General features: G+C 67.6%; 44 protein-coding genes (2 of these 44 cut by a window edge). 16 read left to right on the top strand and 28 right to left on the bottom strand.

What is annotated here, in order from left to right; genetic code table 11:
- Nucleotides 1–210, bottom strand: partial view of a LysR family transcriptional regulator gene (locus tag IG196_RS05015; RefSeq protein WP_192195264.1) — the 5' portion only. The gene continues 777 nt to the left of window position 1, outside the view; only the first 210 of its 987 coding nucleotides appear in the window; its start codon is at nucleotides 208–210; its stop codon lies beyond the left edge, outside the window.
- 98 nt (nucleotides 211–308) lie between these two features.
- Here IG196_RS05015 and IG196_RS05010 point away from each other — a divergent pair, with 98 nt between their 5' ends.
- Nucleotides 309–1,229, top strand: coding sequence for a class I SAM-dependent methyltransferase (locus IG196_RS05010; protein WP_192195263.1), 921 nt, complete (start codon nucleotides 309–311; stop codon nucleotides 1,227–1,229).
- On the opposite strand, the gene IG196_RS05005 is transcribed toward IG196_RS05010, so the two are convergent.
- Nucleotides 1,201–2,160, bottom strand: coding sequence for a helix-turn-helix domain-containing protein (locus tag IG196_RS05005; RefSeq protein WP_159278229.1), 960 nt, complete (start codon nucleotides 2,158–2,160; stop codon nucleotides 1,201–1,203). The genes IG196_RS05010 and IG196_RS05005 overlap by 29 nt on opposite strands.
- Nucleotides 2,161–2,372: 212 nt before the next feature.
- Here IG196_RS05005 and IG196_RS05000 point away from each other — a divergent pair, with 212 nt between their 5' ends.
- From IG196_RS05000 to IG196_RS04975, 6 genes are read left to right on the top strand one after another with little or no spacing between them, the layout of a single operon-like run.
- Complete coding sequence (locus tag IG196_RS05000) at nucleotides 2,373–3,563, top strand: amino acid ABC transporter substrate-binding protein (RefSeq protein ID WP_192195262.1); 1,191 nt, start codon at nucleotides 2,373–2,375, stop codon at nucleotides 3,561–3,563.
- Between the two features lie 4 nt (nucleotides 3,564–3,567).
- Entirely contained in the window at nucleotides 3,568–4,446 is an 879-nt protein-coding gene (locus tag IG196_RS04995) for a branched-chain amino acid ABC transporter permease (protein ID WP_192195261.1), read from the top strand.
- Nucleotides 4,443–5,375: a branched-chain amino acid ABC transporter permease gene (locus IG196_RS04990; protein ID WP_192195260.1), complete on the top strand. Its 933-nt coding sequence runs from the start codon at nucleotides 4,443–4,445 to the stop codon at nucleotides 5,373–5,375. Before IG196_RS04995 ends, IG196_RS04990 begins: the two co-directional genes overlap by 4 nt.
- A complete protein-coding gene (locus IG196_RS04985; RefSeq protein ID WP_192195259.1) occupies nucleotides 5,372–6,121 on the top strand; it encodes an ABC transporter ATP-binding protein in 750 nt (249 codons plus the stop codon). Before IG196_RS04990 ends, IG196_RS04985 begins: the two co-directional genes overlap by 4 nt.
- Complete coding sequence (locus IG196_RS04980; RefSeq protein WP_192195258.1) at nucleotides 6,118–6,828, top strand: ABC transporter ATP-binding protein; 711 nt, start codon at nucleotides 6,118–6,120, stop codon at nucleotides 6,826–6,828. The genes IG196_RS04985 and IG196_RS04980 overlap by 4 nt, the downstream gene beginning before the upstream one ends.
- 35 nt (nucleotides 6,829–6,863) lie before the next feature.
- On the top strand, nucleotides 6,864–8,315 hold the full coding sequence (locus IG196_RS04975; RefSeq protein WP_192195257.1) for an aldehyde dehydrogenase: 1,452 nt from the start codon (nucleotides 6,864–6,866) through the stop codon (nucleotides 8,313–8,315).
- A 49-nt stretch (nucleotides 8,316–8,364) separates the two neighbouring features.
- Here the strand turns inward: IG196_RS04975 and IG196_RS04970 are convergent, their stop codons facing one another.
- The 4 genes from IG196_RS04970 to IG196_RS04955 all read right to left on the bottom strand — a co-directional run bounded on the left by IG196_RS04970 (nucleotide 8,365) and on the right by IG196_RS04955 (nucleotide 15,336).
- The gene (locus IG196_RS04970; protein WP_192195256.1) at nucleotides 8,365–9,612 is read right to left on the bottom strand and encodes a hypothetical protein; all 1,248 of its coding nucleotides are present in this window, start codon (nucleotides 9,610–9,612) and stop codon (nucleotides 8,365–8,367) included.
- 9 nt (nucleotides 9,613–9,621) lie between these two features.
- The gene (locus IG196_RS04965; protein WP_192195255.1) at nucleotides 9,622–11,775 is read right to left on the bottom strand and encodes a DUF3274 domain-containing protein; all 2,154 of its coding nucleotides are present in this window, start codon (nucleotides 11,773–11,775) and stop codon (nucleotides 9,622–9,624) included.
- Nucleotides 11,772–14,921 (bottom strand): type VI secretion system Vgr family protein, encoded by a 3,150-nt coding sequence (locus IG196_RS04960; RefSeq protein WP_192195254.1) that lies wholly within the window; start codon nucleotides 14,919–14,921, stop codon nucleotides 11,772–11,774. The genes IG196_RS04965 and IG196_RS04960 overlap by 4 nt, the downstream gene beginning before the upstream one ends.
- 124 nt (nucleotides 14,922–15,045) lie before the next feature.
- Entirely contained in the window at nucleotides 15,046–15,336 is a 291-nt protein-coding gene (locus IG196_RS04955; protein ID WP_192195253.1) for a LysR substrate-binding domain-containing protein, read from the bottom strand.
- Between the two features lie 48 nt (nucleotides 15,337–15,384).
- Here IG196_RS04955 and IG196_RS04950 point away from each other — a divergent pair, with 48 nt between their 5' ends.
- The gene (locus IG196_RS04950) at nucleotides 15,385–15,969 is read left to right on the top strand and encodes a DUF6306 domain-containing protein (protein WP_225616930.1); all 585 of its coding nucleotides are present in this window, start codon (nucleotides 15,385–15,387) and stop codon (nucleotides 15,967–15,969) included.
- Here IG196_RS04950 and IG196_RS04945 read toward each other — a convergent pair.
- Nucleotides 15,956–17,257 carry an aminotransferase class V-fold PLP-dependent enzyme gene (locus IG196_RS04945; protein WP_192195252.1) on the bottom strand — a complete coding sequence of 434 codons (1,302 nt, stop codon included), beginning with the start codon at nucleotides 17,255–17,257 and terminating at the stop codon, nucleotides 15,956–15,958. The two genes, IG196_RS04950 and IG196_RS04945, sit on opposite strands and share 14 nt — an antisense overlap.
- 4 nt (nucleotides 17,258–17,261) lie before the next feature.
- Complete coding sequence (locus IG196_RS04940) at nucleotides 17,262–18,164, bottom strand: amino acid ABC transporter substrate-binding protein (protein WP_192195251.1); 903 nt, start codon at nucleotides 18,162–18,164, stop codon at nucleotides 17,262–17,264.
- A 129-nt stretch (nucleotides 18,165–18,293) separates the two neighbouring features.
- Here IG196_RS04940 and IG196_RS04935 point away from each other — a divergent pair, with 129 nt between their 5' ends.
- The 3 genes from IG196_RS04935 (at nucleotide 18,294) to IG196_RS04925 (ending at nucleotide 22,203) form a co-directional block, all read left to right on the top strand.
- Nucleotides 18,294–19,226 (top strand): LysR family transcriptional regulator, encoded by a 933-nt coding sequence (locus IG196_RS04935; protein ID WP_192195250.1) that lies wholly within the window; start codon nucleotides 18,294–18,296, stop codon nucleotides 19,224–19,226.
- Between the two features lie 175 nt (nucleotides 19,227–19,401).
- Nucleotides 19,402–20,934, top strand: coding sequence for an FAD-dependent oxidoreductase (locus tag IG196_RS04930; RefSeq protein ID WP_192195249.1), 1,533 nt, complete (start codon nucleotides 19,402–19,404; stop codon nucleotides 20,932–20,934).
- A gap of 18 nt (nucleotides 20,935–20,952) precedes the next feature.
- Nucleotides 20,953–22,203 carry a lactonase family protein gene (locus IG196_RS04925; protein WP_192195248.1) on the top strand — a complete coding sequence of 417 codons (1,251 nt, stop codon included), beginning with the start codon at nucleotides 20,953–20,955 and terminating at the stop codon, nucleotides 22,201–22,203.
- A gap of 3 nt (nucleotides 22,204–22,206) precedes the next feature.
- On the opposite strand, the gene IG196_RS04920 is transcribed toward IG196_RS04925, so the two are convergent.
- The 9 genes from IG196_RS04920 to IG196_RS04880 form a co-directional block, all read right to left on the bottom strand.
- Entirely contained in the window at nucleotides 22,207–23,676 is a 1,470-nt protein-coding gene (locus tag IG196_RS04920; protein ID WP_192195247.1) for an N-acyl-D-amino-acid deacylase family protein, read from the bottom strand.
- A complete protein-coding gene (locus IG196_RS04915; RefSeq protein ID WP_192195246.1) occupies nucleotides 23,673–24,590 on the bottom strand; it encodes a MurR/RpiR family transcriptional regulator in 918 nt (305 codons plus the stop codon). Before IG196_RS04915 ends, IG196_RS04920 begins: the two co-directional genes overlap by 4 nt.
- Before the next feature lie 14 nt (nucleotides 24,591–24,604).
- The gene (locus tag IG196_RS04910) at nucleotides 24,605–25,912 is read right to left on the bottom strand and encodes an amino acid deaminase (protein ID WP_192195245.1); all 1,308 of its coding nucleotides are present in this window, start codon (nucleotides 25,910–25,912) and stop codon (nucleotides 24,605–24,607) included.
- Nucleotides 25,909–26,895 carry an ABC transporter ATP-binding protein gene (locus IG196_RS04905; protein ID WP_192195244.1) on the bottom strand — a complete coding sequence of 329 codons (987 nt, stop codon included), beginning with the start codon at nucleotides 26,893–26,895 and terminating at the stop codon, nucleotides 25,909–25,911. Before IG196_RS04905 ends, IG196_RS04910 begins: the two co-directional genes overlap by 4 nt.
- A gap of 157 nt (nucleotides 26,896–27,052) precedes the next feature.
- Entirely contained in the window at nucleotides 27,053–28,090 is a 1,038-nt protein-coding gene (locus IG196_RS04900) for an ABC transporter ATP-binding protein (RefSeq protein WP_101490933.1), read from the bottom strand.
- Nucleotides 28,090–28,929 (bottom strand): ABC transporter permease, encoded by an 840-nt coding sequence (locus IG196_RS04895; protein WP_101488680.1) that lies wholly within the window; start codon nucleotides 28,927–28,929, stop codon nucleotides 28,090–28,092. Before IG196_RS04895 ends, IG196_RS04900 begins: the two co-directional genes overlap by 1 nt.
- 3 nt (nucleotides 28,930–28,932) lie before the next feature.
- Nucleotides 28,933–29,889, bottom strand: coding sequence for an ABC transporter permease (locus IG196_RS04890; protein ID WP_101490934.1), 957 nt, complete (start codon nucleotides 29,887–29,889; stop codon nucleotides 28,933–28,935).
- Nucleotides 29,886–31,148: a lactonase family protein gene (locus IG196_RS04885; RefSeq protein WP_192195243.1), complete on the bottom strand. Its 1,263-nt coding sequence runs from the start codon at nucleotides 31,146–31,148 to the stop codon at nucleotides 29,886–29,888. The genes IG196_RS04890 and IG196_RS04885 overlap by 4 nt, the downstream gene beginning before the upstream one ends.
- Before the next feature lie 19 nt (nucleotides 31,149–31,167).
- Nucleotides 31,168–32,745: an ABC transporter substrate-binding protein gene (locus IG196_RS04880; RefSeq protein WP_101490936.1), complete on the bottom strand. Its 1,578-nt coding sequence runs from the start codon at nucleotides 32,743–32,745 to the stop codon at nucleotides 31,168–31,170.
- A gap of 194 nt (nucleotides 32,746–32,939) precedes the next feature.
- On the opposite strand from IG196_RS04880, the gene IG196_RS04875 reads away from it, so the two are divergent.
- Nucleotides 32,940–33,329 (top strand): RidA family protein, encoded by a 390-nt coding sequence (locus IG196_RS04875; protein ID WP_062473709.1) that lies wholly within the window; start codon nucleotides 32,940–32,942, stop codon nucleotides 33,327–33,329.
- Here IG196_RS04875 and IG196_RS04870 read toward each other — a convergent pair whose 3' ends face one another.
- The 8 genes from IG196_RS04870 to IG196_RS04835 form a co-directional block, all read right to left on the bottom strand.
- A complete protein-coding gene (locus tag IG196_RS04870; RefSeq protein WP_101491296.1) occupies nucleotides 33,330–33,929 on the bottom strand; it encodes an ATP-dependent Clp protease proteolytic subunit in 600 nt (199 codons plus the stop codon). It lies immediately after the preceding gene.
- A gap of 126 nt (nucleotides 33,930–34,055) precedes the next feature.
- On the bottom strand, nucleotides 34,056–34,688 hold the full coding sequence (locus IG196_RS04865; RefSeq protein ID WP_101490937.1) for a sigma-70 family RNA polymerase sigma factor: 633 nt from the start codon (nucleotides 34,686–34,688) through the stop codon (nucleotides 34,056–34,058).
- 19 nt (nucleotides 34,689–34,707) lie between these two features.
- On the bottom strand, nucleotides 34,708–46,011 hold the full coding sequence (locus IG196_RS04860; protein WP_192195242.1) for a filamentous haemagglutinin family protein: 11,304 nt from the start codon (nucleotides 46,009–46,011) through the stop codon (nucleotides 34,708–34,710).
- Nucleotides 46,012–46,111: 100 nt separating this feature from the next.
- Nucleotides 46,112–47,131, bottom strand: coding sequence for a FecR family protein (locus IG196_RS04855; protein ID WP_101490939.1), 1,020 nt, complete (start codon nucleotides 47,129–47,131; stop codon nucleotides 46,112–46,114).
- Nucleotides 47,132–47,230: 99 nt separating this feature from the next.
- Entirely contained in the window at nucleotides 47,231–47,749 is a 519-nt protein-coding gene (locus IG196_RS04850) for an RNA polymerase sigma factor (RefSeq protein ID WP_101490940.1), read from the bottom strand.
- A gap of 6 nt (nucleotides 47,750–47,755) precedes the next feature.
- The gene (locus IG196_RS04845) at nucleotides 47,756–48,514 is read right to left on the bottom strand and encodes an STN domain-containing protein (protein ID WP_101490941.1); all 759 of its coding nucleotides are present in this window, start codon (nucleotides 48,512–48,514) and stop codon (nucleotides 47,756–47,758) included.
- A gap of 235 nt (nucleotides 48,515–48,749) precedes the next feature.
- On the bottom strand, nucleotides 48,750–49,427 hold the full coding sequence (lolD, locus tag IG196_RS04840) for a lipoprotein-releasing ABC transporter ATP-binding protein LolD (RefSeq protein ID WP_101490942.1): 678 nt from the start codon (nucleotides 49,425–49,427) through the stop codon (nucleotides 48,750–48,752).
- Nucleotides 49,420–50,676, bottom strand: a complete 1,257-nt coding sequence (locus IG196_RS04835) for a lipoprotein-releasing ABC transporter permease subunit (RefSeq protein ID WP_101490943.1) — start codon at nucleotides 50,674–50,676, stop codon at nucleotides 49,420–49,422. Before IG196_RS04835 ends, lolD begins: the two co-directional genes overlap by 8 nt.
- 123 nt (nucleotides 50,677–50,799) lie before the next feature.
- On the opposite strand from IG196_RS04835, the gene IG196_RS04830 reads away from it, so the two are divergent.
- The 4 genes from IG196_RS04830 to IG196_RS04815 all read left to right on the top strand — a co-directional run bounded on the left by IG196_RS04830 (nucleotide 50,800) and on the right by IG196_RS04815 (nucleotide 55,304).
- Entirely contained in the window at nucleotides 50,800–51,768 is a 969-nt protein-coding gene (locus IG196_RS04830) for a hypothetical protein (protein WP_192195241.1), read from the top strand.
- Entirely contained in the window at nucleotides 51,765–53,486 is a 1,722-nt protein-coding gene (gene recJ, locus IG196_RS04825) for a single-stranded-DNA-specific exonuclease RecJ (RefSeq protein ID WP_101490945.1), read from the top strand. Before IG196_RS04830 ends, recJ begins: the two co-directional genes overlap by 4 nt.
- Nucleotides 53,487–53,563: 77 nt before the next feature.
- Complete coding sequence (locus tag IG196_RS04820; RefSeq protein WP_101490946.1) at nucleotides 53,564–54,157, top strand: hypothetical protein; 594 nt, start codon at nucleotides 53,564–53,566, stop codon at nucleotides 54,155–54,157.
- A gap of 130 nt (nucleotides 54,158–54,287) precedes the next feature.
- A complete protein-coding gene (locus IG196_RS04815; protein ID WP_192195240.1) occupies nucleotides 54,288–55,304 on the top strand; it encodes an SDR family oxidoreductase in 1,017 nt (338 codons plus the stop codon).
- Here IG196_RS04815 and IG196_RS04810 read toward each other — a convergent pair.
- From IG196_RS04810 to IG196_RS04800, 3 genes are all read right to left on the bottom strand, one after another.
- Nucleotides 55,258–55,989 (bottom strand): erythromycin esterase family protein, encoded by a 732-nt coding sequence (locus tag IG196_RS04810; protein WP_263864229.1) that lies wholly within the window; start codon nucleotides 55,987–55,989, stop codon nucleotides 55,258–55,260. The two genes, IG196_RS04815 and IG196_RS04810, sit on opposite strands and share 47 nt — an antisense overlap.
- Before the next feature lie 58 nt (nucleotides 55,990–56,047).
- Entirely contained in the window at nucleotides 56,048–56,821 is a 774-nt protein-coding gene (locus tag IG196_RS04805) for an RNA polymerase sigma factor (protein WP_192195239.1), read from the bottom strand.
- Nucleotides 56,822–56,904: 83 nt separating this feature from the next.
- Nucleotides 56,905–57,671, bottom strand: the 3' portion of a protein-coding gene (locus tag IG196_RS04800) for a filamentous haemagglutinin family protein (protein WP_192195238.1). 10,927 nt of this gene lie beyond the right edge of the window; 767 of the gene's 11,694 nt are visible here — the last part of the coding sequence; the start codon falls outside the window, past its right edge; its stop codon occupies nucleotides 56,905–56,907.

Raw genomic sequence — 57,671 nt, 5'->3', positions numbered from 1 at the left:
CGGATCGCGCAGCGCCACCGCGCGCGGCGTCGGCACCAGCTTGCGACCAGCCCGCACGAGGATCGGATCGCCCAGCGACTCACGGATGCGCGCGAGCGTGTGGCTCATGGCCGGCGCGCTCAGGTGCATGCGCTCGGCCGCCGCGCTCACGCTGCCGGTGCTCAACAGGGCGTCGAGCGCGGCCAGCAGGTTCAGGTCCATGGAATTCATTTCGTGCAGGTCATTGCTTTGAACAATGCACTGTACAGACGTGTCGCGCGGGCAGAAACTTCGCGCCCTTGCACCCTTGCACCACCGGAGCCCCGCCCTTGAATCCTTCTTCGCAAGCCAGCCGCACCGCCCTCGCCACCGCGCTCATGCGGTCCATCCATTCGCGCAGCGCGCCCGCGCCGCTGCTGGACGACCCGTGGGGCGAGCGCCTCGTGCCGGACACCGTGCGCGCCGCCTTCCACGAACGCGCGCTGGCGCGGCGTGATGCGTCCGCGGCGGGTGCGCCCGACACAGCGCTCGACGACGCGATGCGCGCCAACGCCGCCTACCCCGACGTGATCCTTCGCTCGCGCTACACGGAAGACGGGCTGCAGGATGCGGTCGCACGCGGCATCACGCAGTACGTGCTGATCGGCGCGGGCTTCGACAGCTTCGTGTGCCGCATCCCCGCCTGGGCGCAGGGCCTCGACATCTACGAGGTCGACCACCCGGCCACGCAGCCGCTGAAACGCCAGCGCCTCGCGGCCTGCGGCGTGCCGCCTTCCGCATCGGTGCATTTCGTCGCGGCAGACCTGTCGACCGAAAGCCTCGGCGCGGCACTCGCGCGCTCGCCCTTCAACGCCGCGCAGCCGACCTTCTTCTCATGGCTCGGCGTGACGGTGTACCTGACGCGCGAGGCCAACCTTGCCGCGCTGCGCGACATCGCCACCTGCGCAGCGCCCGGCAGCGAGCTGGTCTTCACCTACATCGACGAGGCCGCACTACACGCCGGCCCCGCAGCCTTCCAGAAGCTGCGCAGCGACGTGGCCGCGGTCGGCGAGGCGTTCCTGTCGGGCTTCGATCCGAAGACGCTGCCGACGCTGCTGCGTGGCACCGGACTCGATCTGCTCGAAGACATCGACGGCCACGCCGCCTTGGCGCGCTACGACCCCGCCGGGCGCAACGGGCTGCAGCCTGCCGGCGCGGCGCACATCGCGCACACGCGCGTCGTCAGCGCGGCACCATCGCCTGCCGCCTGAACTCGCTCGGGCTGCCGCCCGTGTGCGCGCGGAACACGCGGCTGAAGTGCGAGAGGTTGCCGAAGCCCGCGCCCAGCGCGATGTCGGTGATCGAGCGCGCGGCGTTCGCGGGGTCGATCAGGTCGCGGATGCTGGCTGCCAGCCGCTGGTGCTGGATGTAGCCGGTGAGCGTGTCGTCGTCGCCCGCGAAGGCCTGGTGCAGCAGGCGCTTGCTGCAACGCAGCGCCAGCGCCATGCCGTCGATCGACAGCGCGGGGTCGCGCAGGTTCTGCGCCACGTGGCGGTGGATGCGGTCTTTGAGCGCCTCGCGCTGGGTCTGGGCGGTGCTCTGGCCCGCGAGCTCCATGAGCGACAGGCGAACCAGCTGGATCAACAGCTCGCCCGCGCCGCGCGCGGCGGCCTCGCTCATGTAGGGCAGCTCCAGGTAGGTGTTGCGCATGGTCTCCAGCGCCACGCGCGAGATGCCGCTGTCGCCGCCGATGCGCCGCGCCACGAGGTCGCCCAGCGGCAGCGCGGGCGAAGCGATCTGGTCTTTCGGCAGCATCACGATGAGATGGTCGCTGCGCTCGGGGTTGGCCACGGTGTAGTCGAGCGTGGTGTCGTACAGCGTCCAGCCGCCCGCACGCACGGCCGCCGCGCGCCCGCGCTGCGTGACCTCGGCCGAGCCCTGCCAGGGCGCGACGATCTTCAGGTACGGCGCGTCGCTCAGGCGCGCCATCTGCGGCGTGCGCAGCACACGGTGGCGATTCGCCTCGAGCCGCGTGAGGATCACGTCGCCCGCATGCGACGACGCAAGGTGGCCGTCGAAATCGCTGTCGCCGTACAGGTCCGAACCCAGCCCGCCGAAGTGGCGCCACACCCATTCGCACCACAGCGGCCCGCGCTCCTTCGGCGGGATCTCGTCGGTGGACAGGAGCAGGGACGCGGTCATGGGGCGAAAGCAGTGAAGACGAAAGATTGCAGCACGGAGCCGGGGTGCCGCGCATTGTGGAGTGCCCGCAAGGCCCTCGACTTTGCGGGTTAACCACTAGGCCCCTGCACGCTGCGTCAAGTGCTTTGTGCGCGGCAGGCACAGCGGCGAAGTGCGTCCGTTTCTACGATCCCGGTCAGCGGGCGCATACCGACGCCCGGAAGGAGACCTCCATGCTTCACCCCACCCGCCGCCACTGGATTCAGGGCACGGCCACCGCGCTGGGCGCGGCCGCCGTTGCGCCGCAGCTGTTCGCGCAAAGCGCCCCCGTTCGCATCGGCTACGCCATCGCCCGCACCGGCCCCTGGGCCGCGGGCGCGCAGGTGAGCCAGGAGCCCAACTACCTGCTGTGGGCCGAGCAGGTCAACGCCGCGGGCGGCCTGTCGGTGAAGGGCGCCAAGCGCCCCGTCGAGCTGATCGGCTACGACGACCGCAGCGAGACCGAGACCTGCGTGCGCACGTTCGAAAAACTCATGGGCAGCGACAAGGTCGACCTCGTGCTGCCGCCCTGGGGATCGGGCGCCAACTTCGCGGTCGCGCCGCTGGCCAACCGCTTCGGCTATCCGCTGCTGGCGCCCACCGCGCTGTCGCGCAAGCTCATCGACATGCGCCTGCCCTTCTTCTTCTCGCTGCTGCAGCAGCCCGACAAGATGATGGGCGCGCTGGTCGACATGCTCGTGGCGCAGAACGTGAAGACGATCACCATCGTCTACATGGACGACCTGTTCGGCCTGGAGAACTTCGCGGCGCTGAACAACGCGCTGAAGAAGACGCAGATCCAGGTGCTCGACCGCAAGAGCTACCCGCTGGGCGTGAAAGACCTCGCGCCCGTGCTGCGCAGCATGAAGGACCTGAACCCCGATGCCTTCATCGGCATCACCTACCCGCCGGACACCATCCTGGCGAGCCGGCAGGCGCGCGAGGTGGGCTTCAACCCGAAGTACTTCTACGCCTCGGTGGGCACCGCCTTCCAGCTCTACAAGAACGTGATGGCGGCGAACACCGAGGGCGTGATCGGCATGGGCTCGTGGAACGGCAAGACCAGCCCCGAGGCCAAGGCGTACTTCGATGCGCACACCAAGAAGTTCGGCAAGGAGCCCGACCGCTGGGCCAGCGGCCACGCGTGGGCCGGCCTGCAGATCCTGCAGCAGGCGGTGGAGAAGGTGGGCCTGGACCGCAAGGCGCTGCGCGAGCAGATCGCGAAGAACGAGTTCAAGACCATCCTCGGGCCGATCCGCTTCGAGGGCAGCGAGAACGCGTCGATTCCCGGCACCGTGTCGCAGTGGCAGGGCAGCGACTTCGAAGTGGTGTGGCCCAAAGACCGCGCCACCGCGCAACTGATGCCGAAACCGGCCTGGAAATAACAGCGTGTCGATCTCTGGATGGGCCGAACTCCTGGCCGGCGGATTGATCACGGGCGGCATCTACGCGCTGGTGGCCATCGGACTGAACCTGCAGTACGGGCTGATGCGCATCATGAACATCTCGCACGGCGAGTTCCTGATGCTCGGCGCCTTTCTCACGTGGTGGGCGCACACGGCGCTGGGCATTTCGCCGCTGCTGTTCATGCCGGTGGCCTTCGCGCTGCTGATGGCGCTGGGCATGGCGGTGCACGGGCTGTGCTTCCGGCAGGTGGCGGCGCGCGCGCCGAACGTCGATGTGTTCGAGGCGCGCAGCCTGATGGTCGGCTTCGGCCTGATGTTCTTCGTGCAGAACACCGCCCTGCTCGTGTGGGGCGGCGACCTGCGCGGCTACGACTACCTGGCCGAGCCGGTGCAGCTGGGCGAGATGCGCTTCACCGCGAACAAGCTCGTGCTGTTCGGCGTGGCGCTGGCGCTGAGCCTCGTGCTCATCGCGCTGCTCAAGCTCACGCTGCTGGGCAAGGCGGTGCGCGCGCTGATGCAGTCGCCCACCGGCGCGCAGCTGGTAGGCATCAACACCAAGCGGCTGCACCCGCTGATGTTCGGCATCGGCCTGGGCCTGTCGGGCGTGGCCGGCGCGCTGCTGTCGATGACCTACGAAATCTCGCCCTCGATGGGCGAGCCCTACACCGTGACGGCGCTGATCGTCATCACCCTCGGCGGCTTCGGCAGCATCGCGGGCAGCCTCGTCGGCGGCCTGCTGCTGGGCGTGGTCGAAGCGCTGGGCATGTACTACACGAGCCCCTCGCTCAAGATGCTGCTGTCGTATGCCGTGTTCATCGGCGTGCTGATCTGGCGGCCCAACGGACTGTTCTCCAGAAGATGATTTCACTCATTCAAAACAAGCCCTGGTGGGTGCTCGCCATCGGCCTCGCGCTGGCAGCCGCCGTGCCGTGGGTCGCGAGCGAGTTCATCGCATCGGTCGCGCTCGGCTGCCTGATGTACATCGCGCTGGCCACGAGCTGGTCGCTGTTCTGCGGTGCCACGCGCTACCTGTCGCTCGCCACCTCGGCCTTCTTCGGCCTGGGTGCGTATGCGAGCGCCACACTGCTCGAGGTGCTGCCCTGGCCGCTGGTCATCCTGAGCGGCGCGGCCATCGCGAGCGCGGTGGCGGTGCTGATGGGCGCGGCCGTGCTGCACCTGCGCGGCACCTACTTCGCGGTGCTGACCTTCGGCATGACGGAGCTGATTCGCCATGCAGTCACCTTCGTCGAGAAACAGGTCTCGGGTACGGTGGGCCGCGTGCTGACCGTGGTGCCGTCGAACGAAACGGTGTACCTCACGGTGCTGGCGATTGCGGGTGTGGCCATTGCCACCGCGCTGCTCGTGAAGCGCAGCCGCTTCGGCCTGGCGCTGGCCGGCATCGGCGCCGACGAGCAGCGCGCGCAGACGCTGGGCGTGGACACGCGCCGCGTGAAGATCGCCGGCTTCGCGCTCACCGCCGCCTTCGCCGGTGCGGTCGGCGCGGCCATGGCCGTGCGCTGGACCTACATCGAGCCGGCGGCCGTGTTCAGCCCCTTCATCGGCTTCCAGACCGTGCTGATCGCGATGATCGGCGGGGCCGCCAGCATCGGCGGGCCGGTGGCCGCGGCCATCGTGTTCAGCCTGCTGTCGGAGACGCTGCGGCTGCAGCTGCCCTATGGCTACATGATGGTGCTGGGGCTGCTGCTGATCCTGTGCGTGATGTACCTGCCCAACGGCCTCGCGTCGCTGTGGCAGCGCAAGCGGGCGGCCCTGCGGAGGCATGCGCCATGAAGGCAACGCCTCTTCTCGAAGCCCGCGACCTCACGGTGCGCTTCGGCGGCCTCACGGCCGTCGATGCCGTGAGCGCGACGCTGCATGCGGGCGAGCTGGTCGGCATCATCGGCCCGAACGGCGCGGGCAAGACGACCTTCTTCAACGCGATTTCGGGCGTGGTCATGCCGACGTCGGGACGGCTGCTGGTGGAAGGCGATGTCGACCTCACGCAGCGCGGCCCGCACCTGTACGCCGCGCACGGCATCGCGCGCACCTTCCAGACGCCGCGCGTGATGGCCGACATGACGCTCGAAGACAACGTGCGCTTCGGCATGCAGTTCGCCGGGCGCCGTCGCGCGCCCATCGCGGGCCTGGGCAGCACAGGCGAGATCCTCGACATGCTGGGCCTGGGCGGCCTCGCGACGCAGATCGCCGCCGACGTCACGCCCTCGCAGCAGCGGCTGCTGGAAATCGGCATGGCGCTCGGCACCCGGCCGCGCGTGCTGCTGCTCGACGAAGTGGCCGCCGGCCTCACCGAAGCGGAGGTCGATGCGATGGCCCGGCGCATCCGCCGCCTGCGCGACGACCACGGCCTCACCGTCGTGTGGATCGAGCACGCGGTGACCACGCTGCTGAAGTACGTCGAACGCGTGCTGGTGCTGCACCAGGGCCGCAAGATCGCCGACGGCACGCCGGCCGAGGTCGTGCGCAATGCCGAGGTGGTCGAGGCCTACCTGGGCGACGAGATGGAGGCCACGGCATGAGCGGCACATTCATGACCGTGCGCGGCCTGTCGGCCGGCTACCACGGCTTCGAGGTCATCCAGGGCCTGGACCTCGACGTGACGCCCGGCGTCACCGTCGTGCTCGGGCCCAACGGCGCGGGCAAGACCACGCTGCTCAAGGCGCTCGCGGGGCTGCTGCCGCGCACGGGCGAAGCAATGCTCGACGGTGCGGCGCTGCCGTCCGCCGACGCCACCGTCTGCGTGCGGCGCGGCCTGGCACTCGTCGCCGAAGGCCGCCAGCTGTTCCCGCAGATGACCGTCACCGAGAACCTCGAGCTCGGCGGCTGGCTCATTCCCGCACGGCTGCGCGCCGAGCGACTCGCGCGCGCCTTCGACGACTTTCCGCGCTTGAAAGAACGCGCCACGCAGCTCGCCGGCACCATGAGCGGCGGCGAGCAGCAGATGGTGGCGGTGGCGCGTGCCCTCATGAGCGGGCCGCGCCTTCTGATGCTCGACGAGCCCTCGCTCGGCCTCGCGCCGCGCATGGTCGACGAGCTGCTCGCCATCGTGCGCCGCATCGCCGACCAGGGCGTGACCGTGCTGATGGTCGAACAGAACGTGCGCAAGGCTTTGCAGGCCGCCGACCGCGGCTACGTGCTCGAACGCGGGCGCGTGGTCGCTTCGGGCGAGGCGCAGGCGCTGCTGCATTCCGACGCCGTGCGCCAGGCCTACCTGGGCGTGGCCTGAACACCCCTCTTCCTCTTCTTTCGCAAAGGACACCCATGACCGACATCTCCATGTTCATCGACGGCGAACGCTGCGCCGCCACCGGCGGCAAGACCTTCGAGCGCCGCAACCCGCTGGACGGCGGCGTCGCCACGCGCGCCCCCGCGGCCACGCCCGCCGACGCGGTCGCTGCAGTCGACGCCGCGCAACGCGCCTTCGCCACCTGGTCGAAGACCGGTCCCAACGAACGCCGCGCCCTGTTGCTGAAGGCCGCACATGCGCTCGAAGCGCGCGCCGACGCCTTCGTGCAGGCCATGGCGCGCGAGACCGGCGCCTCGGCGCTGTGGGCCGGTTTCAACGTGCACCTCGCGGCCGGCATCCTCACCGAGGCCGCGTCGCTCACCACGCAGATCGCCGGCGAAGTCATTCCGTCCGACGTGCCCGGCAGCCTCGCCATGGGCGTGCGGCAGGCGGCGGGCGTCGTGCTGGGCATCGCGCCGTGGAACGCCCCCGTGATCCTGGCCACGCGCGCCATTGCCACGCCGCTGGCCTGCGGCAACACGGTGGTGCTCAAGGGCTCCGAGCTGTGCCCCGAGACGCATGCGCTCATCATCGAAGCGCTGGCCGAAGCTGGCCTGCCCAAGGGCACGGTCAACTTCGTCACCAACGCGCCGGCCGATGCGGGCGCCGTGGTCGAGGCCATGGTCGCGCACCCGGCGGTGCGGCGCGTCAACTTCACCGGCTCCACGCGCGTGGGCCGCCTCATCGCGCAGACCTGCGCCACGTACCTGAAACCCGCCGTGCTCGAACTCGGCGGCAAGGCGCCCTTCGTGGTGCTCGACGACGCCGACATCGACGCGGCCGTGAACGGTGCGATCTTCGGCGCCTTCGCCAACTCGGGGCAGATCTGCATGTCGACCGAACGCATCGTCGTCGACAACGCCGTCGCCGATGAGTTCGTTTCGAAGTTCGCCGCCCGCGCGCAGGCGTTGCCGCTGGGCGATCCGCGCGAAGGCCCGGTGGTACTGGGCTCGGTGGTCGACATGAGCACCGTGACGCGCTGCAACGCGCTGATCGACGACGCACTTGCCAAGGGCGCGGTGCTCGTGTGCGGCGGCAAGGCGCAGAACACATTGATGCCCGCCACCGTGCTCGACCACGTGACGCCCGCGATGGACATCTACCGCGAGGAATCGTTCGGGCCGGTGAAGGCGGTCGTGCGCGTGAATGGCGTCGAAGAGGCCGTGGCAGTGGCCAACGACAACGAGTTCGGTTTGTCGTCCGCCGTGTTCGGCCGCGATGTGGCGCGTGCGTGGAACGTGGCGCAGCGCATCGAGGCGGGGATCTGCCATGTCAACGGGCCGACAGTGCATGACGAGGCGCAGATGCCGTTTGGCGGTGTCAAGTCGTCAGGGTACGGGCGCTTTGGGGGGCGGGCCGGCGTCGAAGCGTTCACGGAGCTGCGGTGGATTACGGTGCAGACGACGCCTCGGCACTATCCGTTCTGACAAGGGTCGCCGCGTCTGTCAGAACCGAAAGGATGCCTCGCAGGGAGACTCAGATGTCTTTCTTCCCATCCAGCCGCTTGCCCCACCACGGTCGATTGAATTGGCTGAATGTGGTCGCATAGCGGAACTCCTGGCGCTCCGGCGGTGGCGTGTGATTCGGCGGCGGCAGCACCACGATGGCGCGCGCCGAACCGGGGTCTTGCGTGCTCACGTACATCACGGGGTGGTTGCGCCGATGGGCTGCATAGCAGGCCATCAGCAAAGAGAAGCTGACGGTGTTGGCACCCAGTTCTCCCAGCAACGAGACCATGTCCACGTTCTGTTCGACATCGTCGAAGTCGTCGATATCAATCTTCAGATCGTGAAGGGCACGGGTGAGCAGCACCAATCGTGCTGTCGCGTCTTTGGTGCCACGTCCCGCGTCGCGCACCCAGGTCCCGATCTGCTTGGGCGCAATGCCTGCATTGGCAGCGGCTTGCTCGATTGCTGCGCGATAGGCCATGGACGACTTGGTATCGCCCTTGGCTTCGGGTTTCATGTCATCGATCGAAACTTGAGCTGGTGCATACCAGTTGACCAGCGGCGTGCGGCCAGTAGCGAAACCTGGGTTGGCCAGCATCAGGAGAACCGCGGCCTCGTTAGGCTGCTCATCCTTGGGCGCATTTGGCGCGTCGGCCGAGGCCATCCACATGCCCTTGCCAGGGACTTGGCGAATGTAGTCGAGAGAAGTCAGAAGGCCCGACCATCCATCGGTGCTGGGGACCAGGGCGAGATCGGGCTGAGACTCGCCGCCAAAGTATCCGTAGCCTGAAGTCCAGAAATCGTTGACTTGCGCCTGCGTTGCATAGCGCGGCTCAAAGCTGGAGACGATCTTCAGTCCGTTCATCTTGATCCCGTTCCAGAGGAAAAAGTGAAAGCCGTCGTAGGTCGTTCGGTTGTAGTTGCTGACCGGAAGAGTGAACGCAGCGCAGGTTTCCCTGGTCAAGATATAGACAAAATGCGAGCGTTTGGTTGTACCGCCTGTTCCGTCAACCGGCGCCCAAATCTTCTTCGGAGGTACTCCTCGAGGCCCCGGGTCAAGGAAGCCTGACAGATTGAATGCCAACGGATAGCCGCGTTGCGTCAGCGGCGAGATCAGGTTGGCTCCGATCAGCTGCGCTACTGGCTGAACACCAACGGAGGCAGGAGGAAGCACGGACGTAGCGGCGACCGCTTCGCCCCCGCTCTTGCGCCATCCCAGGGCGGAAAGTAGTCCCATCACGGCTCCCTTGGTCAGAAGTGTTCGACGTTGCTGCATGGAATACCCTCAATAAAGGAAGCCCAATGGAGGGCCTTCGCGTTCATCTTTGATTCCATCGGCGTAGGTTCGCATGTGCTCGATGTTGTAGTACTCATGAAGTGATTTTTTGGATTTTTTCTTGTCTTGTTCGGTCGGAACGTCGTACTTTCCTTCGGCGTAGTACGAAAAGAAATTGTTGGACTCCTGCTCCAACTTGTCCGGAATGAACCGCCAATGCGCAATCTTCCGGAACCTCACCCAATCCTCCGGGCTCAACCAGCAGTTCCCCACCGCCACGTCATACGCAAGCACACACCGCGCATGCTCGGCATTGGTGAGGATGGTCGAGTGGTCCGTTGCGTTGGGGTTCTCGTTGATCATCTTCTGACGATCCTTGTGTTCGTCATCGTCTGTCTTGATGTCGCCTTGCGCACGGTGCATGCGAACGCGCGCATTGTGTTCATAGATCAACTCGCCCTGGCTTCGTTCATCGCCTTGGCCTTGCCCGCCGTACAGCGTTCCGCTTTCGGGGTTCGCGGCATTCAGGGCATCGCGCGAACCGTCCTTGCCTTGATCGAAGTCTCCGACGGTTCCATAGCGAACGCTTTGCGGCATGACGGGCTTGCGCAAGTAAGGCGCAGAGACCGGCACGGCATAGCCCTTGTCCGGCATGGCGCTGGCGCTGATGCCGCCCATGGCGCGGGTGATCACATAGAACAACGGTGAGGCCAGCCACGACACCATCCGGCTCGGCAAGGTCTGCGAGGGATTGAAGTCCAGCGAGTACTTCACGTGCTCGGGCTCCGGCACCCAGAACTTCTTGGGATCGTGGTTGTCCTCGTGATAGCGGTAGTTGCGCCCCCAGGCCTTGTCGCCTATCTGGAGCGGCTTGCCGTCGCGCCGGGCTTGGGCCCACACACGCTGGAACATGGTGCCTGCCGGGTTCGGCTCCTTTGCGTCCTTGGGCATGACCGTCTTGTCGACCTGTTGAAGGGTCGCAAGATCGAGGCCCTTCCAGCCGATGCCCTGAACCGGACTTGCCGAAATGACCTGATCGTGCGGGTTGCAATAAAGAAAGATCTTTCCTCGGTTGTCCCGGTCCTTGGATGGGTCTTCCGGCGGATCGACCCAGAAGGCACCCAGCTCCCACAGCGACTTCCCGCTTTCCTTGTCCTTCAGGCCGAGCCAGGCATTGATCTCTTCGCGCTTCTGCTCCGCCGCGGCCCGTGCCTGGACCAGTGCGATGAAATTCGCCAATGTCTTGACGCGCGCCTCGGGCGTCACAGCGCCCTTCTTGCCAGCGTGGCTGCGTTGACTCCGGTTCACGACCTTGTCCATGAAGTTGATCCCGGTCGAATAGGGCGGGTTGCACATGACATAGGTGTCGGCAACGGCCTTGCCACCAGCCTCCTTGTCGTTGCTCCCCAGGAACGCAGCGCCCAGCGACACCATGTTGCCCTGACTGTGGCAGACCACGGTGATCGGGCAATCGGGTTGTGCCTTGCGAATGGCCTTGATGAGTTCCTTCAACCGATGCGCCGCATGCGCGAAGTAGGCGCGCGGCGGCGATGCGTAGATCTCGCGCCCTTCGACGGGCAGCATGTTGGTGTAGATCCACCAGAACGCGCGGTCGTTCAGCCCCAGCCCCCACATGTCGGCCAGGGTGGCCGTGCCGTTCTGAAACGGGCCACCGCCCCATGCGTCGAACTCGTCGAGAAAGATGCGCTCCTGCCAATACTCGGCGTTGTCCTGCTTGTTGGTGCCGTCTTTCGCCGCAGCCTTGAAGCCCCAGCGAAAACGGATCACCGGCGAACGGGCCTCGCTGCTTTCGTCGATGTACGACTTCGTGCTGAGGCTCTGGTCCAGCCTGCCGTCGGGTTGCACCTCGGGCTTGTATTGCACGGCTGACAGCGTCGAGCCGGCAGCGGCGCCGTCGACCCAACCCAGTCGCTCCATCAGGCCTTGGCACAACCCTGCCTCGGTCTGCTCGTACCACTCACCCGTGGAGTTCACACCGTGCACGAGGATGATCACGCCAGGAATCGGAGACTTGGCCATCAACTCCTGCCGTGGGTCGAAGCTCTTTCCGGTCGACACGCGATCGTCGTTGGCGAGCACGTAGTTCTCTGCACTGACCGGCGCGCCCTGCGCAGGCGCTGCGTTTGTCGATTCGTCTGTCATGCGTGTTGGGTCCGGAGGAATTCGATCTTCATGGTCTCGAAGCCATCGAAATCGGTGATCGCGGTCTCGCCCTTGTCGTTGGAGACCCCTTCAATGACCTGGCCGTTGGCACGTGTGATGCGATACCGTTGTTTCGGGATCGGATGACCATCGATCTCTCGCACAAGAACAAAGGAGCGATGGCTGCCGCCCGACTTCGGAAAAGCGGGGAGATCGGCGCCTAGGCTCGTCGGCCCAGCCAACTTCCGCTGCACCGCGTGATACGTGATCTTCCCCGGGCACTCGAAGGTGATGTCCCCATCCTGCAGCGTGATCGACGCGCCCTGCGCGGTCGCGATGCGGATCTTCTTCTTGGCCGCGAACTCCACCGTCTGGTCCGTGCTCGCGATCTTCAGCGCCTCCTTGGCCTGGATGCGCAGCTCATCGTGCTGCGCCTGGAAGTCCAGGTCGTCGCTGCCCGCGATGACTGACAGGCCCGATTCGGCATCGGCCTTCTGCGCCCCGGCCAGCACGCCGATGGTCTGTCCGCTGTGCACGCGCAGCACGTCGGCCAGCGCCAGGTTGATGTCGCCGCCGCTGGCCAGCGTGGCGGTCTCGCCGCTGACGATCTGCAGCTGCTGGCCTGCCACCATCGCCAGCCCGCCGCGTGCGGCCAGTGCGACCACGGCGTCGCTCGTGTGCGGCACCTTGCCTTCGCCGGTGGCGATGGCTTTGTCTGCTGCATCCGCGTAGGCGGTGTCGAGCGCGTCGGCAGCGACCATGCCGCTGGCGGTGCGCTCCATCGCGGCGTAGGGCGCGCGTTCCTTGTCCAGTTGCGATTCGTCGGCCTTGTTGGCACCGATGTGCCCGGCCAGCTGCACGGTCTCGTGGGTCTTGGCGGCATCGCTCAGCGCCTGGCCCAGCTGCTGCACCTGCTTGAGCAGCGCCATGCCGGCGGCGAAGTCGCCCGCGAGCTCCAGCTTCTGGCCGCCTGCGCCGTGGTACGTGCTGAGCAAGACGCCCTTGCCGCCGCGCAGGGCGGCATAGCCGTCGGTGCGCAGCTCCAGGCCCTGGCCGCGGAAGCTGCCCCGGAAGTTGTCGGCCTGGTGGATCAGGTGGCCCAGGTTCAGTTGGCTGTGGGCGGTGCTCGCATGCAGTTGCACGCGCAGCTGCTGGTTCGAATCGTCGAACACCAGCTGGCTGAAGCCCTCGCCGCCGAACTCCTTGGTCTTGAAGCCGCTCAGGGCGGCCGCATTGCGGTGGCCCTTGTCGTCGGCGCTGGCACCGTGCCAGGGTGGGGCATGGCCTGCAGCGAGGTTGGCCTGGGCGCTGGGCGAGGCGTTGCCCGCTTGGGCGAAGACGTCGTTGCTTTCCTCACTGCCGCGCGATGCGCCGCCGGGCGTGGGGGCGATGCCGCCGTCGCCGCGGCCGTTGTACAGCGCGCCGACGATGACGGGCTGATCGACATCGAGGTCGACGAACTTGACCAGCACTTCCTGGCCGATGCGCGGCAGCCACTGCCAGCCCATGCCGGGGCCCGCCTGGCGCTGGGCCACGCGAATCCAGCGGGTGCTGCGGTTGTCGGGGGCGCTGTCGTTGTTCTCTCCAGTTCCATTCTGCCAATGGAAGCGCACGCGCACGTCGCCGCGGTCGTTGCAGTACAGCTCGTCGGCGCCGTTGGGCGAGGTCTCGCCCGACGGCCCGACCACGATCGCGCTGTGCACGCCGCTGGCTGTGGGCTTGGCGTGCAGGCGTGCGCCGTCGGCCGCAGCCAGGGCGGGGCGCCAAGGGCGCGGGGTGTGCACGCCCGAGAAGCTGTTGGCGTAGCCCTGGGCCTGCGCGGTGGCGAGGTTCTGGGGCTGCGGGTGGATGCCGTTGTCGTTGCTCGTTGCCACTGCTGCAGACACCAGCCCGAACACATCGGATTCCGCAGTCACGGGGGCGCACGACTGATCGAACACCAGGTGTTCCGTCAGTTCGCCCAGCTGCGCCGCAATCGACGCGGCCGTGTCCTTGGGCAGGTTGTTGATGCCCACATGCTCGACGGTGTCCAGCAGCAGCGCGGGCTTGGTTTGTAGGCCCAATGCAGGTGCGTCATCGATCTCGATGCGTGTGCCCGCGCGCAAGGTGCGCACGGTGCTGTGGCCCAGCATCAGGTCGGCGCGGCATTCGGCCGCTTCCATCATCAGGGCCGCATAGCGCTCCAGCGTGCGGTTGGTGTCCCAGCCTCGGCTGCGGTCGTTCAGGCCGAGCACGTCGTCGTACTCCAGGCGCGGGGCGTTCTTGCCGCCGACCGGAAAGCGCGCCGGGGCGCTGCCTGTGAGCTGGCGCTTGCCGTCGACGTTCCAGGCGCTCAGGTGCACTTGCGCGACCGACTGGCGCATGCGCCGCACCAGCGCCTGCACGGCGTCGCTGCGTTCCTGCGAGCTCTTGCGGTGAAAGCGAACGGGCGAGCCGGCATCGGCGGGCTGGGCGTCGTTCGATGAAAAGATCACGAGCTTGTGGCCCATCGGGGCCTTGGCGTCTTCCTCAATGCGCCAGGCCAGGCCCTCTTCGGCCAGCAGGCGCGAGAAGAAGTCGAAGTCGCTCTCGCGGTACTGAGTGCAGTAGGTGCGCACGGGCGCATCGGCCAGGAAGCCATTCACCTCGGAGGAGAAGGCCCAGCTGCCCGCATCGGCATACGGGGCGAGCACGCGCTCGATGATGTCTGCGACGCTGCGTTGCTGGAAGACCTGGCTGCGGCCTTGCTGAGTGGCCAGCCAGAGCCAGGGCACGAGCGTCAGGCGGTAGCGGGCCAGGCCGCCATCGGAGCCGAGCGACTCGACTGCGCGGATCAGTCCGGTGCGTCTGCCAAGAGAGCCATCAGCCAGCACGGAGACCAGCGTCAGCGGTTGGTCGATCAGCGAAGACAACGCCAGGTCCGCGCGCAGGCTCAAACACACGATGCGCAGCTCGAACAGCTGCGACACGGCCTCGCGCTGCACCCAGCCTTCCACACGCAAGGCGTCGATGCTCTCGCGCGCGGCCGACGAAGAAGATGAAGCAGCGCTCGGTGCTTCAAGACGGTACAGCCGAGCCGTCTGGCTCAGCTCGGCCCACAGGGCGCTGCGGTCAGCGGATGGTGACGACGAACGCGTGCGCACAGGCACACTGCCGTGGTTGGACATGAAACTCCCCGAAGCTTATTTTTCTTCCCCGCGTTGCGCAGGGTGGCGTGCGCCCGATTGTCGGAGTCCCGGTGCCCTGGACGTAAGTACCTGAAAGTAGCAACCCGCGGAGCAGGACTGCGCCTCAGCCCGGCGAATGCATGCCGATGCCGGGGCGCTGCGGCGGGTTGTAGAGCACGGCCAGGTCGAGCGCGCCGCCCTGCACGGCGTGGAGCGGGCGCTGTGCGCTGTCGACTTCGGCGCGCAGCGCGATCTCGGGGCAGACGCGGTGCATCCAGATCAGCCAGTCGGCCAGCAGCGGGTGCCACAGGCTGGGTTCGCTGCCCACGCTCACGCCTTCTTCGATTCCCGGCGGCAGCGCGACATGCTGGCGCGCACGCTCCCACTGGCTTGGAGAGAAGCATCGGTTCATCATGGGAACGCACACGACTTCAGGAGCCCTGCCATGCGCCCCCTGCCGCCCATGCCCCACGCCTCCCCGCCCGACGATGCCACGCCGCCTTTCGCCGACACGCCCGCCGCGCTGCGCGCGCAGGGGCTGCGCTTCCCCGAGCGCGTGGAAGTGTCCTCCCCGGTCTGCTACGCCGATGAGCTGGATGCGGCCTACCGCGACGCCGGCAACCGCGAGGAGCTGCTGGCCGCGCTGAACGAGCTGCTCGAAGCCGAGCGTGCCGGCGCGCGCATCACGCTGCGCAGCGCCGCCGAGACTGACGACCCCGCGCTGCAGCGCCTGGTGACCGACATCCACCGCGACGAGGTGCGCTGGTGCGGCGTGCTGATCGACGCGATCCAGTCGCTGGCCGCCACGCCCAGCACGCGCACCGGCGCGTTCTACGAGCGCGCGATGGCCGTGCCCGAGCTGGCCGCGCGCATGGCGCTGCTCAACCGCGGCCAGGGCTGGGTGGTGCGCAAGCTGCAGGCGCTGCTGCCGCGCATAAGCGACGCGCACGTCCACGGCGAGCTGACGGCGATGCTGGTGTCGCACCAGCAGAACATCGCGCGCGTGGACGCACAACAGCAGGCCGCAGGTGGGCCTACGCAGCGCTGATGGCCTGCGCAATCTCGCGCGTCACGCGCAAAAAGTCTTCCATCTCGCCCACCGTGTGGCAGTGCAGCGGCGACACGCGCACGGTGCCTTCGAGCCCGAAGGATTCGAGCATCCGCTTCGAGTAGATGCTGCTGGCCACGCGCTCGTACACGGTCACGCCGCGCTTGCCGTACTCGACCACGGCCTGCGTGCAATCGAGGCCGTCGAAGCCGATGCCCAGGATCAGGTCGCGCTGTGTCAGGTCTTCGTGGTCCAGAAACACCTGCACGCCGTCCAGCGCGCGCAGGCCCGGCGTCTGCGCGGTGCCGTCGAGCAGCGTCGCCAGCAGCGCGCGCTCATGCAGCTCGATGCGCTCGATGCCCGCCACGAAGCGGGCGCGGCGGTCGGTGGCATCAGTGAAATGGCCGCCGAGCCAGCCCACGTAGTCGACGATTTCGGTGAGCACCGCGAACTGCCACGGCGCCGAGCTGCCCAGCTCCCAGTGGCCGGGCTTCTTGCCGGCCAGCTTGTGGTGCGGCAGCGCAGCCGCGCGCTCCGACATCCACGCGAAGCCCGAGCCGCGGCAGCCGAAGAACTTGTAGGGCGCGAGGTTGATGCCGTCCACCGGCGTCTGCTGCAGGTCGATGACGCCGTGCGGCGCGTGCTGCACGGCATCGACGAGGATGTAGAGGTCGGGCTTGATCTCGCGCGCGCGCCGCACGATGGTCGCCATGTCGAGCTTGGCGCCCGAGATGTTCGACGCATGGATCACGTTGAGCACACAGGTGTGCTCGTCGACCAGCCCCACGATGGCGTCCACGTCGACGCCGCCGGTGACGGGGTTGCTTTTCGCCACGCGCAGCTCGCGCCCGAGGCGTTCGGCATACAGGCGCATGGCGTCGAAGGCCGAGGGGTGCTCGAGCGCGGTCGTGACCATGTTCGTGCCCGGCACGTTCTCGGCCACCGCGCGCACCATGTCGAACATGGCGCCCGAGGCGGTGAGCGAGGGGTACACGCTGCCGCCGGTGGCGTTGAGGATGGTGCGCAGGTCGTCGGCGCCGCGCGCCTGCATCGCCTGCAGCTCGACGGCGGTTTCGTGGATGCGCTCGGCGTTGTCGGGAATGGCGTCGACCTGCGCGAAGCGCTCGATTGCCGCCTTCAGTCGGAACGAACCGCCGGCGTTGTCGAAGTACAGGCGCTCGCGGCCGTGGTGGTCGCGCTCGATGCCCAGGAAGCGCTCACGCACCTCGCGCATGAGCGTCTCGGAAAAGAGCTCGCCTTGCGGCAGGTCCGCACGTGTGACTGCCATGGTGTCAGACGCCCTTGTTGTTGGGGTTCTTGTAGATCTCGCGCACCGCGTCCGTCATCGGGAAGTTGAGGTTCGCGTTGCGCGGCGGGATCGGCGAGAGGAACCACTTGGTGTACAGCTGCTCGATGGCGCCCGACTTCATGAGTCCGTTGACGGTCTCGTCGACCAGCGCCTTGAACTCGGGGTCGTCCTTGCGCAGCATGATGCCGTAGGGCTCCTGGCGCAGCGACTCCTTGAGGATCTTGTAGTCGCCCGGGTTGGTGGCGCTGGCGATCATGCCGGCCAGCTGCACGTCGTCGAGCACGTAGGCATCGGCGCGGCCGGTGGACAGCAGCAGGAAGCCGTCGGAGGTGTCCTTGCCCGCGATCTCGTTCACCTCGATGGTGCCGCTCTTGCGCGCGCCGCGCAGCAGCTGGATGGAGGTGCTGCCCGAGACGGTGGCCACGTTCTTGCCGTTGAGGTCGGGCAGCGCGTTGATGCCCGAGTTCTTCTTCACGGCGGCCGTGATGTTGGTGACGAAGTGGCTGGGCGCAAAGTCGACCTGCGCCTGGCGCTGCGTGGTGTTGGTGGTGGTCGCGCAGTCGAGGTCCACGGTGCCGTTCTGCAGCAGCGGAATGCGGTTGGTCGAGTTGAGCATGGTGTAGCGCACCTCGATCTTCGGCAGGCCCAGCTTGGCTTTCACGGCGTCGACGATCTTCAGGCAGATGTCGTTGGTAAAGCCGATGGGCGCGCTGTCGGCGCTGAGCTTGTACGAGAACGGGATCTGGCTGTCACGCGCGCCGATCTGGATCGTGCCGCTCTCCTTGATCTTGCGCAGCGTGCCGGCGTCCTGGGCACTGACGGCGCCGCAGGCGAAGACAAGGGCGAGTGCCATTGCGAGAGGTGCGAGAGGCAGTTTGAAGTCCATGGTGTGTTCCTTGGGTTGCGATGACGGTGGCCTGGGGCGCATCTTGTGCGCCTCGATGAATTTCTAAAAGCGATTTTTTGTGATCGAATTGCATGAATAAAAGCGTTCTTTCAGGAGCCGCCCGCCGTGATGACTTTCAAGCAACTCGAAGCCCTGTACTGGATCGCCCGGCTGGGCGGCTTCGCGCAGGCGGCCAACCAGCTGCACACCTCGCAGTCGGCCATCTCCAAGCGCGTGCACGAGCTGGAGCAGCTGTTCGACACCGAACTGTTCGACCGCAGCCAGCGCACCGCGCGTCTCACCGACAAGGGCGAAGAGATGTTCGTGCTCGCCAAGAAGCTGCTCGACCAGCGCGATGCCGCCGTCGAACAGTTCGGCAAGCCGGGTGTGGTGGAGCGTCGCATCCGCATCGGCGTGACCGAGCTCACCGCGATGACCTGGCTGCCGCGCCTCGTCGGCCTGATCCAGCAGCACTACCCAAAGGTGATCCTCGAGCCCGACGTGGACGACAGCCTGCAGCTGCGTGACAAGCTGCTGGCCGACGAGCTCGACGTGGTGATCGTGCCCCACACCTTCGCCGACTCGCGCATGCAGAGCAAGGTCATTGGCCGGGTGAAGAGCGCGTGGATGTGCAAGCCCGGCGTGATTCCCTCAGCCGCGGCCACCGGCACCGTGCGCCTGCACGACCTCGCGCGCCACCGCATGCTGGTGCAGGGCAACAACTCGGGCACCGGCCGCGCCTACGACGCATGGATGAAGGACCAGGGCGTGCAGCCCGCCAACGCGATCGTGGTGAGCAACCTCGTCGCGCTCACGGGGCTCACCGTGTCGGGTCTCGGCGTGAGCTACCTGCCGCGCGAATGCCTCGCGCCGCTGGTCGACGCCGGCATGCTCGAGGTGATCGACGTGACGCCCGCGCTGCCCGTGGTGCGCTACGTGGCGATGCACAAAGGCGAGCACCGCAGCGCGCTCACGTCGTCGATCGTGATGCTGGCGCAGGCGTGCTGCGACTTCACGCGGATGTTCCAGGCTCAGCCCACCGAAGACGCTGTGTCGAACTGAAAATATTTTTCATAACGTCTGAAATTCACGTCAATACTGGCGAGATTCCGCCATATCCACGTGAATTCAAGGAAGTTAAGAAAAAACCTTTCAATTTCAAGCCCACCCGAAACAACGCAGACCTTCCCCTTCTCCCGGCGCCATCGCCGCCAGACCTTCTTCAGAGACAGTGCCCATGACCATCACCGTGACACGCCAGGACGCTCGCTACAACACCTTGAAGAAGGGCTTCAACCTGCGATGGCCGGCCACGGAATCGGATGCCGCGTCGCGCATCGAGCTGGTGGAAAACGCGGGCGATGCCGCCGCTGCACTACAGCGCATCGTCGATGCGGGCCTGCGGCCCACGGTGCGCAGCGGCGGGCACTGCTATGAAGACTTCGTCTCCAACAACCCCGGCGGTGCGATCCTCGACCTGAGCCTGCTCACGCAGGCGAGCGCCGACCGCAAGGGCGACGGGCGCTACCGCATCAGCCCCGGCACGCAGAACTGGAATGGCTACCTCGAGCTCTACAAGCAGCACAACGTGACGCTGCCCGGCGGCTCCTGCTATTCGGTGGGCGCGGGCGGGCACATCTGCGGCGGCGGCTACGGGCTGCTGTCGCGCCTGCAGGGGCTCACTGTCGACTGGCTTTCGGCGGTGGACATCCTCACGGTCGATGCGCGCGGCAAGGTCGTGCCGCGCACCGTGGATGCGACGCGCGAGCCGGAGCTGTTCCGCGCCTGCCGCGGCGCGGGCGGCGGCAACTTCGGTGCAATCACCGGCTATGTGTTCGACACCCTGCCGACCGCGCCGCGCGAGGTGGCGCTCGCGGTGGTCGCGTTCGACTGGGCCACGATGACGCCCGCGCGCTTTGCCGAACTACTCTCCATCTACGGCGACTACTGGGCCACGCGCGGCACATCGCCCGACACCTGGGGCATGTTCTCGCTGCTCAAACTCACGCACCGCTCGTCGGGCCAGATCGTGATGCTCACGCAGTTCTGCAACCCCGACGGCACCTGCAACGACCTCACGGTGCTCCACGATTTTCTCGACCGTTTCCGTGCCTGCACGCCGGTGCCATTGAAGGGCCGCGCACCCGGCGTGGGCCCGGCGCCGCGGCAAGACACGGGGCAGCTGCTGTGTTCCAAGCCGCACACGGTGACGCGCTACGACTGGCTCACGGCCACGCAGTACCTCAACGGCTCGGGCGAGAACCAGCGCGGCAAGTACAAGTCGGCCTACATGAAGCGCAACTTCACGGCCCGCGAAGCGCAGCGCATCTACACGCACCTCACGCGCACGATGCCTGGCGTCGACCTGAGCCAGTCGCTGGTGCAGGTCGACTCCTATGGCGGCGCGATCAACAAGCCCGAGCGCATCGGAGACACCGCCGTGCCGCAGCGCGCATCGATCATGAAGCTGCAGTACCAGACGTATTGGCGCAGCGCGGCGGACGACGCGGGCCACCTGCGCTGGATCAGCGACTTCTTTCGCGACGTGTACGGCACGCCCGACGTACCCGAGCGCTTTGCCGGCACGCCCTACCCCGGCGAGCGCTACGAAGGCTGCTACATCAACTACCCGGACAACGACATGCTGGCCTACCCGTTCTGGCCGCAGCTCTACTATGGGGACCAGGGGCTCTACGCCTTCCTTCGGAAAGTGAAGCGGCGCTACGACCCGAACAACATCCTTCACCATGCCATGTCGGTGCGGCCCTGAACGAGAGGAATGAACGCCATGACACACAGCCCCCAACTCTCCGGTCAGAACCGCCGCGCCGTCATGCAGTGGATCGGCGGCGCCTCCGCGCTAGGCGCGCTGACACCGATGGTCCCCGCCGGTGCACAGACTCCGGACGCCGCGAGCAGCAGCACTGTCACCAGCACCGCGCCCGCGCCCCGCTTCGCCTACGTCGGCACGTACACCAGCGGCGGCACCGCCGGGGGCCCGGCGTCGAAGGGCATCTACGTGCTCGCGATTCGGGACGGTGGCTGGACGCCGGTGCAGACCGTCGCGAGCGCGAATCCGTCGTTCCTCGCGGTGCACCCGAACCGGCGCGTCCTCTACGCGATCAACGAGATCGACAGCTACCTGGGACTGCCCACCGGCACGGCCGAGGCCTATGCAATCGATGCGAACGATGGGCGCCTGACGCTGCTCAACCGCCAGCCGCTCTCGCTCTCGGGCGTGACGCCTGCGCACCTGGCCGTGTCGCCCGATGGCCGCGCGCTCGCTGTGGCGCTGTACGGTGGCGGCGCCTACAACGTGCTGCCCATCGAGGCGGACGGCAAGCTCGGCAAGGTCTCGGGCATCGAGAAGGAAACCGGCGCCGGCCCCGACGCGGAACGCCAGGAATCGCCGCATCCGCACATGGTGCTGTTCGATGGCACGGGCCAACGCCTGCTCGCCACCGACCTCGGCACCGACCGCATCAATGCGTTCACGCTCGCCGACGGCAAGCTGGCCTTGCTTGGTCGCACGTCCGTCGCGCCCGGCAGCGGCCCGCGCCATCTGGCGCTGCATCCGTCGCAGCGCTTCCTGTACGTGGTGAACGAACTCGACGCCACGGTCACCAGCTTCGGCTACGACGCGGCGAGTGGCAAGGTCGGGGAACAGCGCCAGCGCGTCTCGACCGTGCCCGAGGGCTACGTCGGCCAGAAGAACGCGGCGGCGCTGGTGATGCATCCGTCAGGGCAATTTCTCTATGCGACCAACCGGCGCTTGAAGTCGGACCATCCCATGGCCGACAGCATTGCGGCGTTCCGCATCGACGCGAGCAACGGCGCGTTGACACCGCTGCAGCACTGGAGCGAGGGCCTGCGCTTTCCGCGTGCGCTGGCGATGGCGCCGGGTGGCAGCCACCTCTACGCGCTCAGCCAGAAAGGCGACACGATCCTGCGCCTGCGCATCGATCCGGCCAGCGGCACGCTGGACCAGCCGGTGCAGGTGGCGCAGGTGCCTACGCCGGTGTGCCTGGTGTTTGCCTGATGCCTAGCTGCCGCGCGTGAGCATCCGCCCCGCGCGCGCCAGCACCTTCGCTTCGCCCCCGCCACCGCGATAGGCCAGCACGCCGTTCACGAACACGCGTTCGATCCCTTCGCTCACGCCCAGCGGCTGGTCGTAGGTCGCGGTGTCGGTGATGGTCTCAGGGTCGAACACCACCACGTCGGCCATCGTGCCGACGCGCAGCAGGCCGCGATCCGCGATGCGCAGGTTGCGCGCGGTCATGCCGGTCATCTTGTGCACCGCCTGCTCCAGCGTGAAGAGCTTGCGCTGGCGCCAGTAGCGCGCAAACACGCGCGGGAACGCACCCCACAGGCGCGGGTGCGGATGGCGGTCGTGCGGCAGGCCGTCACTGCCGATCATGGTGAGCGGGTGCGCAATGACGCGCTCCACGTCTTCTTCCTGCATCTGGAAGTAGCAGGCACCGCCGGGCTTCAGGCGCAGGCAGGCTTCCTGTTCGGTGGTGCCCCACTCGCGCGCGATGTCGGAGAGGAGGCGGCCCGTCATCTCGGGGTGCGGGTCGGACCAGGTCAGCAGCACGTCGATGACGCCGTCGACCAGGTCTTCGCGCAGCACGGTGGAGCCGGCCACGTAGGGGTAGACGTCCATCGCGATCTGCTGGCGCTGCGACAGCGCCTCGATCAGCGGCAGCGTCTCCTTCGTGCGGCCCCAGTTCGCGGGACCGGCGCACTTGTGGTGCGAGATGACCAGCGGCACGCCCGCGCTGAAGGCCGTGTCGCCGGCCTCGTGCAGCGCTTCGATGATCTGCTGCATTTCGCTGCGCAGGTGCGTAGCGTACACGCCGCCGTGGCGTGCCATGACGCGCGCGAGCGCGGTGACTTCTTCGGCCGGTGCGGCAAAGGCTTCTTCGTAGAACAGGCCTGATGACATGCCATGCGCGCCTGCGGCCATGCAGTCGTCGAGCAGCGCTTCCATGCGCCCCAATTCGTCGCTGTCGGCGGGCCGGTCGAGCGCCTGCATCGCCGCGAAGCGCAGCGTGGTGTGGCCAATCAGTGCCGCCACATTGAGCGCAGGCTGCGTCGCATCGACCGCCGCGCGGTACTCGGCCATGGTCGCATGCTTGAACGAATCGGCGCCCAGCAGCGTGAGCGGCGGCTTCGACTGCGGCGTGCGGTACGGCGCCAGCGAAATGCCGCAGTTGCCCGTGACCACGGTGGTGATGCCCTGCGACACCTTGGGCAGGCACAGCGGGTCGCGCAGCACGATGGCGTCGTCGTGCGTGTGGGCGTCGATGAAGCCGGGGGCGATCACCTTGCCACGGCAGTCGACCACGTCGACGTCCGCGATGTTCAGTCCCTCAGGCAGCCGCGTGCGCAGGCCTTCGCCGAGTGCCACGATGCGGTCGCCCTGCAGCAGCACGTCGCCGGGCCATGAAGGGCCGCCCGAGCCGTCGACCACGAGGCCGGCTTCGAGCAGCACGGGTGGGGTGTCGCTCATGGTTCGCGGTCTCCCTTTTTCGCGTTGATGCCGCCGCCGTCCCAGCTCTGCAGCGGGTGCGTGGTGGCGTCGATGCCATGGCGTTGAAAGGCCTCGCGTGCGCGCTGCAGGCGCTGCACGGCGGGCTCGCCGCGGCGTTGCGCCACCAGCACGGTGAGGATCTCGATGACGGTGAGGTGCGTGAGGTAGGCGTCGATGCCCACGTGCATCACGGCGTCGTCGGGCACCGACAGGCCGATGAGGAAGTCGGCCTTGGCTGCGAGCGCGGTGCCCGGCCGCGTGATCGCGACCACCTGGGCGCCCTGCCCGCGCGCGATGTCGACGGCGTCGAGCAGCGAGGGCATGCCGCCCACGTGCGAGATGGCGATGACCACGCCGCCCGGGCGTTGCGCTGCACCGGCCACCTGCTGCAGGTGGTAGTCGGCCCAGGCATTGGCCGAGAGGCCGAGGCGGAACAGCCGCGCCTGCAGGTCGCTCGCCATGAACCACGAGGTGGCGCCCGCGCCGTACAGGTCAACGTGCGGTGCGGCCGCGATGGCGCGCACGGCGCCGTCGAGCACCTGCATGTCGAGCTGGCCGCGCACGCCCGAGACCGAGGCGGCGGCACTGCGTGCGATCTTGCTGACCACTTCGTCGGCGGCGTCTTCGATGTTGACGCGGCGGTGCAGCGGCGAACCGCCGAGTGCCAGTTCCTGTGCGAGCGCGAGCTTGAACTCGCGCAGCCCGGCAAAGCCGAGGTCGCGGCAGGTGCGCATGATGGTGGGCACCGAGCTGCGCGAGCGCTCGGCCAGCTGCTCGAAGCTCTCTTCGAGCGCGCGGTCGGGGTCTTCGAGGATCAGGTCGAGAATCGCGCGCCGCGTGGCCGGCGCGTCGCCACGCGCCTCGGCGATTCTCTTGAGCAAGGAGGGCGTCATCGGTGCGTCTGTTTTTAGAAGTGCATGGCGACGGCGTCGCTCACGCGGTAGTCGTTCTCGACCACGGGCATCCAGTGCCATTTGTCGAAGGTGGTGCAGGGGTGCGAGATGCCCAGGCCCACGCGGTCGCCGACCTTGGGGGCGTCGGCTTCTTCGCTTGCGTCCCAGCGCAGGTAGGCATGCTGATCGTTCAGTGCGGTGATCTTCCAGCCGGCGGGCACACCCTGCGGCTGCAACGCTCCGCGCGCCGCGCGCGCGATTGGCACGGGCAGCGAGAGGTCGAAGGAGATGTCGCGCTTGCCGACCGACAGGATCGCCAGGCCCGGCTCGGGTCGCGACTGCACGTTGGCCCAGACTTCCATCGCCGGTGTCAGACCCTCGCCGCACTCGCAACCCAGGCGCTCGTCCACCACATTCACCATGCGCTTGTAGAAGCCATGGTCGTGCGTCACGTAGCAGCCTGAGCGCAGCAGGCCGCGCACCGGAGAACCCAAGGCAGGCTTCAGGCGCCCGGCCACGAGGTCGAAGATCGCCGAGCCGCCGGCCGAGACCAGCACTTCGTCGGTCTCGAAGAGCTGCTGCGTGTCGCAATGGCGCGCAACAGCTTCGACGCGGTCCATCAGCGTGGTGGCGTAGGCCGTGTCGGGCTCGCTCTCGCCCGTGGCGCCCTGCCCTTCGTAGGTCTCGATGCCCACGAGCTTGGCCGCGTCGCTCGCGCGCACGCGCGTGGCGAGCGCGATGGCTTCGTCGTGCGTGCGGCAGCCCGTGCGCGCGCCTTGCACGCCGATCTCGAGCATGACTTCAAAGGGCACGCTTGCGGGGTTGCGCTTCGACCAGTCTTCGATGAGCGCCAGCTGCGCGATCGAGTCGACCAGGAACACGACACGCAGGTCGGCATGGTCGGCCAGCAGCAGCTGGATGCCGGCCAGGTCTTCGTCGCTCACGACCTGGTTGGCGATCAGCGTGCGACGCGCGCCGGCGGCCACGCCCACGGCCAGCTGCGTGACGGTGGCGAAGGTCAGGCCCCAGGCGCCGGCGTCAAGCTGGCGCTGGAACAGCTGCGGCGACATGGTGGTCTTTCCGTGCGGGGCGAGGTCGATGCCCCACTCGCGCACGCGCGATTGCATCCACGCGAGGTTGTGTTCGAGCGCCTCGCGCTTGAGAACGGCCAGCGGCAGCGGCAGATCGCCGGCCAGCACGTTCCAGCCGGCGGCGCCGACTTCACTGCGCCGGCGCGGCGCCTGGGTGCGCGGGTAGCCCTTGAAACGGTCGCTGAGCAGCGGGTCGATGAAGTCTTGGGTAGCAGAAGCGGTGTCGGTCATGGTCGTGCAACGGCGATGTTGGAGAGCAGTTCTTTGCGGATGCAGGCGCTGTAGTGTGCGGGGGAAATCTCATCCAGGCTGGGCACCGTCTGCGCGCAAGCCTCGATGGCATGTGGACAGCGCGTGCGGAACACGCAGCCCGAGGGCGGCGAGATCGGGCTGGGGATGTCGCCCTTCAATGCAATGCGCTCGGTGGCCATCTCGGGGTCAGGCTTCGGGCTCGCGGCCAGCAGCGCCTGCGTGTAGGGATGCGAGGGACGCGCAAACAGCTCGTCGGTGGTCGCCACTTCCATCACCTTGCCCAGGTACAGCACCACCACGCGGTCGCACAGGTACTCGACCACGTCCAGGTCGTGCGAGATGAAGAGCATCGTCAGGCCCAGGCGCTCGCGCAGATCGGCCAGCAGGTTGATGACCTGCGATTGGATGGACACATCGAGTGCCGACAGCGGCTCGTCGGCCACGATGAACTCGGGCTCCACGGCCAGCGCGCGTGCCACGCCGATGCGCTGGCGCTGGCCGCCGGAGAACTCGTGCGGAAAGCGACTGGCGTGCTCAGGGCGCAGTCCCACGGTCTCCAGCAGCTCGGCGATGCGTTTGTCGCGCGCGGCTGCGCCCTTGTGCAGCCCGTGCGTGGACAGCGCCTCGCCGAGGATGGCGCTGATGCGCATCTTCGGGTTCAGGCTGGCGTACGGGTCCTGAAAGATGATCTGCAGCTTGCTGCGCAGCTTGCGCATGCGCTCACCCGAGAGCGTGCCGATGTCGTCGCCGCGATACAGCACCTGGCCCTCGGTGCGCTCGACGAGGCGCAGCACGGTGCGCCCGATGGTGCTCTTGCCCGAGCCCGATTCGCCGACCAGGCCCAGCGTCTCGCCGGGGTGGATGGCGAAGGAGACGTCGTCGACCGCACGCACGGGGCGGTCGCTGCTGCCGAAGTATTTTTTAAGTCCGCGGACTTCGATGAGGGGGACGGCGGTAGTCATCGTGGGCGTGTGGTTTTAGCTCCCTCCCCTTCCGGGGGAGGGTTGGGGTGGGGGCACGACGGCACGGGATGAAGCACTGCGCCGAACGAACGCCGCTTGCCCCCATCCCAGCCTTCCCCCGGGAGGGGAAGGAGCAACACGCCAGGCGGTGCGCTTCTCATGCGACTCTCACCAAAGGCTGGTCCGGCTGCACGCGCACGCAGCGCGCCTGGCGGTCCTGGCGAATGTCGATCAGCGGCGGCATCGCACTGCGGCATTCGGGCAGCGCCTGGTCACAACGCGGCTCGAAGGCGCAGCCCGGTGGCGGGGCGAGTGGGCTGGACACCTGCCCACGGATCGCAAACAGCCGCTTGGGCTTCGGTTGCCCAGGAACCCGCGCCTTGCCCGGCAGACAGGCCAACAGGCCCTGCGTGTACGGGTGCTCGGGCTGCGCAAAGAGAGGCCGCACGGGCGCTTGCTCGACCACGCGACCCGAGTACAGCACCACCACATCATCGGCATGGTGCGCCACCACGCCCAGGTTGTGCGTGATGAACAGGATGCTCATGCCCGTCTCGGCCTGCAGCCGCCGCATCAGTTCGAGGATCTGCGCCTGGATGGTCACGTCCAGCGCCGTGGTGGGCTCGTCGGCGATCAAGAGCGTCGGGTCGCAGGCCATGGCCAGCGCAATCATCACGCGCTGGCGCATGCCGCCCGACAGCTGGTGCGGGTACTCGTGGATGCGTTGGGCGGCAGCCGGAATCTCGACCAGCTCCAGCATGCGCAGCGCATGGGCCAATGCGGCCTTGCGGTCCAGTCCCTTGTGCAGGCGCACGCTCTCGGCAATCTGCTCGCCGATGGTGAACACCGGGTTCAGGCTCGTCATCGGCTCCTGGAAGATCATCGACAGCTGGTTGCCGCGCAATGAGCGCATCTCGCGTTCGCCGATCTGCAGCAGGTCCAGCGTCTTGCCTTCGCGGGTGACGAACGAGGCCGATCCGCTGACCTGCGCATTGGCGGTCTTGGGCAGCAGGCGCATCAGCGTGAGGCTGGTGACCGACTTGCCCGAGCCCGACTCGCCCACCAGCGCGGTGGTCTTGCCCGGCTGAATGGAGAAGCTCACATCGGCCACCGAGCGGATCAGGCCGTCTTCGGTGGGGAAGCTGGTGCTCAGGTTCGTGACCGTGAGCCGTGGGGTGTTCGTGGCGTTCGTCATCACGAGGTCTTCTTCAGCTTGGGGTCCAGCAGGTCGCGCACGCCATCACCGAGCAGCTGCAGCGACAGTGCCGTGAAGATGATCGCCAGGCCCGGGAACAGCACGACCCAGAAGGCCTGGTGCGCGTACTGCTGGCTGCCCGCGACCATGGTGCCCCAGGTCGGGATCTCGGGCGGCACACCGACGCCCAGGAACGACAGGCCCGCTTCGGCCAGGATCGCGTAGGCAAAGATGAAGGACACCTGCACGAGGATCGGCGACATCAGGTTCGGCAGGATATGGCGCCACAGGATGCGCGAGGTGCGCACACCCAGGGCCCGCACGGCTTCGACGAAGAGCAGCTCGCGCACCACCAGGGTCGAGGCCCGCACCACCCGCGCGACACGCGGCGTGTAGACCAGCACCAGCGCGAGCACGGTGTTCATCAGCGAGGGGCCGAGGATGGCCACCAGCGCGATGGCCAGCAGGATGTCGGGGAAGGACATCATGGCGTCGACCACGCGCATGAGCGGTGTATCGAGGCGGCGGAAGAAACCGGCCATCAAACCAAGCACCGTGCCGGCGATGACCGAGCCCAAGGCGGTGAGCGCCGCGATGGCCAGTGAGTAGCGGGCACCGTGCACGATGCGCGCGTACATGTCGCGCCCGAGTTCGTCGGTTCCGAGCAGGTGTTCGGCGCTGGGCGCCTTCAGGCGCTGCAGCACTGCCGTGTCGTTCGGGTCGGCGGACGCAAACAGCGGCGCACCCACAGCAAGCACGGCAATCACCAGCAGCACCAGGGCGGAGACCATCACGATGCGGCGGTGCATCAGCTGGCGGAGCATTCGAGGCATGCGCATCGTTCAGACCTTCACGCGCGGATCGACGACGGCATACAGCAGGTCGATCGAGAAATTGATGAGCACATAGATCGCGGCAATCACGAGCAGCGCGCCCTGAATGACGGGGTAGTCGCGCCGCAGAACGGCGTTGACCACGAGGTTGCCCACGCCCGGCAGGCCGAACACGGTCTCGGTGATGACGGCGCCGCCGATCATCAGCGCGACGGTCAGGCCGATCACGGTGACGATGGGCACCAGTGCGTTGCGCAGCGCATGCTTCAAGACCACGGTGCTCTCGCTCAGGCCCTTGGAGCGTGCGGTGCGCACGTAGTCTTCACCCAGCACGTCGAGCATCGAGGCGCGCGTGAAGCGGATGATGAGTGCGGAGTTCAAGAGGCCCAGCACGGTGGCCGGCAGCACCAGTGCATGCAGCCGCTCGGCGAACGGCGCATCGGGCGCGCCGTAGCCCGACACGGGGAACCACCCGAACGACACCGCGAAGATCTGGATCAGCACGATGCCCATCCAGAAGCTGGGGATGCTGGCGCCCAGCATCGCGATGCCGGTGAAGAACTGGTCGACCACACGCCCGCGGAACACCGCCGAGACGATGCCGCAGGGCACGCCGATGAGCGCGGCGATGGCCACGGCCATCAGGGCCAGCAAGGTGGTCGGCTCGGCCCGCTCCCACAGCGCCTGCGTGACCGGGCGCTGCAAAAAGATCGAGGTGCCCAGATTGCCCTGCAGCACTTCGCGCAGCCAGTAGCCGAACTGCACGGGCAATGGCTTGTCGAGGCCGTAGTCCTTCTGTACGCGGGCGATGTCGGCGGCGGTGGCCTGGTCGCCCAGCAGCACGGAGATCGGGTCACCCGAGGCGGCGCGCGTGAGCACGAAGACCAGCACGGCCACGAGGGCCAGTACGGTGAGCATGCCGCCCGCGCGCGAGGCGATGTAGCGAAGCGATCCGCTCTTGATCATGACGAGAACTCGATGGCGGCGGCGCTGCCGACGGCCACGTACTGGCCGGTGAACTGCACGTCACCGTTCTTCTTCACGCGGAAGATGGTCACGTTGTCGCCCTGCTTGTTGTGGCACACGTAGAGAAAACGCCCGCTCGGCTCGAGCGTGCAGCTGCGCGGGTAGTTGCCGCGCGTCCACTCTTCGCGCACGAGCGTGGGCGCGCCGGTGCGGGCATCGACCTTGAAGATCGAGATCGAATCGTGCAGCCGGTTGAGCGACACGAAGTGCGTGCCGCCCGGCAGCATGCGGATGCCCGAGGCGTAGCTGGTGCCCTTGAAGCCGGCGGGCAGCGCCGAGGTTTCGCTCACGAGCGTGAGCACGCCGGTGGCGCCGTCGTAACGCAGGAAGGCGATGGTCGAGGCCTCTTCGTTGACGAGGTAGACCCACTTGCCATTCGGGTGGAAGGCGAAGTGGCGCGCGCCCGAGCTCTCGGACACGGCCACCGTGCTCGGCTGGCTCAGCACGCCGGTGGCACGGTCGAAGCGGTACGAGATGACGCGGTCGAGCCCCAGGTCGGCCACGAGCACGAAGTTGCCGGCCGGGTCGGCCTGCACCATGTGCGCGTGCGGGCCGTCGTGGTCGCTGGTGGCAAAGCCCTCATGCACGCGTGCGATGAGCGGCACGACGTCGGCGCCGGGCTTGCAGGGCGTGGCGGCGCCGCACGCAGCCACGTCCTTGTAGACGACGGGGGCGCGATCGGTGTCGAACGTGCCGTCGGCGCGCAACGCGATCACGCTGACATCGCCGCTGGCGTAGTTGGCGGTGAAGAGAAAGCGGCCGTCGGGGTGCACGCTGACGTACGCCGGGTCCTTGCCGCCGCAGGGCATCTCGGCCACGAACGACAGCGCGCCGTTCGCGCCGATGCGGAAGGCCGAGACCGAGCCAGCCTCGAACTCGTTGGCGGCGTAGAGCATCGGCAGCGTCGGATGGCGCGCGAGCGAGGCGGGGTTGCGCAGCTTGGCATCGCTGCCTGCGCTCGCCACGGCGGGCGGTGCCCCGGAGATGGGCTTGAGCGAACCGGTCGCGCCGTCCACCACGAACTGGTGCACGCCGAGGCCGCGCCCACCGCGCCACGGCTTGCCGCCGTCGCTGTAGGTGCCGACGTAGGCGTAGACCGGGCCGGAAGTGGCGGCCTGGACAGTCGAGGCTGTGAGGCCGAGGGCTCCGAGGCCGGAGGCCAGTGCGCTGGCTTGCAGAAGTTGGCGACGCGATGGCATGGCGGGTGTCCTTGCGGCCTTACTTGATCTTCGCGTTCCAGAAGAACGGCCAGGTCGCGGGCTGGTAGTTGTCCAGCGCAGGGCTCTTGGCCGAGAGGCCATTGAACTTGCCGACGTTGATGTACGGCACCTCGTCGTACACCACCTGCTGCACCTTGCCCCACAGCGCGCCGCGCTTGGCCGGGTCGCTTTCGGTGTTGAAGGCACTCAGCGTGGCCTTCTTGGCGGGCGAATCCCACCAGCCGGGTGCGCCGTCGCCCAGTTGCGGCGGCGAGAGCATGGGCTCGGGGAACTGGCCCGAGTGGGTCACGTAGATGTCCCACAGCTTCGGGTCGTTGCGGCGTTGCACCAGCGTGGCCCAGTCGACCACGTTGAGGTCGACCTTGAAGCCGGCGCGCTTGAGCTGCTCGGCCATCAAGAGCGACATGTTGTAGTGAAAGTCGTACTGGCGGCTGGTGAGCACGCGGATCGGTTCGCCCTTGTAGCCGGCCTTGGCCGCAGCGTCTTTCCCCTTGGTGGCGTTGCGCTGGTTGTACTGGTCGGCGCCGGCCGTCGAGTAGAACGGCGAGCCCTTGGGGAAGTGGTTGGCCTCGGCCACGAAGAAGCGCGTGTCGCCGAAGCCGGCCGCGAGCATCTCGCCCTGGCCCAGCGCGGTCTGGATCGCCTGGCGCACCGGCTGGCTCGCGGCCACGCCTTCCTTGGTGTTGAGCACGAGGTACGGGAAGCCGAACGACGGCGTGAGGATCGGCAGCGTCTTGCCGCCGGCCTTCTCCAGGCGCGGCAGGGCTTCCACCGGCAGCAGGTCGGCAAAGTCGTACTGGCCGGCCAGCGCGCCCTCGACGCGCGTGCTGGCGTTGGGCACGGGCACGAAGCGCAGCTCTTCGATGGCCGCTTCGCGCTTGCCGCCGTAGCCGCTCGCGGGCTCCTTGCGTGCGGCGTACTTGTCGAAGCGCGAGAGCAGCACGAACTGGTCGGGGCGGCGCTCCTTGAACTTGTAGGGGCCGGTGCCGACGAAATCTTTCAGCGGCGAAGCGATGGAGTCCTTGGCCATGATGGCCGCCATGCCGCTGGGCAGCGCGAGCTGCGACAGCAGCGGTGCATACGGCGCCTTCAGCACGATCTCCACGCCCAGCGGGCCCTTGGCCTTGAGGCTCTCGATTTCCTTGCCCACGGCCTTGCCGCGCGGCGACTGGTCCATCCAGCGCTGCAGGCTGGCGACCACGTCGTCGGCCGTGAGCTCGCGCCCGTTGTGCAGCGCCACGCCCTTGCGCAGCGTGATCGCGTAGGTCTTGCCGTCGGCCGAAATCTTCGGCATCGTCTCGGCCAGCATCGGCACCACGTTCCACTTGGCGTCGAAGGTGTACAGCGTCTCGTACACGTGCTGCATGATGGTTCCGACCAGGTCGGCCGTGGAGGCCATCGGGTCGAGCGTCTGCGGCTCGGCCACCATCGCCAGCGTGGCGAAGTTGCGCGGGCCCTGCGCGTGGGCGCTCGGATGCGGCAGTGCAGCACACAGCATCGCGAGCAGGGAAGCTCCCAGCAGGCTGCGCTTCGACAGGCGGGGCAGGCGCTGGACAACAAGACCGGCGTGGGACATGGAGAACTCCTTCGTGGGGTCGGGCTGATTTATGAAAGAAATTTTCTTTCTGGCCCGGACTTTGAAGCAGACTTCATGCCAAATCATCCGTGTTAACCCTTGTTGAGGGGTTATTCTGAAAAAGTCTTTCAATTCAGACGGATACTGAAGCCCTCACCTGCCTCCACTCAACCCCTCACTTCACAGGAGTTCCCATGCCCCTCGAATACCTCGGCGCCCCGCCCATCGCCTCCGACCGTCAGGCACGCCCCTTCTCCCCCGCCGTGCGCGCGGGCGATTTCGTCTACGTGTCGGGCCAGGTGCCCGCCAACGCGCAGGGAGAGATCGTGGCGGGCGGCATCGAGGTGCAGACGCGCCAGGTGATGGAGAACCTGAAGACCGTGCTCGCGCTGGCCGGCGCCACGCTCGACGACGTGTGCAAGAGCACCGTCTGGCTGCACGACGCGCGCGACTTTGGTGCCTTCAACCGCGTCTACATGAGCTACTTCGGTGAAAACAAGCCGGCACGCTCGACCACCGAGGCGCGCCTCATGGTCGATGCGAAGGTCGAGATCGACGTCGTCGCCTACAAGCCCAAGGCCTGATCAGGCGGGCCGCAACTCGGTCTTGCGCTGAATGATGCGCGAGACCAGCCCGTACTCGACGGCCTCCGCGGCCGACAACCAGCGGTCGCGCTCGATGTCGGCCAGCACCACCTCGAGGGGTTTGCCGGTTTCGCGCGCAATCTCGTGCGCGATGCGCTGGCGGGCCTTGAGGATTTCCTGCGCTTGAATGGCGATGTCGGTCGCCTGCCCGCCCGCGCCGCCGCTGGGCTGGTGGATCAGGAAGCGCGTATTGGGCAGGCACACGCGGCGCTCGCGCGGCGCCGCCAGAAACAGATGCGTGGCGGCACTGCCGACCCAGCCGGTGCCGATCATGTGCACCGGCGCGCTGATGAAGCGCACCACGTCGTGGATGGCGTCGCCCGACTCCAGGTGCCCGCCCGGCGAGCTCACGAGGATGTCGATGGGCTTGTCGCTGCTGTCGGCATCGAGCGCGATGAGCCGGCGCGTGACATCGGCCGCCACGCTGTCGGTGATGCTGCCGAAGATCAGCAGCGTGCGCGACTTGAACGCTTTCTCCTCGAGGTAGGAATTGCGCGGCTCGGCCGTGGCCGCGGGCGGGGTGTCGTCGTCGGTTTCCATTGAGAACATGGCCTGCATGAAGAAAGCTCCTGTGGTTGAACTGTCTTGACGAACAAGCCCACAGTGTCGTGACATTGCGCGTGCCGTGGCAAGCGGCACCGCGGTGCCGCAAGTGCCACTTGCCGCTCAGGCGGCCAGCCGGGGCGACACCACGGCCCGTCGGGGTGTGCCGACGCCGGCCAGCACCGCGCGCCCCGTCATCGCGCCGCAATGGTCCAGCGCCTGACGCAGGACGGTGTCCACCGTGCGCAGCGACAGGCCGTAGTGCGAGGCCACCTCCTGGCGTGTCTTCTCCTCGATGCGCAAAGCCTCGAGCACCGCCCGGTGACGCCGCGGCAGGCCCTGCATCGCGCGGTCGACCGACCCGACTTCGGCGCGCACTTCGGCCATGTCCTCGGGCCCGGGCGCGTGGTCGATGGCCGACTCGACGACGGTGTGCGGGTCGTCCACATAGCGCCATGCCCCCTCGCTGCGCAACCGGTCCATGGCCAGATTGCAGGCCACCCGATAGACGTAGGCGTTGGGGTTCTCCACAGGCGCGCACACCCGCAGATGGCCCAGCCGCAGCCAGGCATCGTGCAGGCATTCGCTGGCCATCTCGGCGCACCCGAGATGGCGGGTCAGCTTGCGCCGCAGCCCCTCGTAGTTGGCGCAGAGAAAAACCTGCAGCGCCAGGCGACGCTGCGCTTCGTCTCGCAGCTCGCTGGCCGCGTCGTCGCGCGCCGGCGCTTCCTGTTCGCAAAGGACACTGGGTGCCATGACATGCGCCCCTGCCCGCCTAGCGGTCCTGCTGCAGGCGACGACGCTCGTCGCTGCTCAGGCCGGCCCAGTGCTTCGGGGCGATCTTGCGGCCCATGCCCACCACCTGCACGGGGTTCTGCGGGTCGTAGTCGACCTGCGCCCCCGATTGCAGTCCCGACCGCGGCGGCGGCGCGTCGCGCCCTTCTTGTGCGGGCTCGCTGCCGAAGCCGAGCACGCGCACAGTGAAGACCGACGCCAGCGCCTGCCGCGCAGCCGTGCGCTCGCGCTGCACCGCGTCCTGCGCCGCGGCCGTCGCCTGCGCAGCGGCAGCGCTCGCGTTGGTGAGCGCGCCGATGTTCACTGCCGCGATCACCGGCAGGCCCTTGGTCTCGCCCTTGACCTGGATGTTGTCCGCGTTGAGCACCTGCAGTGCCGCGATGTTCAGGTTGCCCGCCACGCGCAAGCCGGCATCGCCGGCGTTCACGGTGCCGCGCGGCGCCACCAGGTCGACGTCGCCGTCGCCCACCGTGCCGATGCCGCTGCCGCTCATGTCCGACTTCTCGCGGATGGTTGTATTTCCGTCCAGATCGGTGACCACCTCGGGTGCCGACGGCACGCGCAGCGTCTTGGAGCCGCGGCCCGCATCGATGTCGCCGTCGGTGGCCCAGATGATCTGGTCGCTGCCCTGCTGGGTGACCTCGGGCACGAAGGACAGGATGCGCGACTGGTTCACCGTGACGTCGTCCTTCGCGAAGATGCCGATGTGCCCTGAGGCCAGCGTCACCAGGCCATAACCGGCCGGCACCGTGGCCCCCAGCGCCGCCACCTGCAGGCCCCCGCCTGGCGTGAGCACGTCGATGTCGCCGCCGGCCATCGTGCGCAGCATGAGCTTGTTGGCCGCCACGTCGCCCTTCCAGTCGTCGCCCGGGAACAGCGTCTTGATGGCCGCGTAGCCGCGGTTGTAGCCGCCGTTGCGCGGCAAGCCGCCGGTGCCCGGTTCGTTCTGGTCGCGCCCCGCTTCGCGCAGCTCGATCAGGTAGATCTGCCGCAGGAACTGCTGCTGCGCGAGCGCAGGCAATTGCTGGAAGCGCGCCCAGGCGTCGAGCGGCGCCAGCGTCTCGCCGGTCATGTCCTTCATGTACGACACGAGGCCGCGGCGCACGGTTTTTTCCTGTCCGCCCGGGCGGGTCTCGACCCGATCGGTCAGGTAGGCCGGGAGCACGCTGCCGTCGGCGCTGGCGCTTTGAAGGTACGAAGGCATGGATGCCACCTTCGACGGGTCGAGGTAGGCGCTGGCGAACGCGCCGTAGCCCACCGCGCCGTTCATGCCCGCCATCACCGTGATCGAGGCACCCTGCTCGGGCAGGCCCTTGATCTGCGTCCCGGCCATGGGGCGGTTGTTCAGGTCATATTGCTGGTTGCCCAGGGTCTGGACCTTCAGGTTGTCGGCATAGACGTCACGCCCGGCGGACAGCACCAGGGTGCCGGGCCCTTGTATCGCAATGCTGCCCGTATCCTCGGGAGTGTTCAGCGTTGCAGCACGCACGTTCGCCATGGCCAGGAAATCGTTGCCGGCCTCCAGCAAGGTCACATCGCTGGCGCGCACGTTTCGCGCATTGACACGCACGCCGCGGATATCGGTCCCGGCGCGCACCCAGGTTTGCTCATTGGTCGTCAGGTCAAGCCCCAGGATGGAACCCTGTCCGGCATACATGCGGCTCGGTTCAAAGTCGCTTGCCAAGGGCAACACATCCGGATTGTTGAGCGAGGTAGCTATGACATGGGACCACATCTGGTTGGCAAGCAACCTTTCCATGGTTTCAGAATCCGAGGCCCCAGTGCCGGGCAAGAACGCGGAAGGCAACATTCCGGGTGTGGCACGCGGCATGGCCAGCTGCGCTTCCAGGTCCCCGCGAATGTCCAACTGCGTAAAAGCTTCGCGATTCTGTGTCGCAAAGCGTATGTCGCCTTGCGCAATGAATTGCACATCATTCGTCGCGGCTGGCATGACCCACAAGGGTCCTTGTATTTCAATGCTGCCGTTCATGGCCAAAGCAGCCATGCGCGCGGGAAAACGATTGCCAGCCGCGCCGATCAGGTCGTCCTGGGCGGTGCTGCTGTAGATCAGGGACAGGTCGTGGAAGATGAACTCGGCTTGATTGACAAACGTAATATTTCCGCCGGTAGACACCAGTTTGAGCGCCGTACGGTCGGTGTAACCGCTCATGTAAGCGCGGTAATCACGTTTCGGCAAGGCACCTGCAACACTTCCGTCGTCGCCATAACGCACAAGGAGGGGGTCTACCACTGTCTGGATGCGCAGGTCACCCGCCGTGCGCACGTTCAAGGTGGCGTCGCCCAGGGCCAGTACCGGCGCCACGGGAAAGGTGTACACACGGCTGTCAGGAGCACCGTCGTTGAATGTGACCGATACCGTGTGGCCCACCGCTGTTTCACCGGCCTTGATGTCACCCGCACCGCGTGCCACGTAGTACTGCCCCCCGCGTATCGCGCCGCCGGCCTCGACCGTCAGGGTGCCGCCGTTGCGCACTTCCATCGCCATCGCTTCGGTGGCCGAGCGGCCGCCGCGCATGCGCATGGTCGTCGGCAACACCACCACCAGGTTGCCCAGGTCACCGCCGGCGTTGACCGTCACGTTGCCGCCACCCAGCGCGCCCACACCCTGTTTGAACGCGCCATGGTTGATCCACCAACTCGATTGCTCGGGCGGCAGCGTCAGAGGACCCCAGGTACCGTCCGGCCGCATACCGTACTCACCACTCTCGTATTCACCGAAGTAGCCCTGCGGGTTGAGGGCACCCTGCCGGTTCAACCACTCCGTAAATCGCTGGCCGGCCGGCTGCGCCACGACGCTGCCCTGCGCACTGATGTCCAGGTTGCCGCCGTCAGTGCCGTAGATCGCGGCTGCATTGGCCGTCGTGAAGTCGCTCCAGGCCGTCATGTCCTTGCGTCCAGCCGTGTAGATCACCGACTCCTTGTGCGCCAGCGTCAGGTCTCTGCCCGCACGCACCTCGAGGTCACCGGTGCCGGTGCGAACCAGCTTGCCTGCGCCGTTGTCTACGGCAGCGTCCGGGTTGGTGTCGGCCGTGCCGACGGTGATGCTGCCGCTGCCCGCGGTTTGCGCCGCCAACGGCTTGACCGCCAGCGTGTGGGCCGAGTCCAGGTCGGCGCCTGCGACCAGGCGCAGGTTCCACGAAGCGCCTTCCTGCAGCTTGCCTGCGCGGTCGGCGGTGTCAAAGCCGTCACTCAAGTGGCCATTGACGACCAGGTTGCCACCAGCCCTCAGCGTGAGCGTGCCTTCCCTTGCGTTGGCAAAGTCGCTGCGCAGGTTCCAGTCGCTGTTCATGGCCAGGTCGCCGGCGCTTTCGATCGTGATGCCGGGCATGACGGCCAGGCTGGTGCCCAGGCGTGCCGCCACAGCGGGCGCCGCAGCGCTGAACTGGTTGGCATCGGCAATTGCAGCGGCCTTGACGGCGTCGACCGTGCTGGCGTTGTAGGTCGCCACGCCTTCGAGCACCGCCGAACGCGCACCGGCAATGCTGACGTTGACGGCGGTGGCGTTGAGGTCGCTGTGAGCCGCATTTTGCTGCGCACGCAGCCTGACCTTGCCGCCTTCGTTGCCGGCCACGTTGATGGCGCCGCCCTGCAGGTCCAGCTGCCCGCCTGCCGCTTCAAGGGTGACGCGGCCGCTGCCAAGCTCACCGGAGGCGCCCGCCAACAGCTGCGCGCCGGCATTCATCGTCACCCCATTGCCGCCGGTGATGCGGATGGCGCCGCCATAAGCGGCCCTTGCATCGACGGTGCCGGCAATCGTGATCCTGCCTTGGTCGGTGGTCAGGCCGAAGTCTTCCACCGTGGTGGTGCCGTCCAGCGTGATATCGCCCTGGCGGATGCGGAACTGCCGTGAGCGGTTAAAGCCCGCAACATTCAGACGCTGGCTGAAGCCGGCGAAGTCCGCCAGCTCGGCAATATCGAGCGAGAAGGCGCCGGCTTTGCCGCCCGTGCCCGCTCGTGCATTGATCGTGCCGTCCAGCACGACGGTGCCGCCGTTGGCGGCCGCAACATTCAAGGCGCCGGCGTTGCCGCCGTCCTTGTGAGCAGCAAGATTCAGAGTGCTGCCGCTATCGAGCCGGACGTCGCCGCCCACCGCCGAGAGCTTGATGCTTCCCGCATCGGCATACGCGGCCACGTCGAAGAACTGTTTGGCAAAGCCGCCGACATCGATCTGCGCGCCATCGCCCAAGGTCAGGCTGCCGGCAGTCGCCGTCATGTCGACGCTGCCGCCAAGCGCAACAGCGCGGCCGCCGAACACAATGCTGGCGCCGGACAGGCTCAGGCGTGAACCGAGGCTGTCCTGCAGATCTTGTGGGGCTGAATCACCCCCTGCTGTTGCCAGGACTTGCAATGCACCGGTGGTGGTGATGCTTTGTGCGGCACCGCCGCGGCCTGTGAGCAGCGGGGTGTTCAAGGTCAGCGCGATGGCGCCGGTGTCGATGCCGCCTTTGCCAGTACCGACGATCTGATCACGGCCACCCAAGGCAATGCGATGGAAGCCGGCGAAGTTCTTCTGGCCCGCCCCCAGGACCAGGGTGGTGGCGTCCAGCGTGAAGTTGCCGGTACCGTTGCCTGTTGCGGCCAGGTTGGCGCCGCTGTTCTCCAGCGCAATCGTGTCGCCCTTGATGACGATGTCGCCGCCATGACCGGTGAAGGCTGCGCCGTCGAAGGTCAACGAAGCCAGGCCCGCCGCACCGAGATCGACCGGTTGGTGGAAGTCAAAGCTCGAGTAGCTGCGCAGCGTCAGGTGTTTGGAGTTGGCCAACTGGGCCAGACCGGCGCTGTCCAGCACCATGCCGCTGCTGCCGCCGCCGAAGCCAATGCGGCCGGCGGCCACCGAGAGGTCAACGCCCGAGATCTGCGCCGATGCTGCAAGCTCCGTGGTGCGCGTGGCGTCGATCAGCAGGGATTCGCCACCGTTCAGGACTGCACCGGCACCGATGGTGACCACACCGCCTTGCGTGGTGTCCACGTTCTGGCGGACGACCTTGATCGCCTCGGCATTGGCCACGCGAATCAACGCACCCCAGTCTTTGGCCGGCGTCATCAGAACATCGTCGGCGGTGTCGGGTGTGCCTTTGCTGTCGTAGACCGCAGCCTGCTGCGGCTTCATGATCAGGTTGCCGCTGCTGCTGGCGCCCGTGCCCTTGGCGCTGACGAGGCTGCCGGCGTCCACGGCGACCTTGTCGGTGGCGGCCAGGATGATCTCCGGGGCGAACAATTCGGAGCCGGTGCCGTTTCTCACGACGATGTCAGTGGCCGTCACGTCGAGTTGCGTGCCCAACAGGTCTCCCTTGCGCGTGCCGCCAACCAGCAGGCTGCCGGCACCGAAATTCGAGAGGCTGGTGGCATCGATCGTGAGGTAGCCGTCTGCCTGCAACGTGCCTGCGTCCTGGCCGGCACCGACGATGGCGATCTTCTTGCCGGCGATGTCGACCAGGCCGCCGCGCCCGCCCTTCTCGGCCTGCGACAGCAGCGTGCCGTCCAGCGTCAGGCGCGTGGTGGCTTCGAACACGACAGCGCCGCCGTCGCGCGACAGGCGCGGGGTCACCACGTCCTGCCCAGTCAAGCGGTATTGCGTGAGCTTGAAGGCATCCGATGAGAAGAAGTCGTTGGCGAAGGCTTCGTTGTATTCGCTGTATTTGCGCAGGGTGCTGCCTGACATGACGCGCCAGACAGAGGCTTGCGCATCTTCGTTGTGGCCGTAGGCGTTACTGCTCCTGCCTTGCATGATGATGCTGCCGTCGCGCGTGGCGAAGCCGGGCGCGGCCTCGCCCGCCCAGGCTTTGCCGGTGGCCTGCACGGCAAAGGCGCCGGGCAGCAGGGCGTAGCGCGCAGGCAGCAAGGTGTACCAGCCGGCCGCCAGGCCGGGGCCACCGGCCAGCCAGATTCGGCTGCCAGCCTCCACACCGCTGACGGGCGCAGTGGCCTGCTGGCCCGGCAGGACGGCATACATGCCGGGCCGCGTCAGCACATCGTTCGAGCCGCCCGGACCGGGAACAAATTCCCAGGCGTACAGGTCACCGCCGCCGGCGATGTCGATGACCGCGCCTTTGGCGAGGTCGACATTCGGCGACTTCATCGTGATCCGCTTCTCGGGCGGCGACGTCAACGAACCGCTCGAGGGATTGGCGCCATCGCTCGCCTTCGTCGGGTCGTTCCAGTGCTCGTTGTTCGACAGCGTCCCGTAGGGCACCATCAGGCCCGCACCCGAGACCGATGTGATGCTGCCAGCGCCCAGCGTCAAACGATCACCGGCCACCAGTTCGATCTGCCCGAACGGGGCCCGCAGCACGCCGTTCTGTTCAATCACCGGCGCCTCCAACCGCAGCGTCCCTCCAGCCGACAAAGGCAGCACGGAAGAATTTCCGGAACGCCCCACGGTGATGGATTCACCGGACAGGATTTTTGCGTTCACGGCGACGGACGGGTAAACCAGGCCGGCGGTGATGGCCAATGCACCGTCCACATCCAGTGTTGCCGCGGCGGCATCCGCAGCCATGCCTGGGTCCACTGCGGCGTTCTTCGCGCTGAAGCGCAGTTCCGACGCATTCAATGACGTTTTCGCAAAGCTGCGAATGCTCGCGGGCCCGAAGGTGGACCCAGGTCCATTGACGCCGCCCACGACATCAATCACGTCCGCGTTCAAAGTCAAACTTCCCGTGCGATGGGCCGTGGCAGCCGGCGCAATGAGGGAAGCAGTTTGTTTGAGCCCGATATAAGCCGCCGCCAGGCTTGCGTGTCCGGATTCCCCGACGGCATGGCGCAGCGTGCCGTCGACCGTGATGCTCCGGTTCGCGGAAAGCTGCACATCACCCAGCTCGATCGAACCACCCTGGGAGGCCAGAGCGAGATTGGCAAAACCACCTTCGGCAAAAGATTGGGGACGCGCCACCAGCAATGAACTCGACGGGGTCAAGGCACGCAGGTCGATGGAGAGTTCGTTCTTGAACAAATCCACGACTTCGTCGCTCATTCCAAGCGCAGCGTAGTCAATTCCGGGCCCACCCTGCCCTGCGCCGGAAGACGCCGTATTGGAAACGACCAACGAATTCCTGGATGCCGAGCCCAGATGGTCAAGCACCGCCTGGGTGATGACCATGGGTGCTTTTTCGCCGGGGTTGTATCCCAGCAGAAGCGCGAAATCGACCCCGACGACGCTTTCCGGTGTACAGAAGGACGAATCGATCTGGCAAAAGGACTGCAGAAGCTTGTCGGCCAGGTTGGTGCTCGCACCGGCGGCCACTTGCTGGATCAACACGGAGCCGCCTTGCGCGCCCGTCCCCCCGGCCTTCCCGACCAACGTGGAAGCAACCAGCCCTTCGCCACGAATGTTGATTGCACCGCCGTCACTGGCCAGCCCCAGCTTTTTGTAGCTGACCCGTCCGAATGCGCCACCTGCCTGCGCCTGTTCAATCTCCCCGCTCGCGCCCGACACGTCGATCAGCGAACCCGCCGCCAGCTGCACATCCGCGGCACGAATATCGACGACACCACCCGACAACACCTTGCCTTGAAGGTGCCCGGTCTTGTCCAGGTCAATCGCAGGGACGCCGCGTGCCAGCAACTGCGCATCCGGCTCCAGCCGGACGGTCTTGCCGCTCAGGTCAATCCGTCCCGCAGGCGCTTCCAGGCGACCCCGTATCGTCAGCGCACCTGCGCCACCTGCAGCCAATGTCAACTTGCCGCCGGTATCGGTCACGATGGATGCACCCGACCCGACATGGATGTCGCCGGCTTCCGTGCCCAGGGTCAGTCCGCCCGGTCTGCGCTCGAGACGCTCCTGCGGGCTCAGCACGGCAATCGGCGCTACCCCGGCAAGGCTCGTGCCGGTCGCCACGTCGTGGTAGGCAAAAGAAGAATTCAAATCGATACCGACCGCCTGCTGCGTCACGGTCGCGCCGTCAGGCACCACGATGCCGCCGTTGCCGCGGACCGCAACCGACACGGTGCCAAAACCGCGGTCGCCAAACAGGTTGGCGGGCAAGGCCACGACCGAGGGATCGTTGCGTGCACCGCCCACTTGCACGGATGAAGGCGTTTCAAGGAACAGGCTGCCGGCGGAACCCGCTGCATACGCACGCAGGTTCAATGACCCCAGATCCGTGTCCGGCGTGACGCCCGTCAAGCTGAGGGAGCCGGCGTTGCCCACACGCAATGCAGGCAAGCCCTTCTTGCCGATATCGATGCGGCCGCCACCGGAAACATCCAATACGGCGTTCTTGTCGGCAAGGATTTTGCCGGCCTTGAGGGTGATGGCACCGCCATCCATGGCCCAAGGCCCGGAGGACCGGCCGTCACGCCAGGCATTGATCCATTGGCCGGAAACATCCAGGCTGCCCTGCGCGCCCATCTCCAGTTGTCCGTAGAGCGAATCAAGGGATATGGAACCGCCTGCCGACCGGACCATGCCGTTGATACGGAGGGTGCCGGTCGAATTTTCACCACCGGTGACAACAAACGAGGTTGCGGGCGAGAACTCGAGTTTGGCCCCCGTGGCCAGCTCAACGTCGCCGTTGATGATGAAGAAATTGACCCGCCCCATGCCCGAACTGCCAAGCATGTCGTCGGACAGAAAAGTTAATTTCTTTGACCTCGGAGTGACGGGGTCCAGGGGAACGTAGAAGTCCGCGCCCAGAGCGGTACCGGCGTTGAATGCATTGCCCAGGCGTTTGGGATCATGGCTGACGATGAGGGTGCCTGGCGACCAGGCTTTGTCCTCTACCCTGCCGCCACCCAGCACCAACTGGCCCCCTTTGTTGCTGGCCGGTTTATTTTGTTGGCGATCACCCGTGATGACACCGCCCCACATATCGCCTTCGAGCACCATGGCGTCACCGGCGAATATCTGAACCGCGCCAGCCTTGCGGCCTTCGGTGTACCCGGCTTCTTTGAAGTCGCCGCCTATCAACGCGCTGCGCCAGGTCGTGTTCACGCCCCAACGCGCATGCGTTTGCGCGAACCGGCCGGCAAGACCCGTGTATTCCATGTCGGGCATGGCGCTGCTCATCGTGTAGATGCCGCCATTGGCGCCCGCGAGTTTTGTGGCGGTGTTCATGCCGTCCGAATAGCGCACCGAACCGCCGGAGATGTCGAGCAGCGAGCCGGCACGCGTGATGACGGCGCCGCCAGCACGCAGCATGATGCTGCCGGCGTCGGCCGACAGCTCCCGGAGGTCGGTCTTGCCCACACCGATCCAGCCGGTCACATCCGCCAGGGGGGTGCCTACCCACTCGCCTGGCATGTCGACCATCTGGCCGTTGCCGTCCGTCCTCTGGACCCACTTCACCCCCGCCATCGGTCCGTTGCCGAACACGCCGTTTTCCCGGCGGTCGACCATCACTTTCTGGCCGCGCAACCAGGAGTTCAGCAGCAGCGGTGAATCGCGCAACTCGTTGATGCGCAACTCCGCCTCGACGAAGTTGCGCGACATCGGCACCAGCATGTCGCGCAGACCCGCCACGCTGAGGAAGGCATCGCTGTCGAGGTATATCCGGCTGTCGTCTCCCGCACTCTGCAGCACGCCTCTGAACAACGGGTTGGTCGCCGTTTCGATGTTGATCTTGCCTGCGGGCGCCAGCACGCCGGCTTTCGACTGGATGTCGATCAGCTTGCCGTACATGCCGATCCAGCCCGGCTGGTAGCGGGTGCCCAGCGCGGACGCTTCGATCTCGCTGGTGTCGGTGGCGTCCGGCATGATCTGCGTCACGCTGCCACTGCCCAGCGTCAAGGTGCCTGCCGACCAGTTGTAAAACCGGTCAATGTCGCTGCCGTACTCGCGTGTCCCCAAACCCCAGGCACGCAACTGGATCGAACCATTGCGGTTGTTCAAAGCGGTGGTGGACAGCAACACGCCGTTCTGGCGAACGTCCTGTGCCTGCAGGGTGATGTTGCCCCGATCGGCCTGCACGACGCCGTTGTTGACCACTTCGTAACCCACCGCCTTCGCGCGCGCGGCCATTTCCGGCATCACGACATCGCGCACGCCGATGGCGTAGGGATAGGGGACCTGCGACAAACCAAGCGCGGCATTCAAAAACGAACTATTCAATGCCCAGCCCGGCACTGCCGACACGGCAACGTCCAGCCCGCGCACCGGATTCGGGTCCTGCGCCGAGGGGGTTTTGAGGTAGACGTTTTCGCCGGCCGCCAGGATGACCTGGCCGTCCGGCGCAGAGAGGCGCCCGGCATTGCTCACCTTGGGCGCGAAGAGCATGATCTTGCCGCCGCTGCTCACACTCAGCCCTGCGCCTGGCGCGACCGTGACGGCACCGGGCGGCAAGCCGGGGTCAAATCGATCGACCTCACCGAGGCGGTCCGGCACAACACCGTTGCCCGGAACATAGCCGCCGACCTGGCTGTAAACCCAAGGCTTGTGCGCGGTGAATTCCCCGAATTGCGGAACAGGGTACTCAGCGCTCTGGTGCTCCATCAGCTGCGCGTTGTTGATGCCCAGCTTGAATTGCTGGTCGGTCAGGCGCAGCGAGCTGGCGACCAGGCTGCGCGTGTTCACCTGGCTCGATCCATTGAAGACGATGCCGTTGCGGTTGATCAGGTACACCGACCCGTCAGCCTGGATCTGCCCGGCGATCTGGCTGGGCCTGCCGCTCGGGTCGTTGATGCGGTTCAGCGCGATCCAGCTGTTGGTGCCGTCCTTCACGTTGCGCCCCTTCGACTGGTCGAACTTCACCGTGGTGTTCTTGCCCACGTTGAAGCTCTCCCAGTTCAGGATCGCCTTCTCGTCGGTCTGCTCGATACCCACCACCGTGCGCCCGCCCGCGGCCGTCTGCACCGGCGCCTTGGCATTGAGCCAGCCGGCCGTCAGGCTGTGGGTGTCGACCTTCAGGCCGCCGTCGGCCAGGCCGTCGGGCACGTCCGAGGCACCAGCCAGCGCGGCATTGCGCGCCGCCTCCTGGGCGGCCTGCTGTGCGGCGATGCCGCGGGCGGCCAGGTTCAGGTTGTCGATGGAGCGCTGCAGCTGGGCGTTGTCACGCTGTTGCACGGCCAGCGGGTTGGTCAGCATCGATGCCGGCATGCCGTTGGGCAGGCGGCCCGTCGCCGAGGCGGTGTTCTGCATGGCACTCTTGTTGGCAAACCAGGCGCCGCTGAAGGCCTGCTGGGCCTGGGCATCCATCAGCAGTGCGCCGTTGGCCGCCAGCGTCATGGCAATGGCGCGCGCGATCGGCGCCATGCGAAAGCGCCGCGCCTGCCGCGGGTTGCGCGCCTTCGTTGCGTGGATCGGTGTGAGGGGCCCGCGTGTGCTCATGAGTCGTGTCCGCCGGAAAGTTGAGTCGATGCACTACGACGAACGGCCGCCCCACGACCCCGCAACTTATTTTTCAGGCCGCGCACCACGGCCGTCCGATTCAGCTGAGAACGGTCAACCCGCCCGGCAACGAACGGGCGTCGAGATCGAAGGCATGCTGCAGCTGCGCGAGCGCCAGGTCGAGCGATGCGATGTAGAAGCTGCCGGTGACTAGGCGGCTGCGCGCGGCCGTGTTCATCAGCACGACGCGGCCGCGCCGGTAGCGGTTGATCTCGTCGAGCACGTCGGACAACCGGGCCTGCGTGAACACCAGCTCGCCCTTGCGCCAGGCCGACAGGTTGGCGGCGCCGATCAGCGCCACGCTGCTCACCGACGTGCCGTCGTACACCGTCTGCTGGCGCGCGCGCAGCTCGCGCGCGCCCGCGGGGTGCTCCACGCGCACCGCGCCTTCGATGCAGGTCACGCACACCTTGGCGTCCAGGTAGCGGACCTCGAAACGCCCCGACTCGGCCAGGCTGCGGCCGGCCCCGGCCACGACGCCGAAGGGCCGCGCGCCGCTGCCGGACGACAGATCGAACGCGGCCTCGCCCTCGAGCAGGTCGACGCCGGTCGTCCGGCCGTCCACCGTGCGGCGCCGGATGCGGGTCTGGGTGTTCAGCGTGACCTGCACCCGCTCGGTGAGGCCCACTTCCAACTGCTCGCCGGTGGCGGTGCGGTAGTCGGCACCCCACCCCGCCGGCGCGGGCCACAAGCCCGCGGGCGGATGGAACAGCGCCACGCCCGCCACGCCGGCCATGGCCGCCGTGCCCGCTGCCGCACCGAGGAAGGCGCGGCGCGCGAGCACCGGCCTGGCCAGATGCCGCGCATGAAACGCCGCCGCATCGGCATTGCCGCGAAGCACGCCGGCAGAGGCCGGACCGAGCACGGCCCATTGCGCCCTGGCCTCCCTGAAGACCGACGCGTGCGCCGGGCTGCGCGCCAGCCAGTGCTTGAAACGCTGGGCGTCCTGCGGCTTGACGGCACCCGAATGAAACAGGCGCAGCCACTCCCAGGCCTCGTGCCGCGTCGTGTCGGCCGCGAGGGCGGGATCGTCGGCGGGGGCCGTCAGGGGGTCGTGCATCACGGCCGCGGCCCTTCTTCGGGGCCGCGGCCCGCTGCGAGGACCTGGGTGATTCGATGTTTCACTGCGTACGACGAACGGGCCGCGCCGATCCCGCAACTATTTTTTGTCATGGGCCATCCGGGCACTCAGGTAGTCGTGCGCATGCTTGAGTTCGTATTCGACGGTGCGCAGGGAAATGTCCAGCCGCCGGGCCACTTCGGGCTGCGTCAGTCCGTCCATGTGCACGAGCACGACGACCTCGCGCCGCCGCGCCGGCATGCGGTCCAGCAGCTTGACCACGGCGTCCAGCTGCGAGCGCGCTTCGGCGATCCGGGCCGGACCGGGCGCCGTGTCGGCCAGTTCCATCAGCGCGTCGATCTCGTCGAACGGCAGGTTGCGGCTCTGGCGACGCTGGATGTCCAGCGCGATGTTGAACGCCATGCGCACGAGGTAGCCGCCCGGCCGCTGGATCGGTTCCTGTTCGCTTCCGCCCTGGTCGTTCACGCGCAGCCAGGTGTCGTGCAGCGCGTCCTCGGCCAGGTCTGCATTGCGCAACGCGCGGCCCAGCTGGCGCTTGAGGGCGTCGTAGTGCCTGGACAGGTAGTCCATGAGCACGGGGCGGACGTCTTCGGCCATGCTGGATCAGGACGGCGCGCGGCCGGCCGCCTCGCGGCAGCGCGTTCCGCCGCGCGCATCGGTGGGCAGGATGAGCAAGGTCAAAGGCTGCGGCAGGTCTGGCGGCGGCGCATGCGCAAGGCGCACGCCCCGCAGAACCTCCAGCATCTCGGCGTCCCGGGCCGCGTCGCCGGTCAGGCCGAGCAGGCGCGGCCGGCGCAGCTGGCCCGCCTCGTCCACCTCGAAGCGCAGCAAGGACCGGTACGTTCCCGGCCGCGTGCGCGCGTTGTCGCACAACGCGTCCCAGACCCGCGCCTGCAGCAGGCTGGGGTAACCCGCGAGGCTTCCAAGGCTGGCCGCGCGCGGGGCCTCCGCCCGAGCCTGCGCCGGCCTCAGCGCGAGCGTGACGGCCGAACCCGTGCGGACCTTTTCGGCCACCAGGCCCGTGCCCTCCAGCAACAGGTCAAGCGCGGCGTCGGGGGCGTAAAGCCCGCGCACCGCAGAGGACGTCAGCTCGGCCAGGATTTCGCTGCGAAAGAGTGCAGGCTGCCGCGTGACAGCGGCATAGCGCTTGAGCGCATCGGCCAAGGGAAGCGAGGGAATGTCGAAATCCAGTGCTGCGTCACCCGTGCGGGGCAACGCGCCGGCCGGGGCCTCGCCCTCACGCAGCGGCGATGCAGGTCCGTCGGTCGCGCAGGCCGTGCCGGCCGCCCAGGACAGCGCGAGCGCGCAGAGTGCGACGCTGCGGCCTGTGGCGCCCGCGAACCCAAGGTGCACGTCGCTCACCCCCGAGGCGCGACGATGCCGCGCGCATCGTCACGCCCGCCGTGAGGATGCGAAAGCCATGGCAGGGAGAAAAGTCGAGTCGGCAAGGAATGCACGCCAGTCGGGAAACTTGCATGCTGTCACCGGCGTGTGACGGTCTCGTTGCAACGTCAGACTTTCGTACGCCTCGGCGCGTGGCGCGCATCCCGTGTGCCGCGGGAAGCCCGAGGCCTCCCCTCGAGCGGCTGACCAACGCTCAGCCCGCCAGCCGCCCCGCCACCAACTGCAGCACGCGGTCGCAGCGCTTGGCCAGGTCCTGGTCGTGCGTGACCATCACGAAGGCCGTGCCGTGCCGGTGCGCAAGGTCGAGCATCAGCGCGAACACGGCATCGGCGGTGCTGCGGTCGAGGTTGCCGGTGGGTTCGTCGGCCAGCACGCAGGCGGGCTTCGTGACCAGTGCGCGTGCAATCGCCACGCGCTGGCGCTCGCCGCCCGACAGCTCGGCCGGCCGGTGGTGCAGGCGTTCGCCAAGACCCACGCTCGCGAGGATCTTTGCGGCGGCCTGCGATGCTTCGCCGGCCTCGACGCGGCGGATCTTCAACGGCATCGCGACGTTGTCGAGCGCGCTGAACTCGGGCAGCAGGTGATGGAACTGGTAGACGAAGCCCAGGTGATGGTTGCGCAAGCGGCCCTGCTCGGCGGCATCGGCATGCGCAATGTCCTTGCCGAGCAGTTCGACCTTGCCCGCGGTGGGCGCGTCGAGCCCGCCCATCAGGTGCAGCAGCGTGCTCTTGCCGGAGCCGGACGCGCCGACGATGGCCAGCGTTTCCCCGGCGTGCACGTCGAGGTCGACACCGTGCAGCACGGTGAGGTCGATGCGGCCTTCGTGAAAGCGCTTGGTGAGGCCGCGGGCCTTCAGGACAACATCACTCATAGCGCAGGGCCTCGGCGGGATTGACGCGGCTGGCGCGCCAGCTCGGATACAGCGTGGCCAGGAAGGCCAGGATGAGGGAAATGATCGCGATCGGCATGATGTCGCTTTGCTGCGGGTCGCTCGGCATCTTGCTGATCAGGTAGATGTCCTTGGGCAGGAAGCTGGCGTGGAAGAGCTGCTCCAGGAAGGGCACGATCACGTCGATGTTGTAGGCAATGCCCAGCCCCAGCAGCAGGCCGCCCACGGTGCCGATCACGCCCACCATGGCGCCCTGCACCACGAAGATGGCCATGATGCTGCGCGGCGAACTGCCCAGCGTGCGCAGGATGGCGATGTCGGCGCGCTTGTCGGTCACGGTCATCACCAGCGTGGAGACGAGGTTGAAGGCCGCCACCGCGACGATCAGCGTGAGGATGATGAACATCATGCGTTTCTCGACCTGCACGGCCGCGAACCAGGTCTTGTTCTGGCGCGTCCAGTCGCGGATGAGGAACTGCCCCGGCAGCGTGACGGCGAGCTGGTCGGCCACGTCGCGCGCTTCGTGCAGGTCATGCAGCTTGAGGCGGATGCCGGTCGGGCCTTCGAGGCGGAACACCTTGGCCGCGTCTTTCTCGTGCACCATCGCCAGCGCCGAGTCGTACTCGTAGTGGCCCGAGTCGAACACGCCGACCACGGTGAACTGCTTCAGGCGCGGCACCACGCCGGCCGGCGTGACCTGTCCGCCCGGCGCCACCAGCGTGACTTGGTCGCCGGGCTGCACAAACATCGATCGCGCCAGCTCGACGCCCAGCACGATGCCGAACTCGCCGGGCACCAGCTTGTCGAAGGTGCCGCCCTTGGCGATGCTGCCGGTGTCGGTGACCTCGGGCTCGAGTGCGGGATCGATGCCGCGCACGATGGCGCCCTTCATGTCTTCGCCGCGCGCGATGAGTGCCTGCGTGTTGATGAAAGGCGCTGCGCCGATCACCTCGGGGTTCTTGCGGGCGTCGGCCATGATGGCGTCGATGTCCTGCAAGGCCTGGCCGTCGCGCGAGAAGATCTCGATGTGCGACACCACGCTGAGCATGCGGTCGCGCACTTCCTTCTGAAAGCCGTTCATCACGCTGAGCACGATGATCAGCGCCGCCACGCCCAGCGCGATGCCGAGCATCGACACGCCGGAAATGAAGGAGATGAAGCCGTTGCGTCGCGTGGCACGGCCTGCGCGCGTGTAGCGCCAGCCGAGCTGCAGTTCATAAGGGAATCGCATCAGAAGCCCCGCCCCGTGGCCTCAAGGGGCATGGGCGCACCCGCGGGGGGCGGCAAATACACGGGGTGAGGGGCGAGGGGGTAGGTCATACGGTGGAATTGTGGCATCCCGGACAATAGGGAAATGGCCGAACCTCTCCCACGTCATCTGTTGATTCCCTTTGCCGGCCGCGGTTCCCCGGCTTGCCGCGCGGCGCTCGCGACCCTGCGGCTGCCGAACCTCGAAACCCTGCTGCTGCGCCTGACGCTCGCCGACACCGACACGCAGGACGACAGCACCCGCTCCCCACCGCACGAACGCGCGCTGGCCCGCGCGCTCGGCCTGCCCGCCGCCGACGACGGCTGCATTCCCTGGGCCGCGCTCGAAGCCCGCCAGACCGGCCTGGCCGCGCCCGGCGACCACGAGGCCTGGGGCCTGGTGACGCTGTGCAACTGGCAGGTCAGCATCGACGACGTGGCACTGGGCGATCCGTCCGCCATCGAGATCGACGCTGACGAATCGACGGCCCTGCTGGCCGTAGCACAGCCGTTCTTCGAGGAAGACGGCATCGCGCTGTACCCCTCCGGCACGCCGGGCCGCTGGCTCGCCCGCGCGCCCATCTTCGACGGGCTGGCCACCGCCTCCATCGACCGCGCCGTGGGTGACCCGATTTCGAAGTGGTCGCCGCTGGGCGACGCGTCGCGGCCGCTGCGCCGCCTGCAGAACGAGATGCAGATGCTGCTGTACACGCAGCGCGTGAACGACGAGCGCACCGCGCGCGGCGTGCCGCCCATCAACTCGTTCTGGCTCAGCGGCACCGGCGCGCTGACGCAAGACGTCGCGCTCGCTGGCCCGGCGCCCGAAGTCAGCGACGCCCTGCGCATCGCCTCATTGCGCGACGACGGCGCCGGCTGGGCTGCTGCCTGGCAGGCCCTGGACGCCGGCGCCATCGCCAGCCTGCTGAGCGACTACACCCGCGGCGCCGACGTGGCGCTCACGCTGTGCGGCGACCGCGCCGCGCAGCGCTACACCGTGCAACAGCGCGGCCTGGCCCGCTGGGCCAAGAGTTTGTTCGATCGCACACGCGCCGCCAGCGTGCTGGAGGCCCTGTGAAAATCATCGCTCGAGACATCCCCCCGCGCACCGTCTGGGCGCTGGAACAAGCCGGCGTGCATCCGCTGCTGGCGCGCCTCTTTGCCGCACGCGGTGTGCGCGGCAAGGACGAGCTCGACGACGGCCTCGCGCGCCTGCTGCTGCCCGACACGCTGCGCGGCACGCGCGAAGCCGCCATGCTGCTGGCCGACGCCATCGCACAGGACAAGCGCCTGTGCATCGTCGCCGACTACGACTGCGACGGCGCCACCGCCTGCGCGGTCGGCGTGCGCGGCCTGCGCCTGCTGGGCGCCAAGCACGTGAGCTACCTCGTGCCCGACCGCGTGGTCGACGGCTACGGCCTGACGCCGCCGATTGCCGAGCGCGTGGCCAACGCCGGCGCCGACATGCTGATCACCGTCGACAACGGCATCGCCAGCGTCGAGGGCGTGGCCGCTGCCAAGGCGCGCGGCCTGCAGGTGCTGGTGACCGACCACCACCTGCCCGGCCCCGAACTGCCGCTGGCCGACGTGATGGTCAACCCCAACCAGCCCGGCTGCGAGTTCGAAAGCAAGAGCATCGCCGGTGTCGGCGTGATGTTCTACGTGCTGCTCGCGCTGCGCTCCGAACTGCGCACGCGCGGCGTGTTCGACACCGCCACGCAGCCCAAGCTCGATGCGCTGCTGCCGCTGGTCGCGCTCGGCACCGTGGCCGACGTGGTGAAGCTCGACGCCAACAACCGCCGCCTCGTGGCGCAGGGCCTGCGCCGCATCCGCGCGGGCGCGATGCCGGCCGGCGTGGCGGCGCTGTTCAAGGCCGCGGGCCGCACCGCCTCGGCCGCGACCACCTTCGATTTCGGCTTTGCCCTCGGCCCGCGTATCAACGCGGCCGGCCGGCTGGCCGACATGACGCTGGGCATCGAATGCCTGCTGACCGACGACGCGGGCCGTGCCGACGAACTCGCGCGCATGCTCGACGGCATCAACCGCGAGCGGCGCGACATCGAAGGCGGCATGCGCGACCAGGCGCTGCTGCTGGCCGAGTCGCTGTTCGCGGCCGACGGCGAAGGCGTCGACGCACCACCGCCGGCCATCAGCGTGTTCGGCGCCGACTTCCACGAAGGCGTGGTGGGCATCGTCGCCTCGCGCATCAAGGACCGTTTTCATCGCCCGACCTTCGTGTTCGCGGCCAGCGCGGCGCCCGGCAAGGAGCAGGAGCTGAAGGGCTCGGGCCGCTCGATTCCGGGCTTTCACCTGCGCGACGCGCTCGACCTCGTGGCCAAGCGCCACCCAGGCGTGTTGCTGCGCTTCGGCGGCCACGCGATGGCCGCGGGCTGCACCGTGGCGCGCGAGCACTTTCCGGTCTTCGAACGCGCGCTGGCGCAGGTCGCGGGCGAATGGCTGGCCGAAGCCGCGCTCACGCGCCAGATCGAGACCGACGGACCGATCGCCCGCGAGTACATGCGCATCGACCTCGTCGACACGCTGCACCGCGAGGTCTGGGGCCAGGGCTTCGCGCCGCCCACCTTCAGCGAGGAGGTCGAGGTGGTGTCGCAGCGGCTGGTGGGCGAAAAGCACCTGGCGCTCAAGCTCAAGCACCAGGGCCAGCCGATCGATGCGATCTGGTTCAGCCACACCGAGCCGCTGCCGCCGCGCGTGAAGCTGGCCTTCCGGCTCGATGCGGACGAGTGGCAGGGCGTGCGCCGGCTGCGCTTCCTGGTCGAGGGGGCGGAGGTCTGACGCGGCCGGGGTGACGGCGGGCGCGCAAGCGTCCTAGACTGGAGGCCCATTCATTCATTCGATCGGGGCACTCTCGAATGCAGCAAGAAGCCATCTCGGCCCACGACATCTTTCCGCACATCCGTGTCGTGATGGGCATGGTCATCGGCCTGGGCGTCACCCGGCTGCTGTCGGGCGTGGCGCGCATCGTGCAGCACCCGACGCAGTACCGGCTCTATGCCGTGCACCTGGCCTGGGTCGCCTCGGTGCTGCTGGCGCTGGTGCATTTCTGGTGGTGGGAGTTCGGCCTGTACCAGATCGACAGCTGGACCTTCGGCACCTACGCCTTCATCGTCAGCTACGCGATTCTTCTGTTCCTGCTGTGCGCGCTGCTCTTTCCCGACAGCATGCAGGACTACGCGAGCTACCAGGACTACTTCTACGCCCGCCGCGCATGGTTCTTCGGCTTGCTGGCCGCCACCTACCTGCTCGACGTGGTCGACACGCTGATCAAGGGCGAGGCGCACTTCGCCCGCTTTGCGATGGAGTACCTCATTCGCACGCCCATCCTCGTGGGCCTGTGCATCGCGGCGGCCCGCTCCGCCAACCCGCGCTTTCACACGGCCTTCGTCGCGGGCACGCTGGCGTACCAGCTGTCGTGGATCTTCCGGCTCTTCGACACCTTGGATTGATCGGCCGGGCCGTGCGCGGCTTCGGATTCCACGGGCGCGCGGTCGGGACGCTTTCCTACGCATGTGACGGCGCAGCGTTTTACGGTGGCTATTCGAACGCAATGTCGAACGCCAGACCGCAGGAGCCGCCATGAAATCCACCGCCACAGCCACGCCGAGAAAAACCGGCAAGACCGCCGCTGTCACCGCGCGCCATCGCGCCGTGCAGAGCAGCCAGGACGCCAAGGACCGCGCCACGCAACCCGAATCTGAGAGCAAGAAGAAAGCGCCGGTGCAGGCTGGCCATCGGCCGCTGCCGGCCAACCCGATGCCCGAGCAGCACCTGACCAAGCCGGGCCTGGAAGCCGAGATGGCGCTGCGCCCGCGCTTCGAAGCGCCCGACTACGTCGGCAGCGGCAAGCTCGAGGGCATGAGCGCGCTGGTCACCGGCGGCGATTCGGGCATCGGCCGCGCGGTGGCCGTGCTCTATGCGCGCGAAGGCGCCGACGTGGCCATCGTCCACCTCGACGACGAACAGGAGGACGCCGAAGAGACGCGGCGCCACGTTGAAGCCGAGGGCGCGCGCTGCCTCACGATCAGCGGCGACGTGCGCGACCCAGCCTTCTGCCGGCAAGCGGTGGACGCCACCATCGCGGCCTTCGGCAAGCTCGACATCCTGGTCAACAACGCGGCGTTCCAGCTGCATGCGGCATCGATCGAGGACATCAGCGACGAGCGCCTCGACCTCACGCTGCGCACCAACATCGCTGGCTACTTCCTCATGGCGCGCGCCGCCGTTCCGCACCTGGGGCGCGGCAGCTCGATCATCAACACCGGGTCGGTGACGGGCCTCGAAGGCAGCGCGCAGCTGCTGGACTACTCGGCCACCAAGGGCGCGATCCACGCCTTCACCAAGTCGCTCGCCAGCAACCTGCTCGAACGTGGCATCCGCGTGAACGCTGTGGCACCGGGCCCGGTGTGGACGCCGCTGAATCCGGCGGACCGTCCCGCGGAAGAAGTGAAGGACTTCGGCAAGCACACCGACATGAAGCGCCCGGCCCAGCCCGAGGAGCTGTCGCCCGCCTATGTGTTCCTCGCGGCGCCGAGCTGCGCGAGCTACATCACCGGTGTGGTGCTACCTGTGACGGGCAGTGTGGGCGCGGTGTAGCGCGACTACATGCCGAAGGGGTAGGTCTCGGGCGCCTCGGCGTCCGTCCATCCGGCTTCGCGCTCGAGCGGCGCCACCGCACGTGACGCGTCGAAGTGGAACACCGCGTCGAACTGCGCGGGCAACTCGGCGAAAAGTAATGGCTCTGGCGTTCGGTTTCGGGACGGTAGATGACGCCGATCGCGCGCTCCAGCCGCGATTCCTGCAGCGCCGCAAGGTGGCTGCCTGCGCCGCGCAGCGGCAGCATGAACCGGTCGATGCCTGTCGCATGCAGGAGGCCCTCGTAGCTGTCGGCGCGCGACGGCACGACCCGCTTGCGCTCGGCGGCGGCGCCCCAATCGGACGCGGCCGTCACGGTGCCGGCGTGCGTGGTGAAGCCGACCAGCACCGCATCGCGGCCATGGCGTTCGCGCATCAGCTGGCCCACGTTGAGTTCGTCGCGGCGCCCGCCCATCTCGGTGGCGCGCGCGTCGCCCAGATGGGAGTTGTGGGCCCACACCACGATCCGGGGGCGCGCGCCGCGCCATCCGAGGTGGCGTTCGAGTTCGTCCAGCGTCTCGGCCATGTGCCGATCGCGCAGGTTCCATGACGACACATCGCTCAGGTACATCGAGCGGTAGTAAGCCTCGGCGTTCTTGACCAGGCGGGCGTTCTGTTCGGCGCTGAAGGCTTCCTCCCGGTTCACGGCGGGCCATCGATCAAGCTGCGCTCGGATGCCCACAGCCGTTGCGATGGCATGCGGTTCAGGCGCCCGTCGGCTTCGGTGTCGGCTTCGGCATCACACGCAGGGAACGCCGAGCGGTGCGCACGCCGGTGGATACCTCTTGACCCATGTGTTCGGCGCAGTAGTCCAGCGCCTGGCACAACGCGGTGTCCACGCTGCGCAGCGAGATGCGCAGCCAGTCGGCCACCTCCTGGCGGCTCTTCTCCTCGATGCGAAGCCCGATCAGCGCCGAACGGTGGCGGCGCGGCAGGCGCTCCATGGCGCGTTCGAAGGCTTGCAGGTCGGAGCGGGCTTCGGCGATGAGATCGGGGCCGGGGGAGTGATCGGCCAGCGCCTCCAGTTCGGACGCCACGTCGGTGGCGTATTGCCAGGGGCGGTTGCTGCGTAGGCGGTCCATGGCGAGGTTGCAGGCGACGCGGTAGACGTAGGCTTCGGGGCTTTGCACGGGCTCGGACACGGTCATCTCCCCCAACCTCAGCCAGGCATCGTGCAGGCAGTCGCTGGCCAGGTCGGGGCAGCCCAGGTGGCGCTGCAGGCGCTGGCGCAGGCGGGTGTAGTTCGCGGCAAGGAACTCGCGCAGAACAGCGCCGTGGTTTTCGGCGGGGGCCTCGGGCGCAACCGCCTCCATCGCCGTGAGCAGTGCAGGGCAGTGCCACGCCCCCAGGTCCGCGAGGGTGTGGCCTCGGTGATCGTGTGCAGGACGCCGCGCGTTCGGCACCGGCGCGTCGGTGCGACGCCAGCGCAGCGCGGGTGCAACGGCGGCAGGGGCAGAAGCGGGGTGGAATGCGTTCATGGCGGATCCTGAGCAACGGGTTCCCCAGCCGGCTTGCCGCCAGTGCGGGGAACAGGTGAGAAACGCGATTTCGGTGGGTTGGCCTAGCGGTCCTGCTGCAACAGGCGTCGCTCGTCCGCGGTCAGGCGGCCCAATTGGCGCGGGTCGAAGTGCTGACCATTGCCGACGAGCTGTACCAGGTTCGAGGCGTCATATCGAGGGACGCCGGACTGCAACCCCGACGCAGGCGCTGCCGGCTTGTTCGAATCGTCCCGCTCCAGCCGTTCATTGCCGAACCCCAGCACTCGCACGGTGAAGACCGAGGGCAGGTTCTGCCGAGCCGATGCCCGTTCGCGCTGCATCGCATCCTGCGCCGCCATGGCCGCCGAACTCGCCGCGGCGCTGGCGTTGGTCAGCGCGCCGATGTTCACCGCGGCCACCACCGGCAGGCCCGTCGATTCGCCTTCGACTTGGATGTTGTCCGCATTGAACACCTGCAGCGCGGCGATGTTGAGGTTGCTGGCAACGCGGATGCCGGCGTCGCCGGCGTTGATGGTGCCCTTGGGCGCCACCAGGTCCACGTCGCCCTCGCCCACGGTGCCGATGCCGCTGCCGCTCATGTCCAGCTTTTCCTGCACCATGATGTTGCCGTCCGGGTCCGCGGTGGTTTCCGGTGCCTGCGCCACGCGCACGGTCTTGGCGCCGCGGCCGGCGTCGATGTCGCCCAGCGTCGCCCACAGCATCTGGTCGCTGCCCAACGGGTTCGCCTTCGACACGAAGGACAGCAGGCGCGAGCGGTTGACGACGATGTCCTGCTCGGCGAAGACGTTGACCTGGCCGGGCGAAGCCAGCGTCACGAGACCGTAGCCCT

The organism is Variovorax sp. 38R (genome assembly GCF_014843395.1).
Lineage (GTDB): Bacteria > Pseudomonadota > Gammaproteobacteria > Burkholderiales > Burkholderiaceae_C > Variovorax > Variovorax paradoxus_H.
Note: the sequence above shows the minus strand (reverse complement) of the source record. Positions and strands in the feature narration are given on the sequence as shown.

Excerpts from the sequence above, each read along its gene's own strand:
- IG196_RS04815 (WP_192195240.1), top strand. The coding sequence starts at position 54,288 with ATGAAATCCACCGCCACAGCCACGCCGAGAAAAACCGGCAAGACCGCC.
- IG196_RS04925 (WP_192195248.1), top strand. The coding sequence starts at position 20,953 with ATGACACACAGCCCCCAACTCTCCGGTCAGAACCGCCGCGCCGTCATG.
- IG196_RS04950 (WP_225616930.1), top strand. The coding sequence starts at position 15,385 with ATGCCCCACGCCTCCCCGCCCGACGATGCCACGCCGCCTTTCGCCGAC.
- IG196_RS04860 (WP_192195242.1), bottom strand. The coding sequence starts at position 46,011 with ATGAGCACACGCGGGCCCCTCACACCGATCCACGCAACGAAGGCGCGC.
- IG196_RS05005 (WP_159278229.1), bottom strand. The coding sequence starts at position 2,160 with ATGACCGCGTCCCTGCTCCTGTCCACCGACGAGATCCCGCCGAAGGAG.
- IG196_RS04820 (WP_101490946.1), top strand. The coding sequence starts at position 53,564 with ATGCAGCAAGAAGCCATCTCGGCCCACGACATCTTTCCGCACATCCGT.
- IG196_RS04870 (WP_101491296.1), bottom strand. The coding sequence starts at position 33,929 with ATGGAAACCGACGACGACACCCCGCCCGCGGCCACGGCCGAGCCGCGC.
- lolD (WP_101490942.1), bottom strand. The coding sequence starts at position 49,427 with ATGAGTGATGTTGTCCTGAAGGCCCGCGGCCTCACCAAGCGCTTTCAC.
- IG196_RS04805 (WP_192195239.1), bottom strand. The coding sequence starts at position 56,821 with ATGAACGCATTCCACCCCGCTTCTGCCCCTGCCGCCGTTGCACCCGCG.
- IG196_RS04940 (WP_192195251.1), bottom strand. The coding sequence starts at position 18,164 with ATGGACTTCAAACTGCCTCTCGCACCTCTCGCAATGGCACTCGCCCTT.
- IG196_RS04935 (WP_192195250.1), top strand. The coding sequence starts at position 18,294 with ATGACTTTCAAGCAACTCGAAGCCCTGTACTGGATCGCCCGGCTGGGC.
- IG196_RS04915 (WP_192195246.1), bottom strand. The coding sequence starts at position 24,590 with ATGACGCCCTCCTTGCTCAAGAGAATCGCCGAGGCGCGTGGCGACGCG.
- IG196_RS04855 (WP_101490939.1), bottom strand. The coding sequence starts at position 47,131 with ATGCACGACCCCCTGACGGCCCCCGCCGACGATCCCGCCCTCGCGGCC.
- IG196_RS04965 (WP_192195255.1), bottom strand. The coding sequence starts at position 11,775 with ATGACAGACGAATCGACAAACGCAGCGCCTGCGCAGGGCGCGCCGGTC.
- IG196_RS04920 (WP_192195247.1), bottom strand. The coding sequence starts at position 23,676 with ATGAGCGACACCCCACCCGTGCTGCTCGAAGCCGGCCTCGTGGTCGAC.
- IG196_RS04900 (WP_101490933.1), bottom strand. The coding sequence starts at position 28,090 with ATGACGAACGCCACGAACACCCCACGGCTCACGGTCACGAACCTGAGC.
- IG196_RS04985 (WP_192195259.1), top strand. The coding sequence starts at position 5,372 with ATGAAGGCAACGCCTCTTCTCGAAGCCCGCGACCTCACGGTGCGCTTC.
- IG196_RS04880 (WP_101490936.1), bottom strand. The coding sequence starts at position 32,745 with ATGTCCCACGCCGGTCTTGTTGTCCAGCGCCTGCCCCGCCTGTCGAAG.
- IG196_RS04905 (WP_192195244.1), bottom strand. The coding sequence starts at position 26,895 with ATGACTACCGCCGTCCCCCTCATCGAAGTCCGCGGACTTAAAAAATAC.
- IG196_RS04885 (WP_192195243.1), bottom strand. The coding sequence starts at position 31,148 with ATGCCATCGCGTCGCCAACTTCTGCAAGCCAGCGCACTGGCCTCCGGC.
- IG196_RS04835 (WP_101490943.1), bottom strand. The coding sequence starts at position 50,676 with ATGCGATTCCCTTATGAACTGCAGCTCGGCTGGCGCTACACGCGCGCA.
- IG196_RS04975 (WP_192195257.1), top strand. The coding sequence starts at position 6,864 with ATGACCGACATCTCCATGTTCATCGACGGCGAACGCTGCGCCGCCACC.
- IG196_RS04865 (WP_101490937.1), bottom strand. The coding sequence starts at position 34,688 with ATGGCACCCAGTGTCCTTTGCGAACAGGAAGCGCCGGCGCGCGACGAC.
- IG196_RS04945 (WP_192195252.1), bottom strand. The coding sequence starts at position 17,257 with ATGGCAGTCACACGTGCGGACCTGCCGCAAGGCGAGCTCTTTTCCGAG.
- IG196_RS05000 (WP_192195262.1), top strand. The coding sequence starts at position 2,373 with ATGCTTCACCCCACCCGCCGCCACTGGATTCAGGGCACGGCCACCGCG.
- IG196_RS04850 (WP_101490940.1), bottom strand. The coding sequence starts at position 47,749 with ATGGCCGAAGACGTCCGCCCCGTGCTCATGGACTACCTGTCCAGGCAC.
- IG196_RS04990 (WP_192195260.1), top strand. The coding sequence starts at position 4,443 with ATGATTTCACTCATTCAAAACAAGCCCTGGTGGGTGCTCGCCATCGGC.
- IG196_RS04895 (WP_101488680.1), bottom strand. The coding sequence starts at position 28,929 with ATGCGCATGCCTCGAATGCTCCGCCAGCTGATGCACCGCCGCATCGTG.
- IG196_RS04875 (WP_062473709.1), top strand. The coding sequence starts at position 32,940 with ATGCCCCTCGAATACCTCGGCGCCCCGCCCATCGCCTCCGACCGTCAG.
- IG196_RS04970 (WP_192195256.1), bottom strand. The coding sequence starts at position 9,612 with ATGCAGCAACGTCGAACACTTCTGACCAAGGGAGCCGTGATGGGACTA.
- IG196_RS04910 (WP_192195245.1), bottom strand. The coding sequence starts at position 25,912 with ATGACCGACACCGCTTCTGCTACCCAAGACTTCATCGACCCGCTGCTC.
- IG196_RS04930 (WP_192195249.1), top strand. The coding sequence starts at position 19,402 with ATGACCATCACCGTGACACGCCAGGACGCTCGCTACAACACCTTGAAG.
- IG196_RS04980 (WP_192195258.1), top strand. The coding sequence starts at position 6,118 with ATGAGCGGCACATTCATGACCGTGCGCGGCCTGTCGGCCGGCTACCAC.
- IG196_RS04960 (WP_192195254.1), bottom strand. The coding sequence starts at position 14,921 with ATGTCCAACCACGGCAGTGTGCCTGTGCGCACGCGTTCGTCGTCACCA.
- IG196_RS04890 (WP_101490934.1), bottom strand. The coding sequence starts at position 29,889 with ATGATCAAGAGCGGATCGCTTCGCTACATCGCCTCGCGCGCGGGCGGC.
- IG196_RS04830 (WP_192195241.1), top strand. The coding sequence starts at position 50,800 with ATGGCCGAACCTCTCCCACGTCATCTGTTGATTCCCTTTGCCGGCCGC.
- IG196_RS04955 (WP_192195253.1), bottom strand. The coding sequence starts at position 15,336 with ATGATGAACCGATGCTTCTCTCCAAGCCAGTGGGAGCGTGCGCGCCAG.